Genomic DNA, 40,787 nt, shown 5'->3' with positions numbered 1-40,787 from the left:
CGTCGATGTCGCAGAATCGGGCGAGGTGGTGGAGGATGTTGAGGAGTTTGTTCTTGGCGGAGTCGTCGAGGAGAGGGAGGCGGCCGGCGACGCGGGACATGCAGTGATAGACCGCCGGGAGGGACGGATCGGCCTTGATGCGCGGGGTTCTCATGCGGAGGAGTGTGAGGGGTATGAGCGTGCCATGTAAGAGCGACGGGTGCGGGTGAACCGCAACGATGGGACAAAGTGAAGGATCAAGCAGTTGGGAGTCAATTCTAAATAACCTGTCTCATTGTTTTATTCCTTCCCTCAAGCCTGATCGGCCTTTTCCCACGGTCATGTCCAGGTCCGGCCAAATCGGATGAAATGCCCCCGAACCGCGACGAGCGACGATTTGAGCCGTGGCTTCCAGCTTTACACGAGCGAGGCGTTCGTGCAGGTCTTCACGAGCGCTGTGTGGCGACCGGTTGATCCAAAAGGAGTCGGCGAACTCATGTCTCGCGCTGCTGCAAGCCGGCTGACACACACCGTCGCGTAATCAAACCGCCATGAAGAAACTCTTGCCCGTCATCGCCGGCATCGTGCTCGGCTTGTTGTTCGTCATGTCGGCGGTGGTCATCCTGTTCAATCTGGTCCAGGCGCCGCCGCCGCCGGAAGGTACACCGACGGCAATGTTTTTTGCCGCCTTCGGGCCCACCGGTTACCTGACCTTTGTGAAGGTGTTCGAACTGATCGGCGGCGTCCTGGTCGCGATCCCGAAGACGCGCAACTTCGGCCTGCTCGTGCTCGGACCCATCATCCTGAACATCCTCGCCTTCCATATTTTCATCACGGCCGGCGAAGGGGTGTTCAGTCCGATGATCCTGGTCATCGTAGCGCTCGCGCTGTATCTGCTCTGGGTCGGGAGGAAGCCGTTCGCCGGGCTGCTCAACTGAGACGAGACCCTGCGCGGGAAGCGGGCGGCCGGAGCATTATCGACCTGGCGCACAGGCTGCGGCTCCACGGGATGGACCTGGTCCGACGGATCCATCAGGCCCCGGCCGAAGGGCAGAAGCTCACTCCGCCGGTGCGCATTCAACGGGCCATCAGGCTGAATGAGAGGCATCGACGCGCCCCGGTCTGCGGCTTGCGTGGGCGTCGACCGTTCGACAGGGTGGCTCCATGAATCGATTCGCGTCGCGGTTCCGGGGGCGGGAGTTCCTGATCACGGAGGTGCCGCCCGGGGCAGGGGGATTTCGATGAACCCTTCCGTCGCCGGGCAGGGACGCCGCATTGTCGGGGTCATCCCGGCCCGCTATGCGTCCATCCGGTTTCCCGCCAAGGCCCTCCATCCGATCGCCGGCAAGCCGCTGGTTCAGCATGTTGTGGAGCGGTGCCGGGAGGCCACCAGCCTCCAGGAGGTGATTGTGGCGACCGACGACGACCGGATCGCCGAGGTGGTGAGACCCTTTGCCCGGGTCGAGATGACCCGGCCGGATCATCCGAGCGGCACCGACCGGATCGCCGAGGTGATCGAACGACTGGACGCCGAGGCGGTGGTGAACGTGCAAGGGGACGAACCGTTGATTGACCCCGCGGTGATCGATGCCGTGGCCGGGGCGTTGTCCGGGTCCGAGATGTCCACTGCGGCCGCGCCGTTGCGGGATCCCGGGGATCTGGACGATCCCAACGTGGTGAAGGTGGTGGTCTCGACCTCCGGCCGGGCCCTGTATTTTTCGCGGCGAACGATTCCCTACCTGCGGGACGCTGCGGCCGAGGGAGCCGAGGTGCGCCTGAAGGGGTTTCCCTACCTCAGGCACCTGGGCATCTACGGGTATCGGCGCGAGGCGATCCTTCGGTTGGTGCGCTGGCCGGTCTCCCCGCTGGAGGCGGCCGAACGGCTCGAGCAGCTCCGGGCCCTCGAGAATGACCTCGCGATCGCCGTGGTCCGGGTCGAGTACGAAAGCGTGGGCGTGGACGTCCCCTCGGATGTCGCCCGCGTCGAGTCCCTCCTTGCCCAGCGTTCATGAGGCCCGAGACCTGTCCCCAGTGCGGCGCGGACGTCCCGGCCCGGGCCCGGGCGTGTCCGGAATGCGGGGCCGACGAGCGGACCGGCTGGTCCGATGCGGCACATGCCGACCGGCTGGGATTGCCGTCCGAGGAAGACTTCGATCATGAGGCCTTCGTGCGGGAGGAATTCGGGGGAGAACGGCCTCCGGGGCGGCCCTGGTGGTGGTGGCTGGTGGCGGTGGTTCTTCTGGTGGCGCTGGTCTTCTGGCTGGTCCTGTAACCAACGGGCGGCTTCCCGCCGGGTCGATGTGCCGCAAAAAACACAGTTCCATCCCATGTCCGTGGCCCCCACCATCTCGCCTCCCGTAAGGATCGTGCCGCCGATGGGTGGTTGACGGCATTGCGGGAGAGACCCTTGGGTCCAACGGCATCGACGATGCGGCAATTCGCAACCATCGCGACGAACGCGTTCATGGAGCTGGTGCGCCAGACGGTGTTTCTGGTGCTCCTGAGCGTTTCCGCTGCCTTCATCGTTTTCCTGGCGAACGTGTATTACTTCGCGCTCGGAGACGATCCGAAGCTGACCAAGGACAGCGTGCTGGCGGTGATTTTTCTCACCGGACTGTTCGGGGCGGTGATCGGCGCGGCGGCTTCGGTGGCGCACGAATTGCGGTCGGGGACGGCGCTGGCGGTACTGGCCAAGCCTGTGGGTCGGATTTGCTTTCTGACCGCCAAGTTCGTCGGGGTGGCGATGGCGCTGACGTTGCTGACCGGTGTGAACCTGGTGGCGGCGCTGACGGCCAGCAAGCTGGCCTTCACCTCGTACGGCGAGCCCAACCTGGGGGCGCTGGCGATCTTTTACGGGGCGATGGCCTTGGCCTACGCCATCGGCGGATTCAACAATTTCTTCCTCAACCGGCCGTTCGTTTCGGACACGGTCTTTGCGCTGGCGGCGACGACGCTGGTGGCGTTCGTGGCGATCAACACCTGGGTGGACACGAGCTACATGTTCGCCGAGGGCTACGAGGGCCGGGCGGACCCGCGGCTGATCCCGGCGGTGCTGCTGCTGCTGTTCGCGTTGTGGATTCTGGCGGGGCTGGCGGTGGCCTGCGCCACACGACTCGATCTGATTCCCACGCTGGCGGTGTGCTCGGCGGTGTTCGTGCTGGGCCTGATGTCCGATTACCTCTTCGGCCGCCATGCCGAACCGGCCTGGCGCACCTTCTCGACCCGCGTCGAGGAGCTGACCTCGTCGCCGTGGAACGAATCTCAGAAGCGGCTGCTGCACGAGGTGGTGGCCCGGCACGATGCCAACGGAAGCGGACGCCTGGACGCCGGGGAAGCGGCGGGGCTGTCATCCGAGGAACTTCAGGCGCTGAAGGCGGCCGGATTGAACGGGTCCCTGTGGGCAAGGGTGGCCTACACGGTGGTTCCGAACTGGCAGTTGTTCTGGATGGCGGACGCCCTGCAGGGCACGCAGACCATCCCCGGGCCCTATCTGGTCCGGGCCTTCCTGTACATGGCGTGTTATCTCACCGCGGCGCTGGCGTTGGCGCTGCTGTTGTTTGAAGATCGGGAGCTTACCTGACATGCAGAGAAACCTCGCACGCATCGGTTCGATCAATTCCATCCTCCTGCTGGTGGTGGGCGCGGTGGGTCTCCTTCTGGCGCGCCAGGGGGGGTCCCTGGCCGGTCAGGCGGGCATGGTGTTCTTCGCCGCGGGCCTCCTGGTGGCCGTGTTGAGCTGGTTCCAGATGCGTCTCGAGGAGCGCGAGCGTCTCGAGAAGCTCGAACTCGAGGAACTCGCCCGCTCCTCCAAGGGTTCCACCCTGTTCGACACCGGCGATGCCGAGATCTTCCCCGCCCAGCGCGCCCGGGAACAGTTCGAGCGATTCCTGGTCCCGGCTGCCACGGTCCTGCTGCTGCTCGTCCAGGCGGTGGGGGCCGTCGGGCTTTGGTGGTGGCTGGACCGGCAGTTTGTCGAGCCCCTCGAACAATCCATGCTGCTGATGGCGATGTTCGGGATGTTCTCCCTCATCCTGCTGCTCTTCGGGAAGTACGGCGCGAAACTGGCCCAGCTCGATCGCGACCGCCTCCTTCGGCCCGGGGCCTCTTACGTGCTGCTGGGCGCCGCCATCTGCTTCCTCATCGCCCTCGGCATCGGCGCCGTCGAGGCCGGCTTTCCCCGGGCGGATCTGCTGCTGGCAAGGGGACTCGCCATCCTGCTTGGCATCGGGGCGGTCGAGACGCTGATCGGGCTGACCCTTGAAGTGTACCGGCCCCGGCTGAAGGGGCGACAGGACGCGCGGGTGATCTACGAAAGCCGCCTGGTGGGTCTGCTGGGCCAGCCCGCCGGCATCTTCCACACCGTCGCCCAGGCGCTCGATTACCAGTTCGGATTCAAGGTCTCGGACACCTGGTTCTACCAGTTCCTCCAACGGTCGGCGGGCTACCTTGTCCTGAGCCAGGCCGCTCTCCTTCTGCTGTCCACCTGCGTGGTGTTCATCGATGCCGGCGAACAGGCCGTCTTCGAGCGGAACGGCCGCCCGGTCGCCGGCCGGGAGGTGCTGGGCCCGGGCATCCACTTCAAGCTCCCGTGGCCGATCGATTCGATCCACCGCGAACGGACGCTGGAAGTCCGTTCCTTCACCGTCGGGATCGTCCCGGACCCCGACAAGGAGAAGCAGAAGATCATCGTCTGGACGTCCAGCCACTACCACGAGGAGTACAATCTCCTGGTGGCCAGTCGCGACGCGGCGCCCGGCGGTGCCGATCAGGCGCCACCCGTCAACCTCCTGTCGGTGAGCATCCCGGTGCAGTACCAGATCCGCGACCTCCTCGCCTGGACCACACGCCATGCCAACGCCACCAACCTCCTCGAAAAGATCGCCACCCGCGAAGTGGTGACCTACCTGGTGAGCGTGGACTTCTTCGAGGTGATGTCCGTCGGGCGCGATCAGGCGGCGGCCGACCTCAAGACGCGGATTCAGCAGCAGGCCGACCGGCTGGATCTCGGGGTGGAAGTCCTCTTTGTGGGCATGCAGGACGTTCATCCGCCGGTGGCTGTGGGCAAGGACTTCAATGAGGTCGTGGCGGCCGAGCAGGAGAAGTGGACCATCATCGAGGGGGCCCAGACCTATGCCCTCACCAACGTCATCCTCGCCCGGGCCGAGGCGACCAACCGGATCCGACGGGCCGAGGCGCACCGGACGCGGGTGGTGGCCGCCACCCAGGCGCAGGCCGCGCAGTTCACGAACCAGGTGAAGGCCTTCACCGAGTCCCCGCTGGTCTATGCCCAGCGGGCCTACCTCAACACCCTCGCCCAGGGCGCCGCCAACGCCCGCAAGATCGTGCTGACCGCCACCAACGCGCAGCAGATCGTCAATCTGAACCTCGAGGACAAGACCCGCCCCGACCTCCTCGATGTCGTGGTCGAACCCCGTCAGTGATCCGTCCCGTTCCTTCCGCCCGTCCCCATTCTCCATGAAGACCAGTCGCATCAACCTTGTCATCGGCAGCCTGCTGCTCGCCCTGTTCGTGCTCCTGCTGTTCCTGTTCCAGGTGCGGCAGACCGAGGTCGCCGTGGTCACCACCTTCGGCAAGGCCACCCGGCCGATCACGGACCCCGGCCTCTACCTGAAGCTCCCCTGGCCGATCCAGAAGGTCACCAAGCTCGACAAGCGTCTCCAGGCCTTCGAGGGCAAGTTCGAGGAGACCCTCACCGGCGACAACCGCAACCTCCTGATCCTGGTGTTTGCCGGCTGGCGCATCGGGGATCCGGCCCTTTTCTACACCCGCTTCGCCGAGGGCTCGCTCGCCGAGGCCGAACGCAGCCTCGAAAACATCCTGCGCACCGCCAAGAACGCCGCCGTGGGCCGCCATTCCTTCGCCCGCTTCATCTCGGTCAATCCCGATGACCTGCGCTTCGACCAGATCGAGGCCGAGATTCTCGCCGCCGTTCGCAAGGACGCCGAACCCCAGGGCATCGAGGTGGAGATTGCCCGCATCAAACGCATCGGCCTCCCGGAGAGCGTCACGGAAAAGGTCTTCGACCGCATGCGCGCCGAACGCACCAAGGAGGTCGAACGCCTCAAGGCCGAAGGCGAGGAGGAAGCCATCAAGATCCGCTCCGCTGCCGACCTGGAGCGCGACAAGCTCCTCGCCCAGGCGGATGCCCAGGCAACCCGCATTCGCGGCGAGGGCGAGGCGGAAGCCGCCCGGTCCTTCTCGGTGTTCCAGCAGAATCCCAACCTGGCGATCCTGTTCCTCAAGCTCAATTCCCTCGAGGCCACCCTCAAGGAACGGGCCACCCTGGTCGTCGATCCCCGGACGCCCCCGTTCGATCTCCTCCTCAACCCCCAGCAGCCGGACGAAGTCCAGCCTCCCTTCGCGGTTCGCACCAGCCCATGAAGCCGGACCATCCCCACACCCACGGACCGGACCACCGGCACGGTGATCACCCGCACCGCCACGAGGTGCCCTCCGGGTCCGCCCCCACCCCGGCTCCTCAACCGGATGTCCCCGAGGATTCCGGCACCGTCGCCCTTTCCGAGGCGCTGCGCAGCAGCTTCGTCATCGTCCGCATCCTGCTGGCCGGTCTCGTCCTCTACTTCCTGGGCAGCGGCATCTTCACGGTCGGTTCCCAGGAGCGCGCCATCCTTCTCCGATTCGGGGAACCCATCCGGCGGGGCGGCGAACTCGAACTGGGCCCCGGCCTTCACTGGGCCTTCCCCTATCCCATCGACGAGGCGGTCAAAATCCCGGTCGCCCGCCTCCAGACGGTTCGTTCCACCGTCGGTTGGTACCCTGTCACCCCCGAGATGGAGGCGGCGGGAATCGTGCCGGACGGGGGCCTTTCCCTGAACCCGGCCGAAGGCTACGCCATCACCGGCGACGGCAACCTGATCCATGCCCGCGCCATGGTGCGGTACCGCATCACCGAGCCGCTGAAGTTCTACCTGAACCTCCGCAACGGCGCGGCGATGATGACCAACGTGGTGGACAACGCCCTCGTTTATGCGGCCTCCCAGTTCGATGTGGACGATGCCCTGCGCCGCAATGTCGCCGGTTTCCGGGAGGTGGTCCTGCGGCGGGTCAACGAGCTGGTGGTCGCCCACGACCTCGGCGTCACCATCGAACCCAGCGATGTCGTCGCCATCCCGCCGCGCCAGGTGAAGGAGAATTTCGACGCCGTGCTGTCCGCCGAGGCCGAGCGCGGCAAGAGCGTGAGCGAGGCCCAGGGGTATGCCAACCGGGTCGTCAATGAGGCCCGCGGCCAGGCCACCGCGATCGTCAACGCCGGCGAAACCGCCCGGTCCCGCCTGGTCGAATCGGTGTCCTCCGAGGCCCAGACCTTCGCCAATCTGCTCCCCGAGTACCGGAAGAACCCGGAGTTCTTTCTCGAACGGTTGCGGATCCAGAGCCTCGGCCGCATCCTGACCAATGCGCAGGAGAAGTTCTACCTGCCGCTCGGGCAGCGCGACGAACTGCGCCTGCATCTCAACCGCGAACCGGTCGCGCCGACCAAGGTCGGGCCGGTGTTCTGATCCCCCAGCCGTTCATCGCCATGCAAGTCACCTCCCTCCTCAGCCGGCAATCCGATTCCCACCGCCACGGGAAGGGCGACCCGCACCACGACCACGCGCACCACGACCATCATCACGACCACGCCGACGGCGCGGGCTGCGATCACGACCACTCCCATTCGGAGGTCCGGCTCATCCAGGTGGTGATCGGCCTGCTGTTCGTCATCAACGCCTTCCTGGTGGACTGGTTCTTCCATCGCGGCGCCATGGCCGCCGATGCCAGCGCCATGCTCGGCGCCATCATCCTCGGCTGGCCCATCGTCCGCACCGCCATCAAGGATCTCCGCGCCGGCCGCCTCAGCACCAACGAACTCGTCGCCCTCGCCGTCATCGCCTCCTTCGCTTCCGGCAACTACCGCGAAGCCGGCATGGTCGCCTTCTTCATGCTCATGGGCGAAATCATCGAAACGCGCACCGCCGATGGCGCCCGACGCTCGATCGAGTCCCTCATCAAACTCACCCCCACCAAGGCCCGCCGCATCCGCTCCGACGGTGGCGAGGAAGAGGTCGCCGCCTCGGAACTCGCCATCGGCGATGTCATCCGCGTCCGGCCCGGTGACAACGTCTCGGCCGACGGCATCATCCTCACCGGCCAGACGTCGATCAACCAGGCCAACATCACCGGCGAATCGCTGCCCGTGGACAAGAAGTCGGGCGACGAGGTCTTCGCCGGGACCCAGAACCTCACCGGCGTCCTCGAGGTGAAGGTCAATCGCGCCGGTCAGGACACCACCCTCGGCCGGGTCCGTTCCCTCATCCTGGCCGCCGAACAGACCAAGCTCCCGATCATGCGGATCGTGGACCAGTACATGGGGTTCTACACCCCGCTGGTGCTGGTCATCGGCGCCCTGGTATGGACCTTCACCCAGGACCTGAGCCGGGTGATCGCGGTCTTCATCGTCGCCTGCCCCTGCGCCTTCATCCTCGCCACCCCGACCGCCATGGTCGCCGCCCTTTCCGCCGCCGCCCGCCTCGGCATCCTGGTGAAGAACATCGCCAATATCGAACTGGCGGCCCGCATCAATGCCTTCGTCTTCGACAAGACGGGCACCATCACCCACGGACGTCTCGCCGTCAGTCGCCTCGCCCCGCTGGGCGACACCAAACCCGCCGTCCTCCTCCGCCTCGCCTCCTCCGCCGAGAAGTACAGCAACCATCCCACCGCCAAGGCCCTCGCCTCCCTCGCCGCCGAGGCCGGCGTGCCCCTGTCCGAACCGCAGGACTTCACCGAGACCGCGGGACGCGGTGTCAGCGCCGTCGTGGACGGTCAGAAGATCCTGGTCGGACGCGCCCAGTGGCTCATCGACAGCGGTGTGACCGATGATTTCCTCGCCTCGGTGGATCTGAACGAGACCGAGGGTTTCAGCCTCGTCTTCGTCGCCGTGGACGGGCGATGCATCGGCTGGATCGGCCTCCAGGACCAGACCCGCGCCGAGGCCCGCGATGCCGTGAGCGAGCTCAAGGTCATCGGCGTTCGCCGCATCGCCATGGTCAGCGGTGACCGTTCCCCGGTCGCGCATCGGGTCGGTGCCGAGGTCGGTTGTGACGAGGTCGTCGGCGAGTGTCTCCCGCAGAACAAGGTCGAGTTCGTCAAGGCGATCCGTGCCAAGGGCTATCGCGTGGCGGTGATCGGCGACGGCGTCAACGACGCTCCCGCCCTGGCCGCCGGGGACCTTGGCGTGGCCATGGGCGCGGCGGGCAGCGAGGTGGCCATCAACAGCGCCTCGATCGCGCTGATGAACAACGATCTCCGCCGGCTCCCGTTCCTGGTCCGGCTCTCCCGCATGACCCGTTCGGTGATCAACCAGAACTTCATGGTGGGCGTGGTCTTCGTGATCGGCGGCCTGGTGCTCGCCGCGATGAAGTACATCGACCCCATCCTCGCCGCCATCATGCACGTGGTCGGCGCCCTGCTGGTGGTCTTCAACAGCTTCCGCCTCGTCCGCCAGGGCGAGGAACTCGAACCGTTCGTCACCGAACCGGCCGGCCCGGCCTCCACGGACAGTAAGGGAACAGGTGCCCCCTCCCAAAGCCGCCTCGAACAGAAGACCGCCTGAGCCACCCGAGGCCCCAGCCGTGACGTCGCGCCTCCAGTGTCTGCCGGCATCCGAAGATGCCATGGGTCCCTCGAAGCGGGTCGTCGGAGGGCCAGATTCCACGAGGCCGGCCAGGGGTTGGACCCAGACCCATGGCGATCCTCGCTGCGGAACGCCGGACCACCAAACCTCCAGCCCGACGCCTGACGCCCCAGCCTTTCCCCACTCCACGGACGACCTCCCGGTTCCAATTCCAGCCTCATGAGCCAACCCTCCGCCCTGCTCACCGGTTCTGTTCCCGCGCCGCCCGCCGCCGACACGGCGCCTGCCCGGGATGCCGTCGTTCGCGTGTCCGGCCTGAGCAAGATCTTCAAGGACTTCTGGGGTCGGCCCAAGGCGCGGGCCGTGGACAACGTGGCCTTCGAGGTGCGCCGGGGCGAGGTGTTCGGCCTGCTCGGACCCAACGGCTCGGGAAAGTCCACGACGGTCAAGATGCTCCTCGGTCTGCTCTACCCGACCAAGGGTGTGATCGAGGTCTTCGGGCGGTCCCCGCGCCATGTGGCCACCAAGGCCCGCATCGGCTACCTGCCGGAGGAGAGCTACCTCTACCGCTACCTGGATTCGCGGGAGACGCTCGATTTCTTTGGCAACCTCTTCCAGCTCCCCGCCGACAAGCGCAAGGATCGCACCGAGCAGTTGCTCGAAATGGTCGGGCTCAAGAATGTCCAGCGCCGCGTCGTCGGCGAGTTTTCCAAGGGCATGCAGCGCCGGATCGGCCTCGCCCAGGCCCTGATCAACGACCCCGACCTCGTCATCCTCGACGAACCCACCTCCGGACTCGACCCGATCGGCTGCCGCGAGGTGAAGGATGTCATCCTCGCCCTCGCCCGCCGCGGCAAGACGGTCATCCTCAGCAGCCATCTCCTCGCCGATGTTCAGGATGTCTGTGACCGGGTGGTGATCTACTACGGGGGTCGCATCCAGGCCATGGGCTCCCTCTCCGAACTGCTCACCGAACGCGACTCGATCCGCATCACGGCCCCCGTCCTTCCCCGCGCCACCCTGGAACGGGTTCTCGAAATCCTCCGGGCCGAGGCGCCGTCCGCGGACGCCATCCGGCTCGATTCCCCCACCCAGAACCTCGAAAGCTATTTCCTCGGAGTCGTCCAGCGGGCCCGCGCCGCCGAGGCCCAGACTTCCGGTGCCACTTCCGGCGGTCGCGTGGCCGCCTATCTCCAGTCCGGGACTCCTGCGTCGCCGGCCGATGGCGACCGGCTTCTCGACCGGCTGGCCGCCCCCGTGGTCCCGGCGACGCCGGCTCCCGCGCCCGCGCCCGCTCCGGCCGCACCCGAACCGGACGAGACGCGCCTCGCGAAACTCGCCCAGTCCGCCGCCCGGCCCGAGCCCGAATCCACACCGGCCGCTCCGGCCGCCAAGCCCCCGGCAGAGGAGTTGTCGAAGGCGGATGACAAACTCTCCTCCCTGCTGGGTGGGCGTCCCCAATGACACGGGTGTTCCAGATCTTTCGCGAACGGTCAGGTCCGTACCGGGCCATCCCGACGGGACCGGCGTGGACCGCCCTGCCCGCCCCCTGGTTGTGGGCCTTTGCCAACCGCCTGTGGTGGCGGGCTCTGCTGCTCCTTGGGGCCGATGCACTGGTGGCGGCGCTGGTGCCGTCGCTGCTCGGTGTCCAGACCGTCGCCCTGGCACTGATCCTCCTGATCCCGCGATGCCTCGCCGTGACCCGAGGCCACGGTTGGCTGGCGGCGGACTTCGAGGATCGCGGGCATTCGTACCTCGGCGACATCCTTGCCGCATCCCGCTCCGATGCCATCGCCCAGGTGGCCCGGCGGGATGGGGTCATTCCTGCGGAACGGCGTCCACGCGTGGCTCCTTCCCTCTTCCGCTGGCCGCCCGCCTCCCTCCAGCAGATCTGGGCGGTGGCCATGCTCACGGTCCGCGCCGCCTTCCGTTACCGGCTGGTGGTGGTGCTGATCGCCCTGCTGCTCGGTACCGTGGTGGTGCTGCCCAACATCATCAAACACGACGAAACGGCCCAGGGCTTCACCCAGATTCTCCTCACCTACACGCTCGGGATCACCACCGCCCTCCTCAGTCTGGTCACCCTCTGGCTGGCCTGCGGGACCCTGGCCCGCGACGTGGACGAGTGCCAGATGCAGATGGTCGCCACCAAACCGATCCCGCGCTGGCAGATCTGGCTGGGCAAGTGGATCGGGATCATGGCGCTCAACACCCTCCTCCTCGGCGTCGCGGCGACGGCGGTGTTCCTCCTCATGCAGTGGCGGGCCACCCAGCTCCCGCCCCACGTCCAGGAGGCTCTCCGCAATAATGTCCTCACCGCCCGCGCCTCGATGAGTGAAAAGCCCCCGGACATCGAAGGGGCCGTGGACCGCGTCATCCGTGACCGGTTGCCCGAACTCCAGTCCCGCGGAATCAACCTGCGCGAGTTCCGTGTTCACGCCCGGGAGATGCTCAAGGCCCAGGATCAACTCCTGCCCCCGGAGTATGCCCGCCAGTTTCGCCTCAATGTCCGCGGCGTGGCCCGGCCGGGCACCGCCATTCCCGTCTTCGTCCGGGTCAATTTCCACACGCCCGTCCTGGGACCCCGCCGCCCCTACGAACTCGAGATCGTCGCCGGGCCGCCCGAAACGGCTCAGCGCCGGCATGCCTTCCGCTCGCTGGCGGCCGAAACCGCCCATGAGATCGACATGGGACCCGTCGTCGTCGACCCCAACGGGTTCCTGGTCGTGGATGTCATCAACCGGAGCGACACGCCCCTCATCCTCCCCATCGAGGACGGCTTCGAGCTGCTCTACCGGGAAGGCGGCTTCGAGCTGAACTACATCCGGGCCATGCTGGTGACCCTCTGCGGACTCGGCCTCCTGGCGGCCATCGGCCTGGCTGCCGCCAGCTTTCTGTCCTTCCCCGTCGCCGCCTTCCTCGCCACCACCGTCCTTATCGTCGGGCTCTCGACGGGCACGCTTCGCACCGTGGTCGAGGATCGCACCGTGCTGGGGATGGACCACCACACCAACCAGCCGCTGTTTCCCGTGGTCGATGCCCTGATGGTCCCGGCCTTCAAGCTGCTGCTCGACGGCATCAACCTCGTCCGCCAGTTCGCCCCCATCGACGCTGTCAGCAGCGGGCGCAGCGTCACCTGGACCGATGTGGCCAAGGCCGTCGGTCTGGTGGTGATCCTTTTCGGAGGCGTCTTTGCCGCCATCGGAATGATCACCTTCACCCGCCGGGAACTCGCCACGGCCCAATCCAACGTCTGACATGCGCGGCCGCCTTCTCCACTGGTCCCTGCTCGCCGTGACGGTCTTGGCGCTGTTGGGCGCCTCGACGGCCCAGCGGACCCTTAATCGCGACCGCGAAGAACTCGGCCTGACCCGCGCCACCCCGCTCGAAAACGCTCCGCCGGTCCTCGCCTTCACCACCGTCGCCCTGGGTGGCTTCCGCGGGCTCATCGCCAACGCCCTCTGGATCCGCATGGACGAACTCCAGCAGGACGGGAAGTACTTCGAGATGGTCCAGCTCGCCGACTGGATCAGCAAACTGCAGCCCAACATCCCCCAGGTCTGGGTCCACCTCGCCTGGAACATGTCGTACAACGTCTCCGTCCAGATTCCCGATCTGCCCGCCCGCTGGCCCTGGGTCCGGCGCGGCATCGAACTGCTCCGGGACGAGGGTCTTCGCTACAACCCGCACGATCCCCTGATCTACCGCGAACTCGCCTGGCATTTTCAGCACAAGATGGGCGCCGACCTCGACGACGCCCACTGGATCTACAAGACGCAATGGGCCGGTGAAATGGCCGGACTCCTCGGCGACGGGCGGCCCGACTGGGATTCACTCATCGAACCCCGCACCGACGAGCAGCGGGAACGCGTCCGGATCCTGCGCCAGGAATACAAGCTCGACCCCGCCTTCATGCGCCGCGTGGACGAAACCTACGGTCCCCTCGAATGGCGCCTGCCCGAGTCCCACGCGATCTACTGGGCCATGCTCGGTCTCGAGAACGCCCGCACCCGCGAGCAGCTCATCCAGCTTCGGCGCGTCATTTACCAGTCCCTCCATCTCGCCTGCATCCGGGGGCGGCTCTTTGCTGTGAACAAGGCCGGTGACGACGCGCCCCGTTACGACATCGGCCCCAATCTCGCCCTCGTCGAGAAAGCCAACCAGGCCTACGAGGACATGATCCGCGACGACGAGGAAATGCGGCAGAACATCCAGACCGGGCACCGGAACTTCCTTCGCGAAGCGGCCTGGGGACTGTTCACCCACAACCGCATCACCGAGGCCAACCGCTGGTTCCGCAAACTTCAGGAAACCTACCCCGGCGCCGTCCCCGAGGGCATGACCCTCGACGAGTACGCCGTTGCGCGCGTCACCGAGTACGCCGGCGAGACGTCCCGCAACAAGACCACCCTGATCATCGAGGGCTATCTCCAGCGGTCCTATTACTTTGTGGCGGTGGGTGAAATGGACCAGGCCGACGGGTACGCCCGCATCGCCAACCGCATTTACCAGACCTACGCCCGGGGCACCGAGTTCGAGACCATGCGGGGCAGTGAGAAGGTCCGGGTGGACCGCGTCGATCTCGATCCCCTCCCGGAAATCCGGCGACGCGTCCTCGATGAAATGCTCGATCCCCGGACAGGGTTCCTCGACCCGGTTCTGGAGGCCCAGCTCCGTACCGCCCTGGGGCTGCCCGGCGCTGCCCAAGGGCCTGCCCGTGGCCCTGCCGCCCCCCGCCCACCCGCTGGCACCAACGCCGCCCCGCGCAGCCCTGCGCCTTAGCGTCTCCAGATCTGACCCCTGGCCCGGCTCAAGGCAAAGCCTCCGCCCCTGCAACGCGGGCGGGGCTCGATCCGGCCAGACGCAGATCGCCTGCCCCGACATCCCGGAACTCCAGCGGCGTTCCGTAGATTCCGTCCGTCTCCGGGACCGGCAGCGTCGGACGGCTCCGAGCCGGGTCGTCCATGCAGTGCCACCAATTGCGGGCGAACAGGAATGTCCCGGGGGCGGTGTTGGAGCCGACATTCACCCCGCCCCCCGACCAGGACGCCGAGTGAAACGCCACGAGGTTGTCCGTGAACCGCCCTCCGCGGCACGCGACAAACCCCGGGGCCGTGGTCTCCTGAAGAATGCGGATCGCCCACCGTTGCGGCCGGTAGATTGTGTTGAACCGAACCTCGGCGCCGTCCACACCCACGAAGGCGATCGGAGACGAGGACCCGATGAAGGTATTGCCCTCGACACGGATGTTCCGGGCCTCCCAGTGCTCGGTGCCGTGCACGAGTGGCGGCCGGAAGAACTCCAGTCCCGTGCTGCCACCGATATTCACCGCCCGCGCCCCGGCGTGCTCGAACCGATTGCGGCGCACTGTCACGCCGCTCGTGCCCCCCTTCGCCTGCACGCCGCTTCCGTTCGAAGCCGCCACCGCTTCGGTGTGCCGGAGGACGTTCCCGACGATCAGCCCGTCGTGGCACCCGACCATGTCGATGCCCGAACCGCCGCTGCCCCAATGTTGGATCACGCACGCTTCCACCAGGAACCCCACCACCCCGGACAACTTGATCCCATCCCGGTTTCCCGTCGGCCCCACGTCCTCCACCCGGAGCCGCCGGAGCACCACGTTCCTGGCTGGCGTCTCGAAGGTGCCGCCGTCGTCGATGTTCAACCCGTTCCCGCTGGCCTCGCGAAACACCAGATCCCGAAGCTCCACATGAACCGGTTCCGACAGGTGGATGCCGTTGGCTCCCCCCTCGATCACCGGCGGATCCTCGGGGTCGAGACCGCCCAACACGACCGGCGCTTCGGCGGTTCCCTGCAGGCCCCGGAAATGGAATCCCCCCGGATACCGCCCCGGCCTCAACAGAATGGTCGTGCCCGGCCGGGCCCGGCCCATGGCCTCGCGCACCCCCCCGGCGTCGCGAACCACGAACGTCTGCCTTGTTGGCCCGGTCGGTGGCGCCAGGTCGGGTTGGAGCAGTTCCTCGGCAAATGCCGACGCGGCCACCGCCGTCCCCATCCATATCCCCAACCATCCCGCGAGACCGGAACCGCAGTTGTCGAAGGTGAGGCTCATGACACCGACTCTCACCCGGGGCGCCGCGAAAAGCGATCCGAGGCGAAACCCAACCGAGATCGGTGCCGCCCCTTCGCTGGCGAGGGCGACGACCTTCCCGTCGGCCGCTCAGAAGTACCGCCCTGACAGCGCTGCCACCCATGCCCCCTGCACCAGCAGGGCCAGCACGGTCAGACACCCCACCGCCCAGGCCGGGTGGTGCCGCTGGAGCCGGTCCAGAATTGGACACGCGCCCAGACTGGCCCCGGCCAGGGTCAGCATCCCCAACGGCATGGCGTAACGGGCATGCAGATTGCGCGGCCAGTACGCCGCAGCCAGCAACGCCAGGCACACCACGACGGCCGCCGCCGCAAAGACCAGCCACACACCGCCGGCTCCATCCCGTCCCCTCACCACCCCCCAACCGAGCCGCACCACCCCGGCCAGCGCCAGAGACATCCCCATCCCAACCACCCATCCCGCCACCCGCACCTCCCCCATCAACAGTCCGGTCCAAAACGCCCGCACCAGAATCACATCCCTTGGCATTGGCGTCAGATTGGCCGCCCACACCGCCAGCACCTCCCGCACCTGCCTCCCACGGTCCACCTCCGTCGCCGGAAACTGAATCTCCCCGACGGTCCGCACCGGACATCCCGTGCTTGGCACCACCGGGTAATGGCGCCACGGACCTTCCCGGTCCGGCAGGACGGGCGGGGTTCGGACGACAGACACCAGCGCCACCGCCACCCCACCCACCAAGACCAGCCATCCGCCCACGCACCCGGCCCGCCGCCATCGCTCCCTGGCTTCGGTCCGCCACCCTGCCCCCACTCGGCCCGCGACCGCTTCCAGCAGCGCCATGCCTCCGCAGAACAGCCCCCAAAGCAACGCCGGTTCCCGCCACCCGGGACGGTTCCCCATTTCACCCTCCCCCCACCCGGCCCGACGGAACAGCTCCGCATCGAACGCCTCCGTCGTGAGCCCTCGGCACACGGCAAACCCGGCGGCGACCCAACCCCACCCCACCCACATCGACCGCGTTCCCCACCCGGCACGCGGGACACCCTCGCGCGCCTGCCACCCCTGCCTCCAAGGCCGGTGCCCCAGCCACAACGCCACCGCCGCCACCCAGGGAATCGCGTTCAGCGAGGTGTGGAAGGCCAATCCCAACGCCACGCCAAGCGTCCCCGCCACCCACGGGTCCCAGTCCCGTCGCCACCACGTCGCCGTCACCGCGCCCCCCAGGAGTCCCGCCACGCCAATCAGGACCGCGTAGTTGCTGACCGTCCCCAGGACCACGGCCAACGGCATCCACAGCAGCACCCACCCCACGTGCAGCCGTCCCCCGCCCCCGGGTGCCGCCCTTGCCGCAAGCGCGGCCCCGATCCCCAGCAGCACCGCGCCCATTCCCACCTGCCCCGCCCGCACCCACAGCAGCCGCTCCGCCGCCGGCCTCCCTTCCGTCATCCATGCCGTCGCCCCCCACAACCGCGCCACCCACGGAGATCGCCACCGGTAATCCTGGATCCACGCGTCCATCCGCCCGGGCTCCAGCGCGCCGCGGTTGAAATAAAGTCCGTCCGCCTCCCGCAGGCTCCCCGTCGTCAGCTTCGCGTCCGGTTGCGCCACCAACCCGCCCACCCACTCCTTGCCCGTCATCGCCACGACCGCATCCAGCAACGCCGGATCCTCGATCGCCCGCGCATAGGACATCGCATGGCGTGCTTCGTCGGCTCCGTGCAACGGCGGCACCCAGTGCACCGCCGGCAGCCCAAACCCCAGAACTCCGGCCGTCACCCCTGCCAATCCCCATCGACCCGGCCATCGACCATTCCCCCTCGCCAGCACCGCGAGGCATCCCATCCCCAGCCCTGCCATCGCGCCCGCCACCCCCCAGATCCACAGCACCGTCGCCGTCCCAATCCCCGACACCCGGGCCAGCAGCGCGACCCGCGACGGCACCGGTTCCTCCAGCGGCGTCGCCGCGATCCCTTCCGGATAGAAAAGGTTCGTCGTCCCGGGCGCCTGTCCCGGCATCGACCCCAGCCGCACCACCAGTCGCCCAAGGGGCGGCGTGCCCGCCTCCTCCGATCCACCCGAAAGGGTCCGCACCCAACCCCGCAGATACCGCGGCCCGCCATCGCGTGTCTCGATGATCATCCCGACACTCGTCGGGCTCTCTCCATCGGTCGGTTCGGTCCCATCGCTCCCCGGAACCTCCGCCACAAATCTTAACAGGTGACCGCGGCGGGCCTGCTCCGGCCGCTCCAACCGGAACGCGCGCCCCCCCGGCAACCGCAACCATCCCGACACCAGGCCCAGGGGTTCCTCGCCCAGCCACGGCGCATGATCTCCCGCCACCCGGTCGAGATACACCCCGACTTGCAGCAGCCCGTCCTCCGGCAGATCGAACCGCGGAACGTGTCGATCCTCCCCAAGCCGGCCCATCGGCCCGTCGTACCGGGGAAGATCCCATTCGATCCGGTGCCGGTAACGTCCCGGCCCGCGATGTTCCACCACCAGGGGCAGCGCGTAGGGCTCGTTCCTCCCGCTGGCCAGCAACGCGATGTTCTCCGTCGCCCGGAAGTGCAGCGGCATCGTCTCGAAGGCCGGCGACGCCGCCAGCCCGTAACCCAGCAGCACCCCCACCCATGCCAGGGCCGTCACCCAGCCCGCCACCCAGGGCACCCATCCGCCCCGTTCCATGCCGCCCCCCGTGCGGCCCTCGTCCAGCCCGCCCTCCTCCGCCCCGCGCCGACGGCTCCGACGCAACCTCGATCGCGGCGCGTGATCCATGGCGCGCGGCCCTCACCAGACTTCGACCGGACCCCGCGGCACCGGAATTGCCCCGCGCTCCGCCACCGCCGGGCCCGCCTCCCATCCGGTCTCCACAAACCCGGTCGCCAGCGGCGCCGGACGAAACCTCGGCAGCAGCTCGCCGGTCCCGTCGCAGAAGGTCGCCCGCCAGGCGCAATAGCGATCCAGCAAACCCTCGAACTCCGCCCGGGAGGTCAACTGCACCACCCCCTTGTTGAACACGCTCGCCGGACCAAACCGCCGTGCGTACCACGGCCCCACCTTGCGGAACATCACGCACCCGTGCTTCTCCCCGAACACTTCCGTCATCAGCTCCAGGTGCCGTCGCATCAGCCGCACCCGCTCATCGAACGACGGCTCGGGCGGACACACCCCCGTGTCGAGATACGACCGCGTCCTCCGGAAGATCCAGGGATCGTAGAACGCCCCGCGCCCGATGCTCACCCCGGCGCATCCCGTCGCCTCGATCATCGCCCGCGCCGCCTCCGGCGTCGTCACATCCCCGTTCCCGATCACCGGAATCCGCTCCACCGCCTCCACCACCCGCCGGATCCCCTCCAGACTGACCGTCCCCGAAAAGCCCTGCGCCCGCGTCCGCCCATGCACAAAGACCGCCGCCACCCCCACCTCCTCCAACGCCCGCGCCAGATCCGGCGCCGTCAGATTCTCCTCGTCCCAGCCCAGCCGCATCTTCGCCGTCACCGGCACCCGCACCGCCTCGACCATCCCGCCCACCAGCCTCTGGGTGCGGCCCAGCTCGGACATCATCGCTGATCCCCCGCCCACCCGGCAGACCTTCCGCACCGGGCAACCCATGTTGATGTCGATAGAACTCACCCCGAGCTGCTCCAGCCTCCGTGCCGCCTCCCGCATCTCCTCGGGAACGGCCCCGAACAACTGCACCGCCAGCGGCCGGTCCCGCTCGTTCGACTCAATGAGCTTCAGGGCCTTGGGATTCCCCTCGATCAGCGACCGGGCGTTCACCAGGTCGGTGGTGCAGAGATCCACCCCGCCCACCTCGCGGACCAACGTGCGAAAAGGCAGGTTGGTGTACCCCGCGAGAGGCGAAAGAAACAGGTTCGACCCCAGCCGGAGCGAACCGAAGAACAACGCGCCACCCGTCATGCGACCGCCGTTCTAACACCCCGCCCCGCTCCCCGCCACCCCATCATCCCGGTACGGACTGGACCCCACGGCCCGGGGGCTCGTGTTTCGGACGGGTTGGGTCCAGGGTCCGGCCCGATGTTCCGGGTGATCCTGCATCTCGACATGGATGCCTTCTTCGCCTCGGTGGAACAACGCGACCGGCCGGAGTGGCGCGGGCGGCCGGTGATCGTCGGCGCCCCTCCGACCCGGCGTGGCGTGGTCTGCGCCGCCAGTTACGAGGCCAGGAAGTCCGGCGTGCGTTCCGCCATGCCCAGCGCCACCGCCGGCAGGCTCTGTCCCGATGGCATCTTCGTGCCGCCGCGGATGGACACCTACCGCGCCGAGTCCCGGCTCGTCATGGAACTCGTGCGGGACTTCGTCGGCGACCTTGTCCAGCAGGTGTCCGTGGACGAGGCCTACCTGGACGTTTCCCGGCGCTGCCGCGCGGACGATCCCGATGCGGCGATCGACCTCGCGGTGCCCCTCGCCGAGGAGATCCGGGAAGCCATCCGATCCCGGCGTCAGCTCACCGCCAGCGTCGGCGTGGCCGCCAACAAACTCCTCGCCAAACTGGCCAGCGACTTCCGCAAGCCCGATGGCCTGACCGTCATTCACGAACGCGACAAGGTCGCCTTCCTCCGCCCTCTCCCGGTGCGGGCCCTGCACGGGATCGGGCCGGTGACGGAACGGCATCTCGCCCAGGCCGGAATCCGGACGGTGGGCGACCTGCAGGATCATCCCGGCGACCTTCGCCCCTGGGCCGGTTCGTGGGCGGCCGAATTGCGCCGGTATGCCTTGGGCGAGGACGACCGCCCGCTGGACCTGGACGACGCCATCAAGAGCATCAGCGCCGAGGAGACGTTTCGCGTGGACACCGACGATCGCCCGACCCTGAGGACCTGCCTGAGGGAGCAGGCCGGGGAGATTGCCGGCAAACTGGAGCGCCGACGGCTCGCCGCCCTGACCGTTCAGGTGAAAGTCCGGTACGGCGACTTCACCACCCTCTCCCGCCAGATCACCCTCGAGGAACCCGTCCGGACGCCGTCCGAGCTCTACCGGCTCGCCTGTCATCTTCTAGGCCGGGAACGTCTCGTCCACCGCCCACTGCGACTTCTCGGCCTCGGTGTCGGGGGCCTGGTGGATGCCCCCGACCGCCAGCTCCGTTTCCCGTGGGACTGAACGCCGCCGCCTTCCAGCATGGAGACGGCGCAGGTGCGGCGCAGGAGATGGCCACTGCCTTGGATCCCGAGGATCCCATCCACCCGCGGACCCTTTGGCCGATGACATCGGGATTTCAGACAGGCTCTCAGGCGAGCAACGCTTCACGAAGTTCGCGCCCCGACCCACAACTCCAGGATTCACCGGATGGAAGTCAGCGGGAGGACGTCACGAGATTGTACTCGATGACCTCCCCCGGAAGAGGCGGGGTGAGGGACGGGGCCTTGCGATGGCGGGTGACGGATTCGTAGCCGCTGGCGATGCGGATGAGGGTGGGTTCGGAGTAGGGGCGTCCGAGAAACTGGATCGAGAAGGGCATGCCGTCCGAGGGAAAGAATCCTCCAGGGACGAGAATGGTGGGCAGTCCGGTGAAGGAATGCAGGCTGTTGCGGGTTTCGTCGCTGGCACCGCTGCTCAGGCGCGCGTTGGGATCGCTGGAGAATTCGGCCGGTGTGGTGGTGCGGTAGGGAAGGACAATGGCGTCGAGAGCGTGGCGGTCCATGAGTTCCACCAGGGCGTCACGCAGCATGACCTGCTGCTTCTTCATGGCGATGAAGGCGGCGTTGCGGTCGAGGTCGGTGATGGCAGCGGTCTCGACGATGGCCGGTTTCACCATGCTCCCGCCCTTGGTGATCATCTCCTGGACCGAGCGGATTGGAGCGGTATCGGGAAGACGGGCGAGGTAGGCGTCGATGGCGACGGCACGGGTGAAGGCGGCCTCGCCGGCTCCTTGCTGAACCGCGATGAGATTCAGGCCGGAGAGAGCCGGATCCACGAGGAGGGCGCCGGCGTTCTTCATATCGGCGAGGGCCCTGGCGGTCAGGGCGAGCCCTTCAGTGTGCATGGCCCCTTCGCGGATCATCTCGCGGAGGACACCGATGCGGGCGCCGACAAGGCCCGAGGGATGGATGAAGGAGGTGTACGGTGCGGCGGGGATGCGGCCGATGGAGGATTCCGTCATGAGGTCCGCCGGGTCGTATCCGGCGATGGCGTCGAGGACGGCGGCACAGTCGTACACGCTGCGTCCCATGGGTCCGCCCTTCTCCTGGCCGGGGGCACTCCACATCATGCCGGTGCGGCTGATCAGTCCCTGGGTGGCGGCGATGCCGACAAGGCAGCCATGGGCGGTGGGATTGACGATCGAGCCGCTGGTATCGCTGCCGAGTCCGACCGTGCCGAGCCACGCAGCCATGGCGGCGCCGGTGCCGGAACTCGATCCACCGCCGTACTTGCGGGGATTGTAGGGACTCAGGACCTGGCCCTGGAGGGTGCTGCCCCCGGAGGCCGCCACACCGTACCAGTCGGATTGATTGAGCTTGGCGAGGATGATCGCGCCCGCCTTGCGGAGGCGGTCGATGACAAAGGCGTCGCGGGAAGGCTGGGAGCGGGCCATGGGGAGATATCCGCCGCTGGTCGGCATGTCGAAGGTGTCGAACACATCCTTGGGCATCACGACGATTCCGTGCAGGGGCGAACGGGGTCCTCTGGCCTTGCGTTCCTGGTCCAGGGCGCGCGCTTCGGCGAGGGCATTGGTGTTGACGAGGATGATCGAATTGAGCCGGGGACCCTTCCGGTCATAGGCATCGATGCGGGCGAGGTAGAGGGAGACGAGCTGTTCCGCGGAGAGGGCCCCGGCGTTCATGGCCGCCTGGATGTCCTCGATCGTCGCGGTGGAGAGGTCGAAGGTCGCTGCATGAGCGGATGAGGAAAGGCCGGGAAGCGTGCCCGGAGCGATCAGGAGGGCGATCAGGGCCAGGAGTGTGGCGAAGGGAGATGGGCGCTTCGCGGAGGCGCGGCCGCAGGGGGAGGCGGCTCGGGCTGATGGACGGGCCTTCGGGTGGGCGGCCAGGGGCGATGTCTTCATGGGGTGCGAACGGAGGGTTGGACTGCGTGGGATGACGACCAGCCGTCACTCCTTGGCGCACTGAACTCCCGTCCGTACGGACAGGCTTCAGGCCGTGGTGACGGATGGGCTTCGAGAGCACCGGACGTGCCATGTCCCAGGGCAGCCGGACGGGGATGCCGGGCAGGGGACAGTCGTGCATGGACTGGCTGGGAACGCTGATTCAGGGCGATGGAATCCGTGACGGACATTCATGGACCGCGACGGAACGCCGTTCCGGATGGTGTTTCCAAGGGCGATGCCGGGCATGGAGCGTGGTCGTCCGGTGTGGGATGAACCGGGCGCTGAAGGTGGCATTCGCGGCGCTCATCCGGCTGGGGCGGAGCGAACCGGGTGCGGATGCGGATTCCTGACCGTCGGCTGCAGACTTCTGCCCAGTGGCGCCGAATCCGGACACACTCCGGACGGACGGCGGACAAGGTGGCCGTGGAGGAGACAGTGTCCGGAGGCCTTTGGGGACTTGGGGAACCGGAGGGACGTGTCTGTAAACCCGGCGCTTCCGGGTTCACAGGCTGGCCTGGACTCCTGGAAGCCGGCGAGTTGCCGGAACGCCTCTCGGTTTGTCCGCTGCGCGAAGGGTCAGGCGGTGAGCCGGGCCTGCCAGATCCGCAGGGCGTCCTGCATAGATGGAAAGGCCATGGTCGAGGGATCCACCTCGAGGGGATCGAGCCAGGCGCATTCCGCCACTTCGTCCGCCGCGATTCGCCCCCCGGTGCTGGCGGTCCGGGCGGTGAAGAAGAAATCGAGCACGGGGTAGGTGACCCCGGCGTAGGTGTACTCGTTGGGCGCCGAACAGAGGAACTCCAGGGTGTCGAGTTCCAGCCCGACCTCCTCCCGCAACTCTCGACGGGCCGCCTCCTCGGCGGTCTCCCCGATGTCGATGAACCCTCCGGGAGGCGCCAGGCATCCGCGTCCGGGATCCTTGGCCCGGCGGATGAACAGCGCCCGGCCGTCGTCGCGTCGTGGGAACACCGCCACCGCCACCGTGGCGTTGAAGTAGTATTGGAATCCGCAGGAATCACATTGGAACCGGCAGGGGACAGGAGCGGTCCGGGGCGGAGTGGCGGGATGGGCGCAGCGGGGACAATGGCAAAAGCAGGCGAACGGTTGCACGGAAGAGGGATAGGAAGGCAACGGGGTCAAATCAATACATTTGACAATTGAGGAAGGACCGGGTTCCGGGAGGTGGCGCCATCACGTTCCCACTTCATTCCCGCGACGGCGTTGCGCATACTCCCGCGCATGCCCGACACGATCGCCCCGAGCGCGCGACAACGCGTCTTGAACGCCGCGCCCGCTGGTGGCCTGCCCGTGCCATTCGGGTTGGGGGCGACCAAACCGAAACATTTCCGGGAGATGTTCCGGGCGGCCTGGGCGAACCGGGACAATCTCGGGTATGCGTGGAAGGTGTTGTCGCAGGGCGTTTGTGACGGCTGCGCCCTGGGCGTGGCCGGCCTGCACGACTGGACCCTCGACGGCGTGCATCTGTGCCTGACCCGCCTGAGCCTGCTCCGGCTGAACACCATGCCGGCCTTCGATCCGGGCATCCTGGCGGATGTGGGGGCGTTGCGGGGCCGATCCAACGCAGAATTGTGCGCCCTGGGCCGGCTGGGGTTTCCCATGCATCGGGCCCGGGGGGAGAAGGGCTTCCGGCGGATCTCCTGGGAGGACGCCCAGCAGCGAATTGCGGACCGGTGGCGCCGGAGCGATCCGGAACGGCTGGCCTTTTTCGTCACGTCGCGGGGCGTCACCAACGAGGTGTACTATGTGGCGCAGAAGGCGGCGCGGTTTCTCGGCACCAACCATGTGGACAACGCCGCCCGTCTGTGTCACGCCCCCAGCACCGGCGCGATGAAACATGCCCTCGGTTACGCGGCGTCCACCTGCAGCTACCGCGACTGGTACGGCACCGATCTGATTGTCTTCTTCGGCTCCAACCCGGCCAACGACCAGCCGGTCACCATGAAGTACCTCGACGAAGCCCGCGCCCGCGGAACCCGGGTGGCCATGGTGAATCCGTTCCTCGAACCGGGCATGATCCGGTACTGGGTTCCCAGCACCCCCCGCAGCGCGGTCTTCGGCACCCCCATCGCCGACTGGTGGTTTCCCGTCGCCCAGGGTGGCGATATCGCCTTCCTGCAAGGCGTCCTCCGCGTCCTGATCGAGCGCGACTGGTACGATCGCGCCTTTGTCGAGACCCACACCGCCGACTGGGACGCGTTCCGCGCCTCGGTGCTCGGCCAGGACCCGTCCGCCCTTGAGGCGGCGTCCGGACTTTCCCGCGCCGACTTCGAGGAGTTCGCCGCCCTCCTCCATGCCTCGCGCAATGCGGTCTTCGTGTGGAGCATGGGCATCACCCAGCACGCCCGCGGGGGGGATGCGGTCTCGATGATCCTCAACCTCGGTCTGGCGATGGGTTACGTCGGGCGTCCCCGCACCGGACTGATGCCGATCCGCGGACACAGTTCGGTTCAGGGCGGCGCCGAGATGGGCTGCTATTCGACCGCGTTTCCCGGAGGAAAACCGGTGACCTCCGAAAATGCCGGGGCGCTGGCGGCGCAGTACGGATTCCCGGTGCCGGATTGGACCGGCATGACGGCGGTCGAAATGGTGGAGGCCTGCGCCCGGGACGCTCTGGACACGCTGTATTGCGTGGGTGGAAACTTCCTCCGCACCCTGCCGGCCCCGGACCAGGTGGCCCGGGCGATGCAGCGGGTGCCGCTCCGGGTGCATCAGGACATCATCGTGACCGACCAGATGCTGCTCGAACCGGGCGAGGAGGTGATCCTGCTCCCGGCCAAGACGCGGTTCGAACAGGACGATGGCGGCATCGAGACCAGCACCGAGCGAAGGGTGATGTTCAGCCCTGAAATCCCGCGCCAGGTCGGGGAAGCGCGTGCCGAATGGCGCATCCTCCGCGACCTCGCGGCCGCCACGCATCCGGAACGTGCACATCTCCTGGGCTGCCAGTCGGGACAGGCCATCCGCGAGGAAATCGCCCGCGTCATCCCGTTCTACGACGGCGTCCAGCACCTCCGAAAGACCGGCGACGCCATCCAGTGGGGCGGCGAGCGCCTTTGCGAAGAAGGCCGGTTCGGCACTGCGGACGGCAAGGGCCATTTCAAGGTCGTCGCGCTACCCGCCGATTCCGGTGTGCTCGGTGCCATCCGCTCCAGCGGCCAGACCGGGGCCCGCCACTTCCACGTCTCCACGCGCCGGGGCAAACAGTTCAACACGCTGATCCACGCGGAACGCGATCCCCTCACGGGTGCGGATCGGGATGCGGTCTTCATGCATCCCGCCGACGCCGCCGAACTGAACGTCGCCAACGGGGACCGCGTGGTGCTGGTCAGTGAGGTGGGCCGACTCGAAGCCCGCGTCTTCCCGGCCTCGATTGCCCGCGGCAGCCTCCAGGTCCACTGGCCCGAGGGCAACGTCCTGATTCCCCATGGCGTCGTCGATTCGGTCGGCGGGGTCCCTGATTACAACGCCATCGTCCGCATCGAGCGCCCGTAACGCCCCCCAGCGCCCCTGCGGTTCCCGGCAGTCCCCCACCCCCGATGCCCCCTTCCCCCGGTCGCCCGATCCGCCCTGGCTCCCGTTCGCTTTCCCCGGGGCTCCGTCGAATGCGCGTCCGACGCTGGAGCGGGATCCGCACGGGCGATGCCGCCTTCGACGATGTGGCGCGGGAGGAACCCCTCGAACTGCGGGTTAACGGTCAACCCGTGGCCGTCATCATGCGCACCCCCGGAAACGATGAAGAACTTGCGGCGGGATTTCTCCTGACCGAAGGCGTCATCCGCCGTCGCGAGGACCTCTTCAGTACACGGCACAATCCCCGCAATCATGATGGCAACGTCCTCGAAGTCTTCCTCGCGGACGGCGTGCGGGTGGATCTGGCCCGACTGACCCGTCACGTCTTCGGCGCATCGAGTTGCGGCCTTTGCGGCAAGGCCACCATCAAGGCCATCCGCACCCGCTTTCCCCCGGTCCGATCGGCCCTGCGGCTCACCGCGGAAACCCTTCTCTCAATGCCCGACCGGCTCCGGCAGGGACAGAGCCTGTTTGGCCGAACCGGGGGCCTGCACGCCGCGGGTCTCTTCGAGGCCGACGGGTCCCTGGTGGACCTGTCCGAAGACGTCGGACGGCACAACGCCGTGGACAAACTGCTGGGCCGGGCCCTCCTGAACGACAGACTGCCCCTCGACACCACCCTTCTGCTGGTCAGCGGCCGGGTGTCCTTCGAGATTGTACAGAAGGCGCTCGCCGCCGGGATCCCCGTGGTTGCGGCCGTCGGCGCCCCGTCGAGTCTGGCCGTCGAGTTCGCCCGTTCGGCCGGTCAATCACTGGTCGGTTTCCTCCGCGACGGGCGCTTCAACCTCTACACCGATCGCCGGCGCATCACGGCCCGACTGCCCTCGTGACGGGTGACCCAACGGTAGGCGCGGAAGAGAGTCATTCATGAAGTCCGCACACCAAACGAAGTGCGGCCAACCCGGTACCCCCGAGTCGCCGCCCTGCCGGGTTGGTTGGGCGTCCACGCTTCAGCGTGAGCCTTCCAAACCGCTACAGTCAATGAGCCCGGCACCCTAATGTTGACGACACGCGGCAGGATCATCTCCAGTGAGCCGATAGGAATTTTAGGGGATGCCGGGCTGGGGGTGTAGGGGGTGGAGGCAGAGCAGCAGAGAGAGAGTGTGTGCGTGCAATGTCAGCAACTTATTTCAGTAACGCAGGCCAATAGCTGTTGACCGTCGGGGCAACTGCCAAGCTGCAATGGTATCCACCATGGCCAGATGAGAACTCCAAGGTTTCCGGAGGAACCACAGTGTCAACAAGTATGTGTCAGACTTTATGTCAGAGAAGTCAACAACTAAGTGTCAGACTCTTGTTGGGTCAGCAGTCAAGTATAACGTGTCGGGCACATTCTACGGGCACGTTCTAGACGTCGACATCCACCCAACTGCCGGTCTTAAGTTCCCGGTTGCGGCGTATCCTCCTCTCCCACCCCCCAGTCCCACCCCCCAGTCGGCGAACGGCGACTGAGGAAGGAGCGAAGCGGGCGCTCCGGCTCGCCGTGGATTCGGGCTTCTGGGGCACGAGGGAGATACCTGTCCCGGATCGTCTCGCCCGTTCGTCATGACTGGGTGCTCATGCATTCCGAAACCCGACACGGAGGTGAGCGGTCCGCACTCCCGAACGAGACGGCGGCCATCCGGCTCCGACCCGAAGAAGGCGCATTGGAAGCTGCGCCGGTTTGCATGGTCACCGTCCGCCTGTCATAACCCCGTCCACCTCAGATCCCGTCGCATTATGAGCACCATCAGAGTTCTTGTTGGAACCCGCAAAGGGGCGTTCATCCTTACCTCCGACGGTGCGCGCCGGAACTGGAAGGTGGAGGGACCCCTTTTTGGCGGCTGGGAGATCTACCACGTCAAGGGCTCTCCGGTGACGCCCGACCGGCTCTACGCCTCGCAGACCAGCGGGTGGTTCGGGCAGACCCTGCAGCGGTCCGATGATGGCGGAACTACCTGGGAGCCGGTCGGGAACGAGTTCCGCTACGACGGGACCCCGGGGACCCACCAATGGTACGACGGCACCCAGCACCCGTGGGAGTTCAAGCGCATCTGGCACCTTGAGCCGTCTCTGACCGATCCGGACACCGTCCTGGCGGGAGGTGAGGACGCCGCCCTCTTCCGCTCGACGGATGGCGGTCGCACCTGGGCCGAACTCCCCGCCCTCCGCTCGGTGAAGGGTCACTTGTGGTCCCCGGGCGCCGGCGGCATGGGGCTCCATACCATCCTGCTCGACCCCACCCGACCGGGGCGGATGGTCGTCGCCATCTCGGCCGGAGGCGCATTCCGAACGGACGACGGCGGCGAGACCTGGGAGCCGGCCACCAAGGGTCTGAAGTCGCAATTCGAATTGCCGGACCCCGATGCCGAGGTGGGCCACTGCGTCCACCGGATCGCCCTGCACCCATCCCGTCCGGACGTCCTGTTCATGCAGAAGCACTGGGATGTGATGCGCAGCGACGACGGCGGCGGGTCGTGGCGCGAAGTCAGCGGGGATCTTCCCTCGGATTTCGGGTTCCCCATCCAGGTTCACGCCCACGAGCCCGACACCGTGTATGTGGTCCCCATCAAGAGCGACTCCGAACACTACCCGCCGGACGGCAGGCTGCGCGTCTATCGCAGCCGTTCGGGGGGCGAATCCTGGGAACCCCTGACGCGCGGTCTGCCGCAACGCGACTGCTACGTGAACGTGCTCCGCGAGGCCATGTCCGTGGACGCGCTCGACCCGTGCGGGGTGTACTTCGGCACCACCGGCGGCCAGGTCTATGCCTCGTCCGACAGCGGAGACACCTGGGAACCCATCGTGCGCGATCTGCCGGCGGTTCTCTCCATCGAGGTCCAGACCCTTCCATGATCCGGGTGACTCTTCCGTACCACCTTCGCAATCTGGCCCGGGTCCAGGGCGACGTGTGTCTCGATGTTCCCCCACCGATCACGCTCGCGACCGTTCTCGCTGCCCTGGAAATCCGGTACCCGACCTTGCGCGGCACCCTCCGCGACCACCACACCCTGAAGCGCCGCCCCTTTATCCGCTTCTACGCCTGCCGCGAGGATTGGTCCCATCAACCGCCTGACGCCGAACTGCCCGTCCCGGTGCGGGACGGCCACGAACCGCTCCTGATTGTCGGCGCCATGGCGGGGGGCTGAAACCTGGCCGGAGTTCGCAGATCGTCCGCCTGCCAGACGACGGTCCATCAGCCGGAGTTCCGTCGAATCCGCCAATGCGATGCACTGCGGCTATTCCCGGGCGGCGACGAGGGCCGGGTCATCGAGGTCGAGGCGGTACAGGACCTGGTTGTAGTCGTACCGCGGTGTGGCGTCCGGATTGCCTGAGAAGGTGTTGACATAGGTGCCTTCGAAATACACCCGGCGACCTTCCTGTTCATCGAAGGCGGGATGATGGACCGGATTGTAGAAGCTGTACCGGTTGTGAGTGACGATCCGGACGGCCTTGCGCCACGGGCCGGTCGGGGCGGGCGCCTCGGCGTACCAGACCTCCCCGAGGTGCGAGGTGGTGCCGCCGATCTCGACGGCGATGGCGACCCAGCGGGAGCGATGCGGGTTCCAATGGATCGATCCCCGGTGCAGGGTGACCGTTCGGTCCGAGGCTGCATCCCGCGGGTGATACCGGGCCTCGTTCCGCCGGATGAGGCCGCGCGCGAGGAGCGTCGCCTCGAGCCCGATATCCACCGGGGGCACATCGCGGCGCCAGCCCCAGCGGAGGGTCCCGGAGGCGTCACGGTCGGGCACCGGGTCTTCCCGGGTGGAACCGGAGGCGAGGCAGGTCCAGGCCTGGTACTGGTCCGGATCGATGAAGGCTTCCCAGGTCGCCGGCACGCGCGAGGTTGGAAAGACCTCTCCGAACAACAGGTATTCGACGCCTTCGTCAGTGTGCCGGACGGGATGGGCCTGGGCCGGCCAGCGCCAGAGTTCCCTGAGGTCGAACTCGGCGATCCGTTCGAAGGTCTCGCGGGCGTCGTCGTACACGGCGATTCCATGGCCGAGGATCTTTTCGAGGGATTCCATGTGGGCGTAGTGGCAGACGAGGCGTTCCCGACCCGAAGCGTCGCGCACGGTGGTGAAGCCATCCGCCCAGATCAGGCCGCGATCGACCCCCATGCGGGCCATGGGACGGCTGAACCCCTCTGCGTTGACGAAATAGTGCAGGTCCACGCCGACGTCGGGGGCGAGGCCACCCTGTCCGGGGGGATCGGAGACGGCGCCGGCCATCCAGAATTGGCCCAGGGGATGGCGGACGCGCGTGGTGTCGCCCCAGAACCAGTGGATGCGACCGCGATAAAGGACTGAGAAGGCGGAATCCTGTCCGGCGACCTGGGCGGTTCCGAGAGGTTCCCGCAGCGGGGTCGGTTCGCCGAGAAGGACGCTGTCACGGAAGAGTCCTTCGCCGGTGACGCGGTACAGGCGTTCGGCGACGTTGACACGGCGCATTCGCACCTCGGCCCGTTCTCCCGGTCGCGGAGTCAGGACCACCGAAGCGTACCCGAACCCGTCCTTGGGCGCGTCGTACCCGTGGCTGCGAACGTGGAAGAAGACCGGTCGATTCATCAGGCCGGGCTCGAGGAACGCCACCCAGCCGGCGTTGTCGGTCACGAACCGCACCCGATGGACCGTCTCGAATTCGACCAGCGGGATGCCGCGTCCGGTCCGATCATCCACGGCACGAATGCCAAAGAACGCCTGGGCGGGGAGTTCCGGGGACGCGGGTCCATCGAATGCGGTCAGGGCGAGGCATGCGGTGAGCGCGGCGATGCGGAGGGAGCGGGACCGGGGTAAGGAGCAGCGGTACATGTCCAATGATGGATGCGGGTCGTCGGGGAGGAGGTCACGGGGCGGGTCGAGACAATTCCCTGGCGATGAACCTCTGGTAGAGGACGGACGCCGTGATGGCGACCAGGGCCACGGCGATCAAGGCGCCCACGCGGTACAACTGGTCGAGTCGTGCGAGGTCGTGAAGGAACAGCTTGGCCACGGCGACGCCAAGGAGCGCGAGTCCGGCCCATCGCGCGACGACCAGCCGCTTGCCGATCCCGATGCCGACGAGGGCGAGGGCGAAGAGAGCCCAGGCGATGGTGTAGGTCATGTCGCGCGCGAAGTTGCCTGAGAAGTCGAACCGCACCCATTCGCCCACGGGCGTGAAGTAGTCGGCGATCTGGAGGTTCACCAGGGCAAACACGAGCACGGTACCCAGGCCGGCCAGCCAGGCGCGGCCGGGAAGGGGTCCGAGGCAGTCGTCGGGCGGCTGGAGGGCCCGGGCACCGAGGAACATGGCGGCGGCCGCCAGGCTGTAGGTATAGAGCCAGACGTTCCAGAGGCCGTGCGGGCCGCGCACGGCGTATTCGAGGACGGCCGGATTGATGCACAACCGCAGGAAGACCACCGAGAGCATCACCACCCCGACCAGGCGCAGGCCCGGGTGCGGGACTTTGCGGAACAGCCAGAGGAGCGCCGCACCTTCGAGGGCAAGCCCGAGTGTGAGCCATTGCCGCTCGAACTGGATGGGAAAGGCGAGAGTGACAAAGGCCAGTGTGGCGCCTCCCATCCACGCCAGACGTTCGAGGTGCCAGGGGCTTTGCTGGTTGCGCGAGCGGACCAACCCAGCCAGCGCAAGGGCGGGCGGCACGGCGAAGGCCAGCGGGATGAGCCCCATGATCTCGTTGGGCCAGTACCGTTCGATCAGGCGGTACACGAGGTGGAACTGGGGCAGGCCCGCCAGCGCCACCGCCACCCAGGGCCATCGCAGGGTTTCCATGGTTCGCCGCGCCCACCACGGCAGGCCGCCGAAGCAGGCGAGGAATACCAGGCACCCGACGAGGGCCCGTCCGGGATGGGTTGCCCCTGACAGTTCATCCAGCCACCAGACATGCTGGAGCAGCGCCAGCCCGCCCAGTCCCGCCAGGGGCAGGAATTCGATTCGCAGGCGCAGGGCCAGGACGAGCAGGACGCCGACCAGAGCGAGGGCGGCGGCAAACACCGGTGTGGGATCGGGGATGGGAAGCACCACCACCACCTGGGCCAGCAGCAGAAACGGCATCAGCGTGGTGATCACCGGGAACTGGCGGAGCATCGCCGACTGCGCATCGTCCGGCTCGGAGGTCCGTCGGGCCCGTTCCCAAAGGAACCAGGCAGCCGCCCCGAAGAGGACGGCCGCACCCACGACCATCAGGAGAGTGAAGCCCAATGGAGGTGTCGGCACGCTGGCGATGCGCCCGATCCAAAGCCCGGTGGTCAACAGGGTCAGCATGGCGGCCGCCCCCGCACCGAACAGGCCGCGGGCCCAGACGGCGAGGGCCAGCGCCAGCAGGTTCACCAGCAGCAGCACCGGCCACAGGGCGAACGAGGCCTCCGCGAGACGCAGCAACGGGAGGGCAAGCATCAACAGGGCGAGCGGCGGGAAGAGTTGCGCGGAACGGACCACCTGGGTTCCGCGATCCGACTGCCATCGCACCAGCAACAACGGGAACCCCACATGCAGCACCGCAAACCCAAGACTCAACCCGAGCGCCCATCCGAGCAGCTCGGGCGTCAGGAACCGGGCCTGCCACAGGGCCACGTATCCGAAGGCGATCATCCCCGCCACCACGTGGGCCGACGTCCAGCGGGCGCGCCACCAGGCGGCGGCCAGGAGCACCACATCGGCGGCCAGGACCATCGCAAACAACGGAGCCGGTCGGGTTCCAGCGTCCGTTCCCAGCAGCATGCCACCCACCCAGCCGAGGGTTGAGACTGCGGTGACGGTCAGTGCGCCGGACCACCAGTCGCTGGCGCGGTCGCACCGCTTCGCCAGACCGAGGCCGAGGGCGAAGAGTGCATTGAAACCCGCGAACACCGCCCAGCCCGTCCACAACCGGTCGGGGGTCAGGAACCGTCCCGCCCAGCCCCATTGCAGGAGCCAGGTGCCGATGGCACCCAGCAGGACGAGGTATTCCCAGCGGCGTCGCAGGGCCACCGCCATCAGGCCCGCATTGAGCAACGCGATATAGGTGAAAAGTGCCAGAGCCTGGTCCTGTCCCGACGACAGCAGGATCGGCGTGAGAAATCCGCCCAGCAGCCCGAGCACCGCCACCACCTGGGCCTGGAGCCGTGCCGCGAGGAGAAAGGCGCCCGCGGTGATCAACGTCATCGCCGCAAAGGTGAGACTCTGCGGCAGCCAGGGCAGGCGATAGAAAGCGTGCCCCGCAAACAGCGCCGCGTAGAGAATCACCACGCCGGTGGCACACAAGGTCTGAGCCGTGACGCCATACGCCGTCCGCCACAAACGCAATCCGCCTCCGACCAGGCCCAGTCCGGTGGCCAGCCCGATCAGCACCCGGCCCGCCGGCGGGATGAGGTCGCGCTCGAACGAGTACTTCACGAAGTAGGCCACGCCGAGGAACAGGGCCAGCCCGCCCAGCCACGCGAAAAGACGCGCCCCCATGAATTGCTCCCAGTCCACGGAACCCCATGGACGACCTGCCGCAGTCTGACCGGGAGGCGGAGCGAAGGGTATCGACGGCGCCTCGGCAGGCAGCACCGGCGGCCCGTCATCGGGGGCCAAGGACGACGAGAACGTCTCCGCGCCAGCATTCTCGAAGGTCGGTGCCCCGGCGGGGGCAGGGACCGGCGGTTCATCGCGCCAGGCTGGAGCGGCATCCGCCGTGGGGAGGTCCTGCGGTTCTGGCGCCGGTTCGGGATGGGTTGCCCGTTCCAGGTGGTCCACCCGTCGCCGCAGTTGGGACACCTGAACGCAGAGCCATACCAGCGTGACCAGACCGGCCACCACCATGCCGCCCAGGACGAGAAGGAGAAGGATGGGAGCGATCATCGCCGTGCCGTGGAAGGAGGATTCGAGGTTTCGGACCGGCGCTCCCTATATCCCCCCGGGGCGCGATGGCGTGAATCGAAAAATGGCGGGCGCCCATCGGGACCGGGTTTGATCGTGCGGATCAACGGGCGAACACGATGCAGATCGGGGCGGGGACATTGATGATGCCCCGGGTCTGGTAGGTGAGCTCGCCGGTATCGGAGTTCACGCGATGGACGGCGACCGTGTTCGAGTCGGCCCCGGCGGCCAGCAGCCAGCCTCCGCCGGGGGCCAGGTTGATGTTGCGGGGAAAGGCGCCGCGGATGGGTTGCACCTGGATCACCTCGAGCCCCGCCGTTTCCGGATCCGCTCGATAGACGGTGACGGTGTCGTGGCCGCGGTTGGAGGAATACACGAACCGGCCGCTCGGATGGACCAGGATCTCGGCGGCGGAGTTGAAGGCCTCCTTGGCCTTGGCCTCTTCACTGAGGGCCGGGATTGTGCCGAGGCGCCGTGCTGTTCCCGAGGCGGCATCCCAGGCGAAGGAAGTCACCGACAGGGATAGCTCGTTGAGGAGATGGATGAACCGTCCGTCGATGGAGAAGCGCATGTGGCGGGGACCGCCACCCGGCACCGACGCCGCAAAGCCGTGCCGTTCCAGCGTGCCGTGCTCGACGTCCACCCGGTAGATGACGATTCCGTCCATGCCGAGATCCGGAACCAGGGCATAACGGCCGTCGGGCGAAAATCCGCACCAGTGCGGGTGAGGGGCGTTCTGGCGGTTGGCGACCACGCGCGAGCCCCCTTCATGGCGATGCAGCGTGGCGACACCCGGGCGGCCTTCGGCATCGAGAGGAAACACCGCCACGGACCCGCCGCCATACTGGGCCGTGAGCAGGAATCGTCCGCTCGGATGGACCGCCACATGCGCGCCGCCGCCGTCGCCCGTCGGTGACGTGCCAAGGGGAGCGAGGGACCCGTCGGGTGCCATCCGATAGGCGGCCACGCCGGGCCCGCCGGGAAAGCCGGCCACGGCGTACAGCTTTGTGCCGTCGGGGTGAACCGCCAGGAAACCCGGAGACGCGATCTCGGCGGCGAGTTCCGCCGGGGCGAGGCGGCCCGAAGCAGTATCGAAGCTGGACCGGTAAATGCCCTTCGCCCCCGGTCCGCCGGTACCGAAATACACGTGCCAGGTTTCCGCCCGGGCCAGTCCGGAGAGGCCGAGGATCGCTACCAATAGGATGCGGAATGCGCCGACGAAGGGGGACTTCATGGGCGAGATCAAGCCCTGATCCGGCCCACATTCCAAGCCCCGGACGTCCCGGTTCGCGAGGGCGACACCCCATGGAAGCGCAACCCTTCGGAGCCGCCGTTGAAATCATCCTAAACAGCGTGCATATGCACACAATTTCCGTCGGTGCCATCCGTCCAGCGACCGGGTTCGGTCGAACCCACGTTGCGAGGTGGCTCCGGCGTTGCTCCCGAACCGGGCCTGCGCCAACGTGGCGGCGTGAAAGCCGCCTACCTCGAACGGACCGGACCCCCGGAGGTAATCCAGTACGGGGAACTGCCCCTCCCCGCCATCAAGGCCAATCAGCTTCGGGTCCGCGTCCATGCGGTCGCCGTGAACCCGATCGACACCTATTTGCGGTCCGGGCTGGTGCCCATGGAGATCCCGCTCCCGTTTGTCGTCGGGTGCGACTTCGCCGGCGTGGTCGAAGCCGTGGGTCTCGACGTGAAACAGTTCCGGGTGGGCGACCGCGTTTGGGGCAGCAACCAGGGTCTCCTCGGGCGGCATGGGACTTTTTCGGAGCAGGTCGCCGTGGACGAGGTCTGGGCCTATCCGACGCCTGCGGGGGTGAGCGACGATCTGGCCGCTGCAGGTGCCCTGGTGGGCATCACCGCCCATCTGGGCCTGGTGCGGGAGGCCAGGCTGCAGAAGGGCGAGTCCATTTTCATTCAGGGTGGGAGCGGCGGTGTGGGCACAGCCGTACTCCAGATCGCCAAAGCATTGGGTGCCAGGGTCTTTTGCTCGGCCGGGAGCGATGCCAAGGTCGAGCTCTGCCGCCAGCTCGGCGCCGACGCGGTCTTCAACTACCGCACGCAGGATGTGGCTGCCGAACTCAAGAAGGTCGCCCCCGCCGGGGTCAATGTCTGGTGGGAAACCACGCGCGAACCGGACTTCGACCTGGCGGTTGCCGCGCTGGCCGCCCGCGGACGGTACGTGCTCATGGCAGGCCGGGATGCCCGCCCCCCGTTCCCCGTGGGACCCTTCTACGTCAAGGGCTGTTCCCTCCACGGCTTCGTCATGTTCGCCGCCTCGCCCGACGAGCAGCGCAACGCGGCGCAGGATTTGAACCGCTGGCTGACCGGTGGTCAGTACCGCCCGCGGATTGACCGGATTCTCCCCCTGTCGGAGACTGCCGCCGCTCACCGCCTCCAGGAGGAGAGCACGGTCCTGAAGAAGGGCGGCTTGGCCGGGAAGCTGGTGCTGCGACCCGAGGCACTAATCTGATCTGACCGGGTGGCGTTCCCTGCCCTGGAATGGGGGGGGCTAGCCCACCCGCGGAGCTCAGCGGCGACCCGGGTCAAACGAGATCTGGCGCCCCCCCTGCCAGTTCTGCCGCATCGGGCCCGAAACCAGCCCCGCTGGCCAGTCCGCTGCGATTCGATAAATAATACGTCAGGCGTTTTATTGATGACTCGATAAAAAGATAATAGGTCAGGCTTTCTATGGATGACTCGATGCCAATAAAAGGTCAGGCGCTATATGGCTGACTGCTGACGATGACGGCGCGCTTCAGTCCTGTTCTCGTCAGAATTCCCTTGTGCCCGCGGTGGGTGGCCTTGTCGCGGCGCGTCAACATCCACATGCCAGGCTCACAATCCGCGCTGGCCGCCCGTGCTCATGGCCGGCCGGGAGGCCCGCCCCCCGTTCCCCGTGGGACCCTTCTACGTCAAGGGCTGTTCCCTCCACGGCTTCGTCATGTTCGCCGCCTCACCCGACGAGCAGCGCAACGCGGCGCAGGATTTGAACCGCTGGCTGACCGGTGGTCAGTACCGCCCGCGGATTGACCGGATTCTCCCCCTGTCGGAAACTGCCGCCGCTCACCGCCTCCAGGAGGAGAGCACGGTCCTGAAGAAGGGCGGCTTGGCCGGCAAGCTGGTGCTGCGACCCGAGGCATTGATCTGATCGTGACCGGGCTGCGTTCCCCGGCCCAGGAATTTTGGGGGGAGGTCGAGGCCAGCGGCGACCCGGGCCAACCGAGACGTGGCGCCCCCCTGCCCGATCTGTCGCATCGGCCCAGAAATCAGCCCGCAAGCCAGTCCATCGTGATTTTGACAATTGACAATGAATATAATCGGTCAGGCGTTATATTGATGACTGCTGACGATGACGGCGTGCTTCGGCCCGGTACTCGTCAGAATTCCCTTGTGACCGCGGCGGGTGGCCTCGTCGCGGCGCGTCAACATCTAGGTGCCGGGCGCACTATAGGATATAGGATAGGGCTTGCCGGCTGACCGACCTCCCAAGGCCATTCCCGTCTTAATGGCCTCTCCCAACCTTCCAACCCCAACCCGCCTGAACTCTCCCGTCTGACCTTCCTCGCATCGGCAATTTGAATCTTGAGCCCCCCCCAAACGACCTCGGCAGCCCTCAAGCCGAAACGCTCCCTCAGAATTCAGGATTCGGGATTGTCACCCGTGCATCCCAAAGTTGTGGGGAGAGGTGCGAATTTCGCGAAGCGTCGTTTCGGAGGACCGAGTTCCACGAGGCCGCAGCGGAGTGGTGCAATGGATGGAGGACTCGCTGAGCTTGTCCCTCCGATTCGCTGCCTCCTCACCCACAACTCCGGGATGCACCGGATTGATTGTCACGAATCCGTGACTTGGGCGTTGCCATCAAGCAACCGATATGTAACTTGGACGTCACAAAGTTTCGATTATGAATGCTTGCCCCGGTCGTCTTGAAATCGCCCTCTGGTGGGTGTTCGGAGCCCTGATTCTCGGAGGGGCCTTCGCCGCGGTCCTTTAGGGCCCGACGCTCGAAACCACCTCGCCGTCCCGACCTTAAGCCGGGACGGCGACGTGGCTTTTTCGTGAATGCTCAGCGCTGGGTGCCGGAGTAACGCTTGCTGTAGCCGAGGAAGATCCAACGTGCCCAAGCAGCCAATGGCTCATCGAGAATTCAATGGCGCGCATCCATGGCCCGGTGGCACGGCCCACACGATTCATTCCGCCGGCCGATCCGAAAGCGCCCTTGGGAAGTCAATTCTCCATGCCCCGCGCAATTGACCCATCTCGAACCCCGTCGCCCGATCCTGCGGATATAACCGTAGGATGATGTCATAGTCCTCCGGAAGAATGTCGCGTCCGGGTTCCCCGTGGCATTTGAGACAGAGCTCGTGGGCCATGACGATGGGCGCGAAGAAGGAGAGGGTGCGTGCATCGAAGTTGGTCACCATCGGCGGGGGCGGGTTGGTTGGGGTGATGCCAGGACCCCGGAGTGCCTGCCTGAAGGTTTCGAGGATAGCCAACTCCGCAGGGGTGGCGGCGCCGGCAGGATTGCGGGTCTTGTGGGTGACCCGGCGGAGGGTGACCCCATGCTTCGTGGCCATTCCCGCGGTCAACGGGGACGCGGCCATGGAGCAGAATGGCAGGGCGTTGCGGATACCGCCCGCCTGGATGGCGGTCTGAAGGTTGCCGCGCAGCACCTCAAAGGTTTCGCCGGCGATCGCACGGCCCCTGGCCAGAACGTCGGCACGTTCCTCGGCCGACACTTCCGGGAGCGGCGGAGGCGGGGCAGCCGCCGGGGGCTCGGGCGGCTTGGAACAAGCGCCAAACACCAGCGCCAATCCCAGACCGGTTCCCAGCCAAGATGGCATACTCATGGCGGAATGGTCCCGGGGATGCTGGTTGCCAGCAACAACCCTTTGGCGGACTGCGGGGCTGAGCAGCGATCTCGCGGCAACCTCGGGAGGGCAGGCTGGATATACGGCAGCGCGGTCAGATCTCGATCCACTGACCCGGAATGGGAACGGGGTAGCGGCCGGAAGTGTCCGCTTGCACGGGGACGGGCCCATCGAGGGAAAGATCCTCGAGGTTCGGGCAGAACTGGAAGGATGAGGTCATGGCTTCCTGCCAGGAGACGATGCGGCCCATGTGAATGGCGGCGCGGCCCAGGATCATGGTGAGATTTGAGAGGGCGGCCGGGCGGGCCTGATTGAGGGGCAGGTCGTGACGGATCGCGTGGAGCAGATCGTTCCATTGGGCCTGCCAGGCGGTGGTTTCCTCGCGGGGTGCCTCCCATTCGAGATTGCCCCTCTCGATGCGCTGGTCCTTGAAGATCCGGACCGTGGCGGCGTGGATGTTGCCGGAGAACTGGGCGGCCCTGCGCGTGCCATGAATGTAGGTCGCGAATTCGTCGTGGCAGCGCGGGATGTAGCGGACCACGTCAAAGGCGCGCGTGCCGTCAGGAAAGGTCCATTCGGCGGAGAAGGAGTCGAGGTTCTGGCTGCAATCCGTGCTGTTGGCGACGCGGCCTCCGACGCCATGAGCGTTCACGGGCCAGGCGTCCTTGATCCAGCAGATCTCGTCCACTTGATGGATGTCCATTTCGGCGAACAGGCCGCCCGAGACCCATAGAAACTTGGTGAAATTGCGGAGCTGCCACTCGATCTCCGGGATCGCTTCCGGTTTTCGTCCGAGCGGCCCGGACGCCTCCATGCGGTAGGCGCGGATCATCAGGATGTCACCCAGCTCTCCATCGCGGATCCGGCGGATCAGTTCCTGGCGGTTGCGGGAATGGCGGCACATCAGGCCGGCCGCGATCTTGAGGCCCTTCCGATCGGCCTCCTCGCCGGCGCGCAGGATGCGGCGCACGCCGGGTGGATCGGTGGCGAACGATTTCTCCATGAACACATGCACCCCGCGCTGGACCGCGTACTCGAGCTGGGCCGGACGAAACCCGGCATAGCCGGTGAGCAGGGCGATGTCGCCCGAACCGGGACGCAGGCAGTCGATGGCATGTCGGAAGGCATCGAACCCGATGAACCGCCGGTCCGGCGGCACGTCGATCCGGTCGCCATAGGCCCCGGACAACGCGTGGTGGGAACCGGTGAGGCGATTCTCGAAGAGGTCGGCCATGGCGACCAGCCGGACGGGCCCGCCGGAGGCTTCGAGCGCGTTGGCCACGGCACCGCTCCCGCGCCCGCCGCAGCCGATCAGCGCCATTCGGAGGGTGTCGCTGCCCGAGGCATGCACGGCGGGCAGGGGCAGCCCGGACAACGCGGCGCCGGCTGCTGCGGCGGAACCGGAGGCGAGGAAGCGGCGACGGGAGGATTTCGGGACGGGCCGACCCGGGGAGGATGACAGCGGGTGCATGCGGCATGGCAGCACGTCCCGATCCCATTTGACAACGGATCTCCGGGCTCGCGCGAGCGCGCGAGCCAGTGCATCCCGGAGTTGTCGGTAGAGGTGCGAACTCCGCCAAGCGGCGCTTCGGAGGGCCGAGTTCCACGAGGCCGCAACGGTGTGGAGCGTTGGGTTGAGGACTCGCGGAGCTCGTCCCTCCGGTTCGCTGGCTCGGTACCGACAACTTGGGGATGCACCGGCGCGAGCCCGTTCGTGAATTCGCT

29 protein-coding genes are annotated in these 40,787 nt (G+C 67.1%); 19 read left to right on the top strand and 10 right to left on the bottom strand.

The window, feature by feature from the left end; genetic code table 11:
• Nucleotides 1–530 precede the first annotated feature (530 nt).
• From KF833_05055 to KF833_05005, 11 genes are all read left to right on the top strand, one after another.
• On the top strand, nt 531–917 hold the full coding sequence (locus KF833_05055) for a hypothetical protein (protein ID MBX3744656.1): 387 nt from the start codon (nt 531–533) through the stop codon (nt 915–917).
• 303 nt (nt 918–1,220) lie between these two features.
• Nucleotides 1,221–1,991 (top strand): 3-deoxy-manno-octulosonate cytidylyltransferase, encoded by a 771-nt coding sequence (gene kdsB / locus KF833_05050; GenBank protein ID MBX3744655.1) that lies wholly within the window; start codon nt 1,221–1,223, stop codon nt 1,989–1,991.
• Nucleotides 1,988–2,251: a zinc-ribbon domain-containing protein gene (locus tag KF833_05045; protein MBX3744654.1), complete on the top strand. Its 264-nt coding sequence runs from the start codon at nt 1,988–1,990 to the stop codon at nt 2,249–2,251. The genes kdsB and KF833_05045 overlap by 4 nt, the downstream gene beginning before the upstream one ends.
• 156 nt (nt 2,252–2,407) lie before the next feature.
• On the top strand, nt 2,408–3,559 hold the full coding sequence (locus tag KF833_05040) for an ABC transporter permease (protein ID MBX3744653.1): 1,152 nt from the start codon (nt 2,408–2,410) through the stop codon (nt 3,557–3,559).
• Nucleotide 3,560: 1 nt separating this feature from the next.
• Nucleotides 3,561–5,420 carry a protease modulator HflK gene (locus KF833_05035; protein MBX3744652.1) on the top strand — a complete coding sequence of 620 codons (1,860 nt, stop codon included), beginning with the start codon at nt 3,561–3,563 and terminating at the stop codon, nt 5,418–5,420.
• Nucleotides 5,421–5,454: 34 nt separating this feature from the next.
• Nucleotides 5,455–6,381 (top strand): protease modulator HflC, encoded by a 927-nt coding sequence (locus KF833_05030; GenBank protein ID MBX3744651.1) that lies wholly within the window; start codon nt 5,455–5,457, stop codon nt 6,379–6,381.
• Nucleotides 6,378–7,517: a protease modulator HflK gene (locus KF833_05025; GenBank protein MBX3744650.1), complete on the top strand. Its 1,140-nt coding sequence runs from the start codon at nt 6,378–6,380 to the stop codon at nt 7,515–7,517. Before KF833_05030 ends, KF833_05025 begins: the two co-directional genes overlap by 4 nt.
• A gap of 20 nt (nt 7,518–7,537) precedes the next feature.
• Nucleotides 7,538–9,613, top strand: coding sequence for a cation-translocating P-type ATPase (locus tag KF833_05020; protein MBX3744649.1), 2,076 nt, complete (start codon nt 7,538–7,540; stop codon nt 9,611–9,613).
• A gap of 240 nt (nt 9,614–9,853) precedes the next feature.
• Nucleotides 9,854–11,098 carry an ABC transporter ATP-binding protein gene (locus tag KF833_05015; protein MBX3744648.1) on the top strand — a complete coding sequence of 415 codons (1,245 nt, stop codon included), beginning with the start codon at nt 9,854–9,856 and terminating at the stop codon, nt 11,096–11,098.
• Complete coding sequence (locus KF833_05010; GenBank protein ID MBX3744647.1) at nt 11,095–12,891, top strand: hypothetical protein; 1,797 nt, start codon at nt 11,095–11,097, stop codon at nt 12,889–12,891. Before KF833_05015 ends, KF833_05010 begins: the two co-directional genes overlap by 4 nt.
• A gap of 1 nt (nt 12,892) precedes the next feature.
• The gene (locus KF833_05005; GenBank protein MBX3744646.1) at nt 12,893–14,416 is read left to right on the top strand and encodes a hypothetical protein; all 1,524 of its coding nucleotides are present in this window, start codon (nt 12,893–12,895) and stop codon (nt 14,414–14,416) included.
• Between the two features lie 28 nt (nt 14,417–14,444).
• Here KF833_05005 and KF833_05000 read toward each other — a convergent pair whose 3' ends face one another.
• The 3 genes from KF833_05000 to dusB all read right to left on the bottom strand — a co-directional run bounded on the left by KF833_05000 (nt 14,445) and on the right by dusB (nt 19,631).
• Nucleotides 14,445–15,707: a right-handed parallel beta-helix repeat-containing protein gene (locus tag KF833_05000; GenBank protein ID MBX3744645.1), complete on the bottom strand. Its 1,263-nt coding sequence runs from the start codon at nt 15,705–15,707 to the stop codon at nt 14,445–14,447.
• A gap of 108 nt (nt 15,708–15,815) precedes the next feature.
• The gene (locus KF833_04995) at nt 15,816–18,485 is read right to left on the bottom strand and encodes a hypothetical protein (protein MBX3744644.1); all 2,670 of its coding nucleotides are present in this window, start codon (nt 18,483–18,485) and stop codon (nt 15,816–15,818) included.
• 12 nt (nt 18,486–18,497) lie between these two features.
• Entirely contained in the window at nt 18,498–19,631 is a 1,134-nt protein-coding gene (gene dusB, locus KF833_04990) for a tRNA dihydrouridine synthase DusB (GenBank protein MBX3744643.1), read from the bottom strand.
• Nucleotides 19,632–19,748: 117 nt separating this feature from the next.
• Between dusB and dinB the strand changes: the two genes are divergently transcribed.
• Complete coding sequence (gene dinB, locus KF833_04985; protein MBX3744642.1) at nt 19,749–20,831, top strand: DNA polymerase IV; 1,083 nt, start codon at nt 19,749–19,751, stop codon at nt 20,829–20,831.
• A gap of 193 nt (nt 20,832–21,024) precedes the next feature.
• On the opposite strand, the gene KF833_04980 is transcribed toward dinB, so the two are convergent.
• Entirely contained in the window at nt 21,025–22,734 is a 1,710-nt protein-coding gene (locus KF833_04980; GenBank protein MBX3744641.1) for an amidase, read from the bottom strand.
• A 131-nt stretch (nt 22,735–22,865) separates the two neighbouring features.
• On the opposite strand from KF833_04980, the gene KF833_04975 reads away from it, so the two are divergent.
• Nucleotides 22,866–23,126, top strand: coding sequence for a hypothetical protein (locus tag KF833_04975; GenBank protein MBX3744640.1), 261 nt, complete (start codon nt 22,866–22,868; stop codon nt 23,124–23,126).
• Between the two features lie 226 nt (nt 23,127–23,352).
• Here KF833_04975 and KF833_04970 read toward each other — a convergent pair whose 3' ends face one another.
• Complete coding sequence (locus KF833_04970; GenBank protein ID MBX3744639.1) at nt 23,353–23,886, bottom strand: NUDIX domain-containing protein; 534 nt, start codon at nt 23,884–23,886, stop codon at nt 23,353–23,355.
• A gap of 129 nt (nt 23,887–24,015) precedes the next feature.
• Between KF833_04970 and KF833_04965 the strand changes: the two genes are divergently transcribed.
• The 4 genes from KF833_04965 (at nt 24,016) to KF833_04950 (ending at nt 29,495) form a co-directional block, all read left to right on the top strand.
• The gene (locus KF833_04965; GenBank protein ID MBX3744638.1) at nt 24,016–26,289 is read left to right on the top strand and encodes an FdhF/YdeP family oxidoreductase; all 2,274 of its coding nucleotides are present in this window, start codon (nt 24,016–24,018) and stop codon (nt 26,287–26,289) included.
• Nucleotides 26,290–26,333: 44 nt separating this feature from the next.
• Nucleotides 26,334–27,197, top strand: a complete 864-nt coding sequence (gene fdhD, locus KF833_04960) for a formate dehydrogenase accessory sulfurtransferase FdhD (protein ID MBX3744637.1) — start codon at nt 26,334–26,336, stop codon at nt 27,195–27,197.
• An 889-nt stretch (nt 27,198–28,086) separates the two neighbouring features.
• Complete coding sequence (locus KF833_04955; protein ID MBX3744636.1) at nt 28,087–29,202, top strand: exo-alpha-sialidase; 1,116 nt, start codon at nt 28,087–28,089, stop codon at nt 29,200–29,202.
• A complete protein-coding gene (locus KF833_04950; GenBank protein ID MBX3744635.1) occupies nt 29,199–29,495 on the top strand; it encodes a MoaD/ThiS family protein in 297 nt (98 codons plus the stop codon). Before KF833_04955 ends, KF833_04950 begins: the two co-directional genes overlap by 4 nt.
• A 90-nt stretch (nt 29,496–29,585) precedes the next feature.
• Here the strand turns inward: KF833_04950 and KF833_04945 are convergent, their stop codons facing one another.
• The 3 genes from KF833_04945 to KF833_04935 form a co-directional block, all read right to left on the bottom strand.
• A complete protein-coding gene (locus tag KF833_04945) occupies nt 29,586–31,157 on the bottom strand; it encodes a hypothetical protein (GenBank protein MBX3744634.1) in 1,572 nt (523 codons plus the stop codon).
• A 34-nt stretch (nt 31,158–31,191) separates the two neighbouring features.
• Complete coding sequence (locus tag KF833_04940; protein MBX3744633.1) at nt 31,192–34,170, bottom strand: DUF2339 domain-containing protein; 2,979 nt, start codon at nt 34,168–34,170, stop codon at nt 31,192–31,194.
• 121 nt (nt 34,171–34,291) lie between these two features.
• Nucleotides 34,292–35,422 (bottom strand): lactonase family protein, encoded by a 1,131-nt coding sequence (locus KF833_04935; protein MBX3744632.1) that lies wholly within the window; start codon nt 35,420–35,422, stop codon nt 34,292–34,294.
• 237 nt (nt 35,423–35,659) lie between these two features.
• On the opposite strand from KF833_04935, the gene KF833_04930 reads away from it, so the two are divergent.
• Nucleotides 35,660–36,664, top strand: coding sequence for an NADPH:quinone reductase (locus tag KF833_04930; protein MBX3744631.1), 1,005 nt, complete (start codon nt 35,660–35,662; stop codon nt 36,662–36,664).
• Nucleotides 36,665–37,057: 393 nt separating this feature from the next.
• Entirely contained in the window at nt 37,058–37,342 is a 285-nt protein-coding gene (locus KF833_04925) for a zinc-binding dehydrogenase (protein MBX3744630.1), read from the top strand.
• 1,039 nt (nt 37,343–38,381) lie between these two features.
• On the opposite strand, the gene KF833_04920 is transcribed toward KF833_04925, so the two are convergent.
• Complete coding sequence (locus tag KF833_04920; GenBank protein ID MBX3744629.1) at nt 38,382–39,041, bottom strand: DUF3365 domain-containing protein; 660 nt, start codon at nt 39,039–39,041, stop codon at nt 38,382–38,384.
• 115 nt (nt 39,042–39,156) lie between these two features.
• Nucleotides 39,157–40,533 carry a Gfo/Idh/MocA family oxidoreductase gene (locus KF833_04915; protein MBX3744628.1) on the bottom strand — a complete coding sequence of 459 codons (1,377 nt, stop codon included), beginning with the start codon at nt 40,531–40,533 and terminating at the stop codon, nt 39,157–39,159.
• Nucleotides 40,534–40,787: the final 254 nt, after the last annotated feature.

The organism is Verrucomicrobiia bacterium (genome assembly GCA_019634625.1).
Classification (GTDB): Bacteria; Verrucomicrobiota; Verrucomicrobiia; order Limisphaerales; family CAIMTB01; genus CAIMTB01.
Note: the sequence above shows the minus strand (reverse complement) of the source record. Positions and strands in the feature narration are given on the sequence as shown.

What these genes read in the sequence shown, in the direction of transcription:
- KF833_05005 (MBX3744646.1), top strand. Translation starts at nt 12,893, where the DNA reads ATGCGCGGCCGCCTTCTCCACTGGTCCCTGCTCGCCGTGACGGTCTTG.
- KF833_04935 (MBX3744632.1), bottom strand. Translation starts at nt 35,422, where the DNA reads ATGAAGTCCCCCTTCGTCGGCGCATTCCGCATCCTATTGGTAGCGATC.
- KF833_05040 (MBX3744653.1), top strand. Translation starts at nt 2,408, where the DNA reads ATGCGGCAATTCGCAACCATCGCGACGAACGCGTTCATGGAGCTGGTG.
- fdhD (MBX3744637.1), top strand. Translation starts at nt 26,334, where the DNA reads ATGCCCCCTTCCCCCGGTCGCCCGATCCGCCCTGGCTCCCGTTCGCTT.
- KF833_05010 (MBX3744647.1), top strand. Translation starts at nt 11,095, where the DNA reads ATGACACGGGTGTTCCAGATCTTTCGCGAACGGTCAGGTCCGTACCGG.
- KF833_05015 (MBX3744648.1), top strand. Translation starts at nt 9,854, where the DNA reads ATGAGCCAACCCTCCGCCCTGCTCACCGGTTCTGTTCCCGCGCCGCCC.
- KF833_04995 (MBX3744644.1), bottom strand. Translation starts at nt 18,485, where the DNA reads ATGGATCACGCGCCGCGATCGAGGTTGCGTCGGAGCCGTCGGCGCGGG.
- KF833_04955 (MBX3744636.1), top strand. Translation starts at nt 28,087, where the DNA reads ATGAGCACCATCAGAGTTCTTGTTGGAACCCGCAAAGGGGCGTTCATC.
- KF833_04915 (MBX3744628.1), bottom strand. Translation starts at nt 40,533, where the DNA reads ATGCACCCGCTGTCATCCTCCCCGGGTCGGCCCGTCCCGAAATCCTCC.
- KF833_05035 (MBX3744652.1), top strand. Translation starts at nt 3,561, where the DNA reads ATGCAGAGAAACCTCGCACGCATCGGTTCGATCAATTCCATCCTCCTG.
- KF833_05055 (MBX3744656.1), top strand. Translation starts at nt 531, where the DNA reads ATGAAGAAACTCTTGCCCGTCATCGCCGGCATCGTGCTCGGCTTGTTG.
- KF833_04965 (MBX3744638.1), top strand. Translation starts at nt 24,016, where the DNA reads ATGCCCGACACGATCGCCCCGAGCGCGCGACAACGCGTCTTGAACGCC.
- KF833_05025 (MBX3744650.1), top strand. Translation starts at nt 6,378, where the DNA reads ATGAAGCCGGACCATCCCCACACCCACGGACCGGACCACCGGCACGGT.
- KF833_04975 (MBX3744640.1), top strand. Translation starts at nt 22,866, where the DNA reads ATGTCCCAGGGCAGCCGGACGGGGATGCCGGGCAGGGGACAGTCGTGC.
- dusB (MBX3744643.1), bottom strand. Translation starts at nt 19,631, where the DNA reads ATGACGGGTGGCGCGTTGTTCTTCGGTTCGCTCCGGCTGGGGTCGAAC.
- dinB (MBX3744642.1), top strand. Translation starts at nt 19,749, where the DNA reads ATGTTCCGGGTGATCCTGCATCTCGACATGGATGCCTTCTTCGCCTCG.
- KF833_04980 (MBX3744641.1), bottom strand. Translation starts at nt 22,734, where the DNA reads ATGAAGACATCGCCCCTGGCCGCCCACCCGAAGGCCCGTCCATCAGCC.
- KF833_04945 (MBX3744634.1), bottom strand. Translation starts at nt 31,157, where the DNA reads ATGTACCGCTGCTCCTTACCCCGGTCCCGCTCCCTCCGCATCGCCGCG.
- KF833_05000 (MBX3744645.1), bottom strand. Translation starts at nt 15,707, where the DNA reads ATGAGCCTCACCTTCGACAACTGCGGTTCCGGTCTCGCGGGATGGTTG.
- KF833_04925 (MBX3744630.1), top strand. Translation starts at nt 37,058, where the DNA reads ATGGCCGGCCGGGAGGCCCGCCCCCCGTTCCCCGTGGGACCCTTCTAC.
- KF833_04940 (MBX3744633.1), bottom strand. Translation starts at nt 34,170, where the DNA reads ATGATCGCTCCCATCCTTCTCCTTCTCGTCCTGGGCGGCATGGTGGTG.
- kdsB (MBX3744655.1), top strand. Translation starts at nt 1,221, where the DNA reads ATGAACCCTTCCGTCGCCGGGCAGGGACGCCGCATTGTCGGGGTCATC.
- KF833_04920 (MBX3744629.1), bottom strand. Translation starts at nt 39,041, where the DNA reads ATGAGTATGCCATCTTGGCTGGGAACCGGTCTGGGATTGGCGCTGGTG.
- KF833_05020 (MBX3744649.1), top strand. Translation starts at nt 7,538, where the DNA reads ATGCAAGTCACCTCCCTCCTCAGCCGGCAATCCGATTCCCACCGCCAC.
- KF833_05030 (MBX3744651.1), top strand. Translation starts at nt 5,455, where the DNA reads ATGAAGACCAGTCGCATCAACCTTGTCATCGGCAGCCTGCTGCTCGCC.
- KF833_04950 (MBX3744635.1), top strand. Translation starts at nt 29,199, where the DNA reads ATGATCCGGGTGACTCTTCCGTACCACCTTCGCAATCTGGCCCGGGTC.
- KF833_05045 (MBX3744654.1), top strand. Translation starts at nt 1,988, where the DNA reads ATGAGGCCCGAGACCTGTCCCCAGTGCGGCGCGGACGTCCCGGCCCGG.